The organism is Actinospineispora acaciae DSM 45401 (genome assembly GCF_000620785.1).
In the GTDB taxonomy this organism is placed as follows: domain Bacteria; phylum Actinomycetota; class Actinomycetes; order Mycobacteriales; family Pseudonocardiaceae; genus Pseudonocardia; species Pseudonocardia acaciae.
Genome location: NZ_JIAI01000007.1, coordinates 341505 through 397999 on the forward strand (window position 1 = coordinate 341505; position 56495 = coordinate 397999).

At 72.8% G+C, this 56495-nt stretch carries 56 protein-coding genes (2 of these 56 cut by a window edge); 24 read left to right on the plus strand and 32 right to left on the minus strand.

The genetic code is table 11. From position 1 onward, the window contains the following. A protein-coding gene (locus N912_RS63870) for a GNAT family N-acetyltransferase (protein WP_051580973.1) crosses the window boundary here: on the minus strand, positions 1 to 92 show its 5' end (the start). The gene continues 487 nt to the left of window position 1, outside the view; only the first 92 of its 579 coding nucleotides appear in the window; its start codon is at positions 90 to 92; its stop codon lies off the left edge, out of view. Between the two features lie 130 nt (positions 93 to 222). Between N912_RS63870 and N912_RS0129635 the strand changes: the two genes are divergently transcribed. Continuing rightward, positions 223 to 807 carry a TIGR03086 family metal-binding protein gene (locus N912_RS0129635; RefSeq protein ID WP_028925233.1) on the plus strand — a complete coding sequence of 195 codons (585 nt, stop codon included), beginning with the start codon at positions 223 to 225 and terminating at the stop codon, positions 805 to 807. Next, positions 804 to 1616, plus strand: coding sequence for an arylamine N-acetyltransferase family protein (locus tag N912_RS0129640; protein ID WP_028925234.1), 813 nt, complete (start codon positions 804 to 806; stop codon positions 1614 to 1616). The genes N912_RS0129635 and N912_RS0129640 overlap by 4 nt, the downstream gene beginning before the upstream one ends. 24 nt (positions 1617 to 1640) lie before the next feature. Here N912_RS0129640 and N912_RS0129645 read toward each other — a convergent pair whose 3' ends face one another. After that, positions 1641 to 3149 (minus strand): DHA2 family efflux MFS transporter permease subunit, encoded by a 1509-nt coding sequence (locus tag N912_RS0129645; RefSeq protein WP_028925235.1) that lies wholly within the window; start codon positions 3147 to 3149, stop codon positions 1641 to 1643. An 86-nt stretch (positions 3150 to 3235) separates the two neighbouring features. On the opposite strand from N912_RS0129645, the gene N912_RS0129650 reads away from it, so the two are divergent. Next, a complete protein-coding gene (locus tag N912_RS0129650; RefSeq protein ID WP_028925236.1) occupies positions 3236 to 4060 on the plus strand; it encodes a helix-turn-helix transcriptional regulator in 825 nt (274 codons plus the stop codon). On the opposite strand, the gene N912_RS0129655 is transcribed toward N912_RS0129650, so the two are convergent. Both N912_RS0129655 and N912_RS0129660 read right to left on the minus strand, forming a co-directional pair. Continuing rightward, complete coding sequence (locus N912_RS0129655) at positions 4047 to 4712, minus strand: type 1 glutamine amidotransferase (RefSeq protein ID WP_028925237.1); 666 nt, start codon at positions 4710 to 4712, stop codon at positions 4047 to 4049. The genes N912_RS0129650 and N912_RS0129655 overlap by 14 nt on opposite strands. Before the next feature lies 1 nt (position 4713). After that, positions 4714 to 6042 (minus strand): NAD(P)/FAD-dependent oxidoreductase, encoded by a 1329-nt coding sequence (locus N912_RS0129660; protein WP_028925238.1) that lies wholly within the window; start codon positions 6040 to 6042, stop codon positions 4714 to 4716. A 101-nt stretch (positions 6043 to 6143) separates the two neighbouring features. Between N912_RS0129660 and N912_RS0129665 the strand changes: the two genes are divergently transcribed. After that, on the plus strand, positions 6144 to 6854 hold the full coding sequence (locus N912_RS0129665) for an IclR family transcriptional regulator (protein ID WP_028925239.1): 711 nt from the start codon (positions 6144 to 6146) through the stop codon (positions 6852 to 6854). A gap of 13 nt (positions 6855 to 6867) precedes the next feature. On the opposite strand, the gene N912_RS0129670 is transcribed toward N912_RS0129665, so the two are convergent. From N912_RS0129670 to N912_RS0129725, 11 genes are all read right to left on the minus strand, one after another. Next, positions 6868 to 8205 (minus strand): flavin-containing monooxygenase, encoded by a 1338-nt coding sequence (locus tag N912_RS0129670; RefSeq protein WP_028925240.1) that lies wholly within the window; start codon positions 8203 to 8205, stop codon positions 6868 to 6870. Positions 8206 to 8275: 70 nt separating this feature from the next. Continuing rightward, positions 8276 to 10501 (minus strand): trimethylamine N-oxide demethylase, encoded by a 2226-nt coding sequence (locus tag N912_RS0129675; protein WP_051580974.1) that lies wholly within the window; start codon positions 10499 to 10501, stop codon positions 8276 to 8278. Continuing rightward, on the minus strand, positions 10498 to 11910 hold the full coding sequence (locus tag N912_RS0129680) for an acyl-CoA dehydrogenase family protein (RefSeq protein ID WP_028925242.1): 1413 nt from the start codon (positions 11908 to 11910) through the stop codon (positions 10498 to 10500). Before N912_RS0129680 ends, N912_RS0129675 begins: the two co-directional genes overlap by 4 nt. Before the next feature lie 103 nt (positions 11911 to 12013). Further along, complete coding sequence (locus tag N912_RS0129690; RefSeq protein ID WP_028925243.1) at positions 12014 to 12325, minus strand: hypothetical protein; 312 nt, start codon at positions 12323 to 12325, stop codon at positions 12014 to 12016. Continuing rightward, positions 12325 to 13389 (minus strand): membrane protein, encoded by a 1065-nt coding sequence (locus N912_RS0129695; RefSeq protein WP_037067176.1) that lies wholly within the window; start codon positions 13387 to 13389, stop codon positions 12325 to 12327. The genes N912_RS0129690 and N912_RS0129695 overlap by 1 nt, the downstream gene beginning before the upstream one ends. 315 nt (positions 13390 to 13704) lie before the next feature. Next, positions 13705 to 14247 carry a cyclodeaminase/cyclohydrolase family protein gene (locus N912_RS55550; RefSeq protein ID WP_051580976.1) on the minus strand — a complete coding sequence of 181 codons (543 nt, stop codon included), beginning with the start codon at positions 14245 to 14247 and terminating at the stop codon, positions 13705 to 13707. A gap of 100 nt (positions 14248 to 14347) precedes the next feature. Next, the gene (locus tag N912_RS0129705; RefSeq protein ID WP_028925245.1) at positions 14348 to 16045 is read right to left on the minus strand and encodes a formate--tetrahydrofolate ligase; all 1698 of its coding nucleotides are present in this window, start codon (positions 16043 to 16045) and stop codon (positions 14348 to 14350) included. Between the two features lie 2 nt (positions 16046 to 16047). Continuing rightward, complete coding sequence (locus tag N912_RS66540; RefSeq protein ID WP_028925246.1) at positions 16048 to 19506, minus strand: 2Fe-2S iron-sulfur cluster-binding protein; 3459 nt, start codon at positions 19504 to 19506, stop codon at positions 16048 to 16050. Further along, positions 19503 to 19751 (minus strand): sarcosine oxidase subunit delta, encoded by a 249-nt coding sequence (locus N912_RS0129715; protein WP_028925247.1) that lies wholly within the window; start codon positions 19749 to 19751, stop codon positions 19503 to 19505. The genes N912_RS66540 and N912_RS0129715 overlap by 4 nt, the downstream gene beginning before the upstream one ends. A 70-nt stretch (positions 19752 to 19821) precedes the next feature. Continuing rightward, positions 19822 to 21120: a sarcosine oxidase subunit beta family protein gene (locus N912_RS0129720; RefSeq protein ID WP_245645484.1), complete on the minus strand. Its 1299-nt coding sequence runs from the start codon at positions 21118 to 21120 to the stop codon at positions 19822 to 19824. Between the two features lie 92 nt (positions 21121 to 21212). Beyond that, entirely contained in the window at positions 21213 to 21842 is a 630-nt protein-coding gene (locus tag N912_RS0129725; protein ID WP_211261431.1) for a helix-turn-helix domain-containing protein, read from the minus strand. Between the two features lie 120 nt (positions 21843 to 21962). Here N912_RS0129725 and N912_RS0129730 point away from each other — a divergent pair, with 120 nt between their 5' ends. The 6 genes from N912_RS0129730 (at position 21963) to N912_RS0129755 (ending at position 28611) form a co-directional block, all read left to right on the plus strand. Next, positions 21963 to 23360 (plus strand): glutamine synthetase family protein, encoded by a 1398-nt coding sequence (locus N912_RS0129730; protein WP_028925250.1) that lies wholly within the window; start codon positions 21963 to 21965, stop codon positions 23358 to 23360. Positions 23361 to 23374: 14 nt separating this feature from the next. Next, positions 23375 to 24304, plus strand: coding sequence for a class II glutamine amidotransferase (locus tag N912_RS0129735; protein ID WP_028925251.1), 930 nt, complete (start codon positions 23375 to 23377; stop codon positions 24302 to 24304). Further along, on the plus strand, positions 24292 to 25074 hold the full coding sequence (locus tag N912_RS55555) for a GltB/FmdC/FwdC-like GXGXG domain-containing protein (RefSeq protein WP_051580977.1): 783 nt from the start codon (positions 24292 to 24294) through the stop codon (positions 25072 to 25074). Before N912_RS0129735 ends, N912_RS55555 begins: the two co-directional genes overlap by 13 nt. Next, positions 25074 to 26477: an FMN-binding glutamate synthase family protein gene (locus N912_RS55560; protein ID WP_084211346.1), complete on the plus strand. Its 1404-nt coding sequence runs from the start codon at positions 25074 to 25076 to the stop codon at positions 26475 to 26477. The genes N912_RS55555 and N912_RS55560 overlap by 1 nt, the downstream gene beginning before the upstream one ends. Then, positions 26470 to 26925, plus strand: coding sequence for a hypothetical protein (locus tag N912_RS0129750; protein WP_028925252.1), 456 nt, complete (start codon positions 26470 to 26472; stop codon positions 26923 to 26925). Before N912_RS55560 ends, N912_RS0129750 begins: the two co-directional genes overlap by 8 nt. A 99-nt stretch (positions 26926 to 27024) precedes the next feature. Then, a complete protein-coding gene (locus N912_RS0129755) occupies positions 27025 to 28611 on the plus strand; it encodes a trimethylamine N-oxide permease (RefSeq protein WP_028925253.1) in 1587 nt (528 codons plus the stop codon). Between the two features lie 109 nt (positions 28612 to 28720). Here the strand turns inward: N912_RS0129755 and N912_RS0129760 are convergent, their stop codons facing one another. Genes N912_RS0129760 through N912_RS0129780 form a run of 5 tightly spaced genes read right to left on the minus strand, consistent with a single transcriptional unit; the run spans position 28721 to position 33387 of the window. After that, a complete protein-coding gene (locus N912_RS0129760; RefSeq protein WP_245645485.1) occupies positions 28721 to 29647 on the minus strand; it encodes a transketolase family protein in 927 nt (308 codons plus the stop codon). Between the two features lie 4 nt (positions 29648 to 29651). Further along, the gene (locus tag N912_RS0129765) at positions 29652 to 30335 is read right to left on the minus strand and encodes a thiamine pyrophosphate-dependent enzyme (protein WP_245645487.1); all 684 of its coding nucleotides are present in this window, start codon (positions 30333 to 30335) and stop codon (positions 29652 to 29654) included. A 34-nt stretch (positions 30336 to 30369) separates the two neighbouring features. Next, positions 30370 to 31665, minus strand: coding sequence for a deoxyguanosinetriphosphate triphosphohydrolase (locus N912_RS0129770; RefSeq protein ID WP_028925256.1), 1296 nt, complete (start codon positions 31663 to 31665; stop codon positions 30370 to 30372). Next, positions 31662 to 32303, minus strand: coding sequence for a YdcF family protein (locus N912_RS0129775; protein ID WP_028925257.1), 642 nt, complete (start codon positions 32301 to 32303; stop codon positions 31662 to 31664). Before N912_RS0129775 ends, N912_RS0129770 begins: the two co-directional genes overlap by 4 nt. A 52-nt stretch (positions 32304 to 32355) precedes the next feature. Next, positions 32356 to 33387 (minus strand): XdhC family protein, encoded by a 1032-nt coding sequence (locus tag N912_RS0129780; protein ID WP_245645489.1) that lies wholly within the window; start codon positions 33385 to 33387, stop codon positions 32356 to 32358. A gap of 109 nt (positions 33388 to 33496) precedes the next feature. On the opposite strand from N912_RS0129780, the gene N912_RS0129785 reads away from it, so the two are divergent. After that, a complete protein-coding gene (locus N912_RS0129785; protein WP_245645490.1) occupies positions 33497 to 34948 on the plus strand; it encodes an MFS transporter in 1452 nt (483 codons plus the stop codon). Here N912_RS0129785 and N912_RS0129790 read toward each other — a convergent pair. The 3 genes from N912_RS0129790 to N912_RS0129800 form a co-directional block, all read right to left on the minus strand. Then, entirely contained in the window at positions 34893 to 35744 is an 852-nt protein-coding gene (locus tag N912_RS0129790) for an RNA polymerase sigma factor (RefSeq protein ID WP_028925260.1), read from the minus strand. The two genes, N912_RS0129785 and N912_RS0129790, sit on opposite strands and share 56 nt — an antisense overlap. Before the next feature lie 26 nt (positions 35745 to 35770). Then, entirely contained in the window at positions 35771 to 36622 is an 852-nt protein-coding gene (locus N912_RS0129795; RefSeq protein WP_028925261.1) for a haloalkane dehalogenase, read from the minus strand. A gap of 71 nt (positions 36623 to 36693) precedes the next feature. After that, a complete protein-coding gene (locus N912_RS0129800; protein ID WP_028925262.1) occupies positions 36694 to 38091 on the minus strand; it encodes a glycine--tRNA ligase in 1398 nt (465 codons plus the stop codon). 353 nt (positions 38092 to 38444) lie between these two features. Between N912_RS0129800 and N912_RS0129805 the strand changes: the two genes are divergently transcribed. From N912_RS0129805 to N912_RS0129815, 3 genes are read left to right on the plus strand one after another with little or no spacing between them, the layout of a single operon-like run. After that, the gene (locus N912_RS0129805; protein WP_425415325.1) at positions 38445 to 38774 is read left to right on the plus strand and encodes an ArsR/SmtB family transcription factor; all 330 of its coding nucleotides are present in this window, start codon (positions 38445 to 38447) and stop codon (positions 38772 to 38774) included. After that, complete coding sequence (locus tag N912_RS0129810; RefSeq protein WP_028925264.1) at positions 38771 to 39184, plus strand: Fur family transcriptional regulator; 414 nt, start codon at positions 38771 to 38773, stop codon at positions 39182 to 39184. The genes N912_RS0129805 and N912_RS0129810 overlap by 4 nt, the downstream gene beginning before the upstream one ends. Next, positions 39181 to 40113, plus strand: a complete 933-nt coding sequence (locus N912_RS0129815) for a nucleoside hydrolase (protein WP_028925265.1) — start codon at positions 39181 to 39183, stop codon at positions 40111 to 40113. The genes N912_RS0129810 and N912_RS0129815 overlap by 4 nt, the downstream gene beginning before the upstream one ends. 62 nt (positions 40114 to 40175) lie before the next feature. Here the strand turns inward: N912_RS0129815 and N912_RS0129820 are convergent, their stop codons facing one another. Next, the gene (locus N912_RS0129820; protein ID WP_028925266.1) at positions 40176 to 40913 is read right to left on the minus strand and encodes a dienelactone hydrolase family protein; all 738 of its coding nucleotides are present in this window, start codon (positions 40911 to 40913) and stop codon (positions 40176 to 40178) included. 105 nt (positions 40914 to 41018) lie between these two features. Between N912_RS0129820 and N912_RS0129825 the strand changes: the two genes are divergently transcribed. From N912_RS0129825 to N912_RS55565, 3 genes are all read left to right on the plus strand, one after another. After that, a complete protein-coding gene (locus N912_RS0129825) occupies positions 41019 to 41567 on the plus strand; it encodes a TetR/AcrR family transcriptional regulator (protein WP_028925267.1) in 549 nt (182 codons plus the stop codon). Beyond that, positions 41564 to 43075 carry an MFS transporter gene (locus N912_RS0129830; protein WP_028925268.1) on the plus strand — a complete coding sequence of 504 codons (1512 nt, stop codon included), beginning with the start codon at positions 41564 to 41566 and terminating at the stop codon, positions 43073 to 43075. Before N912_RS0129825 ends, N912_RS0129830 begins: the two co-directional genes overlap by 4 nt. A gap of 105 nt (positions 43076 to 43180) precedes the next feature. Continuing rightward, entirely contained in the window at positions 43181 to 45331 is a 2151-nt protein-coding gene (locus N912_RS55565) for an MMPL family transporter (RefSeq protein ID WP_037067184.1), read from the plus strand. A gap of 5 nt (positions 45332 to 45336) precedes the next feature. Here N912_RS55565 and N912_RS0129840 read toward each other — a convergent pair whose 3' ends face one another. From N912_RS0129840 to N912_RS0129850, 3 genes are all read right to left on the minus strand, one after another. Continuing rightward, a complete protein-coding gene (locus N912_RS0129840; protein ID WP_028925269.1) occupies positions 45337 to 45747 on the minus strand; it encodes a hypothetical protein in 411 nt (136 codons plus the stop codon). Further along, positions 45744 to 46538 (minus strand): isoprenyl transferase, encoded by a 795-nt coding sequence (locus N912_RS0129845; RefSeq protein WP_028925270.1) that lies wholly within the window; start codon positions 46536 to 46538, stop codon positions 45744 to 45746. Before N912_RS0129845 ends, N912_RS0129840 begins: the two co-directional genes overlap by 4 nt. A 165-nt stretch (positions 46539 to 46703) precedes the next feature. Further along, positions 46704 to 46946 carry a DUF4177 domain-containing protein gene (locus N912_RS0129850; RefSeq protein WP_028925271.1) on the minus strand — a complete coding sequence of 81 codons (243 nt, stop codon included), beginning with the start codon at positions 46944 to 46946 and terminating at the stop codon, positions 46704 to 46706. A 68-nt stretch (positions 46947 to 47014) separates the two neighbouring features. Here N912_RS0129850 and N912_RS0129855 point away from each other — a divergent pair, with 68 nt between their 5' ends. Together N912_RS0129855 and N912_RS0129860 are read left to right on the plus strand one after the other, a co-directional pair. Then, positions 47015 to 48565 (plus strand): BACON domain-containing protein, encoded by a 1551-nt coding sequence (locus N912_RS0129855; RefSeq protein ID WP_156994134.1) that lies wholly within the window; start codon positions 47015 to 47017, stop codon positions 48563 to 48565. Between the two features lie 247 nt (positions 48566 to 48812). Next, entirely contained in the window at positions 48813 to 49691 is an 879-nt protein-coding gene (locus N912_RS0129860; RefSeq protein WP_245645507.1) for an EamA family transporter, read from the plus strand. A 13-nt stretch (positions 49692 to 49704) separates the two neighbouring features. Here N912_RS0129860 and recO read toward each other — a convergent pair whose 3' ends face one another. Next, positions 49705 to 50436: a DNA repair protein RecO gene (gene recO, locus N912_RS0129865; protein WP_028925274.1), complete on the minus strand. Its 732-nt coding sequence runs from the start codon at positions 50434 to 50436 to the stop codon at positions 49705 to 49707. 21 nt (positions 50437 to 50457) lie between these two features. Next, a complete protein-coding gene (locus tag N912_RS55570; protein ID WP_037067187.1) occupies positions 50458 to 51120 on the minus strand; it encodes a TetR/AcrR family transcriptional regulator in 663 nt (220 codons plus the stop codon). A gap of 81 nt (positions 51121 to 51201) precedes the next feature. Here N912_RS55570 and N912_RS55575 point away from each other — a divergent pair, with 81 nt between their 5' ends. Genes N912_RS55575 through N912_RS0129885 form a run of 3 tightly spaced genes read left to right on the plus strand, consistent with a single transcriptional unit; the run spans position 51202 to position 52749 of the window. Next, the gene (locus N912_RS55575) at positions 51202 to 52119 is read left to right on the plus strand and encodes an NAD(P)-dependent oxidoreductase (RefSeq protein ID WP_064745419.1); all 918 of its coding nucleotides are present in this window, start codon (positions 51202 to 51204) and stop codon (positions 52117 to 52119) included. Next, positions 52094 to 52354 (plus strand): type II toxin-antitoxin system VapB family antitoxin, encoded by a 261-nt coding sequence (locus N912_RS0129880; RefSeq protein WP_028925275.1) that lies wholly within the window; start codon positions 52094 to 52096, stop codon positions 52352 to 52354. The genes N912_RS55575 and N912_RS0129880 overlap by 26 nt, the downstream gene beginning before the upstream one ends. Then, on the plus strand, positions 52351 to 52749 hold the full coding sequence (locus N912_RS0129885; protein WP_028925276.1) for a type II toxin-antitoxin system VapC family toxin: 399 nt from the start codon (positions 52351 to 52353) through the stop codon (positions 52747 to 52749). The genes N912_RS0129880 and N912_RS0129885 overlap by 4 nt, the downstream gene beginning before the upstream one ends. A gap of 159 nt (positions 52750 to 52908) precedes the next feature. Here N912_RS0129885 and rpsR read toward each other — a convergent pair whose 3' ends face one another. Both rpsR and rpmG read right to left on the minus strand, forming a co-directional pair. Beyond that, the gene (gene rpsR / locus N912_RS0129890; RefSeq protein ID WP_028925277.1) at positions 52909 to 53154 is read right to left on the minus strand and encodes a 30S ribosomal protein S18; all 246 of its coding nucleotides are present in this window, start codon (positions 53152 to 53154) and stop codon (positions 52909 to 52911) included. After that, positions 53154 to 53318: a 50S ribosomal protein L33 gene (rpmG, locus tag N912_RS0129895; protein ID WP_028925278.1), complete on the minus strand. Its 165-nt coding sequence runs from the start codon at positions 53316 to 53318 to the stop codon at positions 53154 to 53156. The genes rpsR and rpmG overlap by 1 nt, the downstream gene beginning before the upstream one ends. Before the next feature lie 106 nt (positions 53319 to 53424). Here rpmG and N912_RS62465 point away from each other — a divergent pair, with 106 nt between their 5' ends. Further along, entirely contained in the window at positions 53425 to 54591 is a 1167-nt protein-coding gene (locus tag N912_RS62465; RefSeq protein ID WP_169747977.1) for a DUF4037 domain-containing protein, read from the plus strand. Here N912_RS62465 and N912_RS0129905 read toward each other — a convergent pair. Next, positions 54478 to 55380: a DMT family transporter gene (locus tag N912_RS0129905; protein WP_028925279.1), complete on the minus strand. Its 903-nt coding sequence runs from the start codon at positions 55378 to 55380 to the stop codon at positions 54478 to 54480. The genes N912_RS62465 and N912_RS0129905 overlap by 114 nt on opposite strands. Before the next feature lie 37 nt (positions 55381 to 55417). Between N912_RS0129905 and N912_RS0129910 the strand changes: the two genes are divergently transcribed. Then, positions 55418 to 56495, plus strand: partial view of an aminotransferase-like domain-containing protein gene (locus N912_RS0129910; protein ID WP_028925280.1) — the 5' portion only. 335 nt of this gene lie beyond the right edge of the window; 1078 of the gene's 1413 nt are visible here — the first part of the coding sequence; it begins with the start codon at positions 55418 to 55420; its stop codon lies off the right edge, out of view.

Consider the following 56495-nt stretch of genomic DNA (forward strand, 5'->3'; position numbering starts at 1 on the left):
AGCGCCGAGTCCGGCACCAGACCTCGGTACCCGTACCGCCAGGACCGCACGTGCAGCGCGCCGATCACGGCGGCGTCACCCGCCCTCGCCACCCGTACAGTCCACTCATCTACTCCCACCGGGCCACGGTGGCGCACCGGCCGGCGGCCGTCCACCAGGTTCCCTCTGTGGTGGACTGGACAGCGTTCACATGAGCGTTCACATGAGGACGAGGAGTTGAGGATGACGGCCAAGTACGACCTCGGGCCGGCCGCCGAGCAGATCAAGACCTTGATCGACGGCGTCACCGACGAGCACCTGGACGGCCCCACCCCGTGCGCGGAGTACACCGTCCGCGACCTGCTCGGCCACCTGCTCGGGCTGACCGCCGTGTTCCGCAACGCGGCGACCAGGACCGGCGACACCGCCGCCCCTCCTGAAGAGCCGGGCACGCTGGTCACCGGCGACTGGCCCGCGCGGCTGGCCGCCCGGCTCGACGAGCTGGCCCTGGCCTGGCGGGACCCGAACGCCTGGGAGGGCGTCACCGGCGCCGGCGGCGTCGAGCTGCCCTCCTCGCTGGCCGGCACGATCGCGCTGAACGAGCTGCTGCTGCACGGCTGGGACCTGGCCCGCGCCACCGGCCAGCCGTTCCGCGCCGACCCGGACAGCGTCCGCGCCTCGCTGGAGTTCACCGAGCTGGTCAACAGCCCACGGTGGACGGCCGGCCGGGCCGGGCTCTTCGACGACGTCGTCGAGGTGCCCTCCGACGCCCCCGACCTGGACCGCACGCTGGGCCTGAGCGGCCGCGACCCGGCGTGGACGCCATGACCGCCGTGCACACCGACGACTGGCATGTCGACCTGCTCGACGTCGACGCCTACCTGGCCCGCATCGACCACCCCCGGGTCGCGCCCACCGCCGAGTCGCTGCGCAGCCTGACCCGGGCGCACGTGCGCGCCATCCCGTTCGAGAACGTGGACGTCGTGCTGGGCACCCACCGAGGCATCGGGCTGGACGCGATCACCGACAAGCTGGTGCACCGCCCGCGCGGCGGCTACTGCTACGAGCACGCGTTGCTGTTCGCCGCCGTCGCGCAGCGGCTCGGGTTCGAGGTGCGCCGCCTGATCGCCCGGGTCCAGCCGCACCGCTCCGGCCCGCGCACGCACATGACGCTGCGGGTGCGCGCCGACGGGGTGGACCACCTGGTGGACGTCGGGTTCGGCGCCGCGATGCTCGTCCCGATGCCCCTGCGCGACGGCGCACAGGTCGACCAGGCCGGCTGGATGCACCGGCTGACCCGCGCCGACGGCCTCTGGACGCTGGCCAGGCGCACCGCCGACGGCTGGGAGCCGCTGCACGAGTTCGACGAGAGCCGGGCCCGCCCGATCGACTACCAGGTCGCGCACCACTACGTGTCCACCCACCCCGCCTCGCCGTTCACCGGCCGGCTGGTGGTGATGCGCCTGGACGAGGGCGTGAGCCGCCGCCTGGTCGGCGACGAGCTGACCGTCGAGCACGCCGACGGCCGGGTAAAGCGCACGCCCGTACCCCCCGACCACCTGAACACCACCCTGCGCGACCTCGGCGTGGGCCTGGACGCCGCCGAGCTCGCCGAACTCCGTGCTCAGCACCCGTGAGTGGCTAGGGGCGTCATAGCGCCCCTAGCCACTCACGGGTTGGGACCTGCGGTATAACGCCGTGAGCAGGACCAGGCAGGCGGTGACCACGGCGGCGTTGAAGAGCAGGGCGACGGAGAAGGCGTGCGCATGGCCCGCGACGGAGCCCGTGACGGAGCCCGCGGCCGAGCCCGCGGCCGAGCCCGCGACGGAGCCTGTGACGGAGCCGGTCACGGGGGCGTGGCCGGGTAGGGCCGCGAAGTAGAGCAGGCCGATCAGCGCCACGCCGACCGCGCCGCCGACCTGCTGCGCGGTGGCCAGCAGGCCGGACGCGGTGCCGTGATGCCTCGGCCCGACCCTGGCCAGCACGGCGCCGAGCAGCGGCGACTGGAACAGCCCCATGCCCAGGCCGAGCAGCATCAGCACGGGCACCATTCGTCCGACCGACAGGCCGAGCCCGGACACGGCGGCCAGCGCGCCGAACCCGGCCACCGTGACCCCGGCCCCGAGCGCCAGCAGCCGCCGCGGCCCCCGCCCGAGCCTGGCCGCCAGCCGGGGCGCGAGCAGCGACGACACCAGGAAGCACACCGCCAGCGGCGCGTAGCTCAGCCCGGCGGCCAGCGCGGACAGCCCCAGCCCGTCCTGCAGGGTCAGCGAGAGCACCAGGAAGAACGAGTTCATCGCCATGTACCAGACCAGCACCAGGCACAGTCCCACCGCGACCGAGCGCTCGGCGAACAGCGCCAGGTCGACCAGCGGCTCGCCGCCGGCCCGCGCGGTCCGCCGCTGCAACGCGACGAACCCGGCGCCGCCCACCGGCACGACCAGCAGGCACAGCACCGACCACGGCGGCCAGCCCAGCTCGCGGCCCTGCACCAGCGGCACCACCAGCAGCGCGAGCACACTCGCGAGCACCAGGGCACCCGCCAGGTCCAGCCGGCGGGCGTGCTCCGCGCGCGACTCCGGGACGAACCGCCGCGCGCAGTACAGCGCGAGCACCCCGATCGGCACGTTGATCAGGAACACCGGCCGCCAGGACAGCCCGGCCAGGTCGGCCTGCACCAGCACCCCGCCGAGCAGCTGGCCGACGATCGTGGACGACCCGATCACCACGCCGAGCACGCCGAACGCGCGGCCCCTGCTCTCGGCCGGCACCAGCGCCTGGACCAGCGAGAACGCCTGCGGGAACAGCAGCGCCGCGCCCACCCCCTGTACCAGCCGGGCACCGATCAGGCTCGCCGCCCCCGGCGCCAGCCCGCAGGCCGCCGAGGCCACCGTGAACACCGCGAGCCCGACCGCGAACACCCGCCGCCGGCCGTACCTGTCGCCCAACCGCCCGCCGGTGACCAGGGTGATCGCGTACGCCACCTGGTAACCGGCGAGCACCAGCTGCACGGCCGCGTCCGAGGCGCGCAGGTCGGCCTGGATCGCGGGCGCCGCGACGAACACGATGAACACGTCCATGATCGCCATGAACACGCCGGAGAACGCCGTGAGCAGCGCCGGCCATGGATACGCCCGGCGGGCGCCGTCAACCGCCCGAACATCTGTCATGGCTCCACGATCACCCGCGCCTTAGCCTGTTAACAGGGTGCAGTTTTACTGGTAAAGACGTCACCACGCTACGAACGGGGAGAACGATGGACGGCGTGGCACGGCGGCGCGAGCTGGCGACGTTCCTGCGGTCGCGGCGCGAGCGGCTGACCCCGCCGGACGTCGGGCTGCCCGAGTTCGGCCGGCGCCGCACGCCCGGGCTGCGCCGCGAGGAGGTCGCCGGGCTGGCCAGCATGAGCGTCACGTACTACACCTGGCTGGAACAGGCGCGCGACGTCTCGCCCAGCCGCGCGGTGGTGGAGTCGCTGGCCGGCGCGCTGCGGCTGGACCGCACCGAGCGCGCGCACCTGTTCGCCCTGGCCAACCATGCCGTGCCGGCGCCCACGGTGGGCGCGGACCCGGTGCATCCCACGCTGGACGACATGGTCGCCGCGCTGGACCCGAACCCGGCGTACGTGATCAACCAGTGCTGGGACGTGCTGGCCTACAACCGGGCGCAGGCCGCGCTGGTGCGCGAGTACGACGAGCTACCCAGGGCGGAGCGCAACAACATCTGGCTGCTGTTCGCCGACCCCGCGCTGCGCTCGCTGCTGGTGAACTGGTCGGACGAGGCCCGCTCCCTGCTGGCCAAGTACCGCGCGGCCGCCGCCGAGCACGCCGGGGACGCCCGCTTCGGCGCGCTCACCGAGGCGCTGCTGCGCGCCAGCCGGGAGTTCCGGGAGTGGTGGCCGCGCCACGACATCGGCGGCTTCGAACCGGCCCGCAAGCAGTTCCGCCACCCGGCGGCGGGCCTGCTCACCGTCAACTTCCTCAAGCTCGCGCCGGTCAACCACCCCGAGCACCAGCTCCTGGTCTACCTCCCCGCCGACGCCTCCACCGCCGACGCGCTGGCCCGGCTCACCGCCGGGTAGCGCCGATGCCGGCGTGGGCCAGCACCCGGTCCACCAGGGCGGCGACCCGGCGGCGGGCGTCCGCCTCGTCGGCCCTCATCCGGGCCAGCAGCTCGTCCACGTCCGGCACCGCCCCGGGGTGTGCCTGCGCCCAGGCGGCGACCTCGGTGGCGGTGGCCTCCGGGTGGAACTGCACGCCGAAGTGCGGCCCCACGGTGTACGCGTGCGGCCCGACGGCGGTGCGGGCGAACTCCCGCGCGGCCGGCGGCAGCGTCATCACGTCCTCGTGCCAGACCGCCCACGGCCCCGGGTCCAGGCCGTCGTCCGGGTCGACGTCGATCCGCATCCAGCCGATCTCCGGCCCGCCGGGCGCCCGCGACACCGACCCACCCAGCACCCGGCACAGCAGCTGCGCGCCGAAGCAGATGCCGAACACCGGCACCCCCGCGCGCACCGCGCCGTCCAGCAGCCGCCACTCCCCGGCCAGGTACGGCACCGAGTCGTCGGCGGCCGAGTCGACCGACCCGAGCGGCACGACCAGGTCGAACCCGGCGGCGTCGGGCAGCGGCCGGCGCGGGTCGGCCACCTCGATGCGGGCGCCGAGCTCGACCAGCCGCTCCCCCACCAGCCCCGGCGGGTCGTCCCGCTCCTGCTGGACGAACAAGACCCTCACATCAGCTCCAGGGAAACGGCGAGTTGCTGACAGGGTGCAGCCGCCCGGTCCGGAACCGGTCGAAGCGGAACGGCTCCAGCAGCGGCTGCGGCTCGCCCAGCAGCTCGCGGGCGACCAGCTCGCCGACCCCGATCATCTTGTACCCGTGGTTGGAGTCGGCGATCACGTACGCATTCTGACGGACGTTGTCGAACACCGGGAAGCTGTCCGGGGTGAACGCCCCGATCCCGCCGGACGGCTCGCGGCGGTAGCGCGAGCGGCAGCCTTCGAAGCGGCCGTGGCAGTGCGCGAGCGCGGCGGTCCACATCCGCACGAACTCCTCGCCGACCACGAACTCGGGGCTCTGCGTGCCGTACGGGTCGACCGCCACCTCGGCGGCCGGGCGCGGCACCTCGACCGGCGCGGCGCCGCCCTGCACGCCGCCGAAGGAGAAGTCCGGCTTGTAGTAGATCCCCCACATGTCCTCGGTGACCAGGCCGTCGGAGTCGCGCAGCGGCCGGTCGGAGTCGACGTGCACCACCGGCGGCAGCCCGCCCGCGTTATCGGTGAACGTGTGCGGATCCACCTCCAGGGTGCCCTCCTGCAGCGCCCAGTACGTCCACATCGGACGGTTCGGGTGGACGTTGCCGTCCGTGTCCGTGACGTCGATGCGCTCCGGCAGCTCCAGCATCGCCCACAGGTCGCGGATCCACGGGCCGGCCGCGAGCACGAGCCGCTCGCATCGGATGTCGCCGGCGTCGGTGCGCACGGCGGTGACCGCGCCGCCGTCCACCTCGATCCCGGTGACCCGCACCCCGGTCCGGATCTCCACGCCCTCCGCCTCGGCCTTGGCGGCCAGCCCCTTGAGCGAGGCCACGTTGTTGGCGTACCCGCCGCGCTTCTCGTGCAGCACGCTGGTGATGCCCTCGGCGCGCCAGTCGTCGAACAGCCCGCGCAGGTACGAGCGGCACTCCGAGTCGCCAATGACCAGCTCGGACTCGTAGCCGATCGCGCGCTGCTCGGCGTGGATGCGCTCCACGTCCGCGCGCATCGCCTCCGGCGCGGCCTGCAGGTAGCCGACCGGGTGGTAGGAGAACGCCTCCGGGTCGGACTCCCAGACGCCCACCGAGTGCGCCATCAGCTCGCGCATCGCCGGCTGGAAGTAGTTGTTGCGGATCACGCCGCAGGCCACCCCGGACGCGCCGGCGCCGACCCCCGACTTGTCGACGACCAGCACGTCCGAACCGTCCCCGCGCCCGCTCGCCCGCAGCCGCCTGGCCAGCTGCCACGCCGTGGCCAGCCCGTGGATCCCCGCGCCGACTATTACGAACCGAACCTGCTGGACAGTCATCGACGAGCCCCTTAATATCCATCACGGCAACGCCATATCCACTTTCAGAGGACTTTACTATGGCTCGCACCGGTCGGCCAGCCACTCGCCAGGTAGGAGCGGTGGCCCGGGCCGTTGAGGTACTCGACGCGCTGGCCGAGGCGCGCGCCGAGCTGGGCACCAACGAGATCGCCCGCCGCACCGGGATCAACGTCAGCAGCATCTCCCGGCTGCTCTCCACGCTGGCCTCGGCCGGCCTGGTGCAGCACGTGCCGTCCACCGGCCGCTACCGGCTGGGCGTGCGCATCCTGCAGCTGGCCAGCGCGGCCCGGGACAGCCTGGACGTCCGCGCGGTGTCCCGTCCGTACCTGGAGGAGCTCGCCGAGCTCACCGGCGAGACCAGCACGCTGTCGCTGCCCGGCGAGCACGACCTGCTCACCATCGACTTCGTGCAGAGCCACCGCTCGGTGCGCAGCGTCGCCGAGATCGGCCGCAACAGCGTCGCGCACGCCACCGCCGCCGGCAAGGTGTTCCTGGCCTGGGGCGGCTCGCTGCCCGACGGCGACCTCGAGGCGTTCACCGAGCAGACCATCGTGGACCGCTCCGCGCTGGAGGCCGAGATCGCCAAGGTCTCCGACCGAGGCTGGGCGCAGGCCCTCGGCGAGCGCGAGGAGGACCTGAACGCGATCGCCGCCCCCGTGCTCGACGCCACCGGCCGGCTGCGCGCGGTCCTGGGCATCCAGGGCCCCGCCGTCCGCTTCCGCCCCCGCGCCATGCGCGCCGCCGTCGACCCGCTCACCGCCCGAGCCGCCCTCATCGCCGAGACCGTCTGACCCGGCGCGCGGGCTACTCGGTGCGGAGGAAGGTGGCCAGGGAGTCGTCGGGCTCGGTCCACCACGGCGTGTGGTGGAGGGGGGCCTGCGAGCCGGTGCACGGGCTGGAGAACGCCCGGTCGCGGTAGCCGGTGATGCTCTCCTCCTTGTGGTGCTCCCAGGTCTTGAAGTGCTCCCTGGTCAGGTCCAGGTCGAAGTCCGGGTAGTCGGTGTCCTTCATCAGGTCGCGCAGGTAGTCGGCCTGGAAGTCGATCTCCTCCTCCGGGTTGGAGAGCGTCTGCAGGCGCGCCGTCCAGCCGTCGATGTGCGCGGCCATCTCCTCGCGCGTGGGCACCGGCAGCCGGCCCAGGATGACGTCACGGGCGTACCAGGCCTGCAGGTCGAACATGGAGAACGTGTAGTACTGGTCCTGCATGCCCAGGTACATGAGCTTGGGGTTGTCCAGCCAGAGCACGCCGTTGTAGAGGTTCGGGGTGCACAGCAGGTTCGCGGTGCGCAGCCGCAGGTCCTCGGCCAGGAACGGGAAGCTGTGCTGGTAGCCGGTGCACAGCACGATCGCGTCCACCTCGCGGCTGGACCCGTCGGTGAACACCGCCGTGCGCCCCTCCACCCGGGACAGCCCGGGCACCTCGGCGATCCCGTCCGGCCAGCCGAAGCCCATCGGCGCGGTGCGGTAGCTGATGGTCACCGAGCTGGCGCCGTACTTGCGGGACTGCAGCGCGATGTCCTCCGCGGAGTAGCTGCTGCCCATCACCAACAGGTCCTTGCCGGCGAACTCGGCGGCGTCGCGGAAGTCGTGCGAGTGCAGGATCCGCCCCGGGAACGACTCGAACCCGGGGTACTCCGGCACGTTCGGCGTGGAGAAGTGCCCGGTCGCGACGATCACGTGGTCGAACGTCTCGGTGCTCGGGCCGCTCGGGGCGTCCGCCGTGACAGTGAACCGCTGCCCGTCATAGGACACCCACCGCACCGCCGTGCCGAACCTGATCCACTCGCGCACGCCCGCGCGCCGGGACCGCCCGGTGATGTAGTCGTAGAGCACCGCGCGCGGCGGGAACGACGGGATCGGCTTGCCGAAGTGCTCGTCGAACGGGTAGTCCGCGAACTCCAGGCACTCCTTCGGCCCGTTCGACCACAGGTACCGGTACATGCTGCCGTGCACCGGGTCGCCGCGCTCGTCCAGCCCGGTCCGCCAGGTGTAGTTCCACAGCCCGCCCCAGTCGGCCTGCTTCTCGAAGCAGACCACCTCGGGGATCTCTGAAGTATTACCGCCCGCCTTCCGGGCCGCCGCAAAGGCCTGCAACTGGGCGAGCCCGCTCGGCCCGGCCCCGATAACGGCAACACGTGTCACGATGGTCCTCCCTGGTCAGGACCCGTGAGTGGTTAGCGTTGCTATGACAACGCTAACCACTCACGGGGGTTTACGAGCGCGGACGGGTCTTCTCCGGGTCGTAGAACGGGAACCGCACCACCCGGGCGGGGATGCGCTTCTGGTGGCCGTCGAGCTTGCCGACCTCGACCTCGGTGTCCAGGGCGGCGTACTGGACGGCCATGCGGCACAGCGCGATGTTCGTGCGCAGCACCGGCGAGCGGGTGGCGCTGGTGACCACGCCGACCTGGGAGCGGCCCACGTGCACGCAGTCGCCGTGCGCGGCGGGTTCGTTGCCCGCGAGCTCCAGGCCGACCAGTGCCCGCTGCGGATGCGCCTTGCGTTCGAGCAGCGCGTCGCGGCCGACGAAGTCGTCCTGCTTGGTCTTGAGCGGGACGGTGAAGCCGATGCCGGCCTCGAACGGGTCGGTCTGGTCGTCGAAGTCGTAGCCGGCGAACACCAGGCCGGACTCGATGCGCAGCATGTCCAGCGCGTCCAGGCCGAGCGGCGTCAGCCCGTACGGCCCGCCCGCCTGAACGACCGCGTCCCACAGCGCGGGCGCGTCGGAGGGATGCACCCACAGCTCGTAGCCCAGCTCGCCGGAGTACCCCGTGCGCGACACCAGCAGCGGCACCCCGTTGTGGTCGCCGAGGCGGCCGATGGCGAACCGGAACCAGGTCAGGTCGCCGAACGCCGGCTGGGTGCCCGGCGTCCAGATGATCTCCCGTAACAGGTCGCGGCTGGCTGGGCCCTGCACGGCGATGTTGTGCAGCTGGTCGGTGGAGTGCTTGACCCACACCCGGTCCAGGCCCAGGCGAGACGCCTGCTCGCGCAGCCACACCCCGTCGTACTCGTCGCCGCCGACGAACCGGAAGTTCGTGTCCCCCAGCCGGAACACCGTGCAGTCGTCGATCATCCCGCCGGTCTCGTTGCACATCGCGGAGTAGACGACCTGCCCGTGCGAGAGCCGCCGGATGTTGCGGGTCACGGTCGCCTGCAGCAGCGCCTCGGCGTCCGGCCCGAGCACCTCGAACTTGCGCAGCGGGGACAGGTCCATCACCGCCGCGCGCTCCCGGCAGGCCCAGTACTCCTCGGTCGGGCCGTGGCCGTCGAAGCTGGACGGCAGCCAGTAGCCCCGGTACTCGGTGAGCTGGCGGGTCAGCGCCTTGATCCGGGGCGCGAAGCCGGTGTCGCGGGTCAGCTCGGGCTCGGCATCAGGGGTGACCCGGTGCGCGATGGCCATGGAGAACTTCCTCTCCGTGTCATAGACCCGGACGTGGATGTCTGTGGGCACCCAGGCGTTGGCCGGGTCGATGTCGTCCGGGCAGGCCGACGAGGCGCACACCAGGTCGGTGGCCGCGCGCATCAGCACGTAGTCCCCCGGCCGCGACCACGGCTCGTCGAACACCAGCAGGTTGTCGGCGTCGAACGCGGTGTTGTAGAAGAGGTTCAGCGCGGGCCAGCCGGCGCGCGGGGCCACGCCGTAGGACCGGAGCTGGTTGTTGAAGTTCTCGGTGCAGTTGATGTGCCCGGGGTAGCCCATGTCCTCGTAGTACTTGGCGTTGCAGGCCAGCCCGAAGGTGTCGTGGCGGCCGACGGTGTCGCGGACGATCTCTACCAGCGGCTGGGCGTCGGCGTCGTAGAACTTCCCGTGCAGGCCGGGCTGGGGGTAGGCGTTGCCCATGAAGTACCGGGTGGTCGTCGAGTCGAGCCCGCGCTCCACGCCGTCGTCGAGGCGGTGCGCGGAGAACGCCAGGAAGTCCGAACACTGCCGGCCCTCGACGTCGATCACCTGGATGTACTGGCCTGCCTTGACCAGGTAGGACAGCGCGGTGGCCGCGTCGATGCGGAACTCGTCCACCGGCTCGGCCAGCGGCGGGGGCAGCTCCCGGTCGAGAGCCGGCGGGCGGGGCGTGGCGCGGCGCAGTTCGAGCAGGAGCTCGGACGGGGGGTTCGCGGCGGCGTCGTGCACGCTCATCGGGGCGGCGGGGGCGTCGATGCGGGCGACGGCCTCGTCGGCGACGGTGATCGTCTCGGACGCGCCGGCCGGTGACCACTCGCCGAACAGCCGCTCGGCGCGGGTGTCGGCGGGGTCGGCGCCCTGGACGGTGAGTGCGGCGGTCTGGCGGCCCTGCGGGTCGATCACGGTCAGGCGGTCGCCGGGGTGCAGCGGCACGGTCGTCGAGCCGCCGGGGCGGACCCGGTAGCGCTCCAGGTCGGGTTCGCTCGGCAACAGCCCGGGCAGCAACAGCCGTGGCCGGTCGGGGGTCAGCGTCATCCGCGAGCCTCCTTCTCGTCGGCCTCCGCTTCGGCAACCAGTCGCGCGGCCAGCGCGCGCTTGCCGGCGGCGTCCAGCTTCTTCGTCTCGTTGGCCAGGGCGCGCTGGTCCACCGTCTGGTTCCAGTAGTCGACGGCCTCGAAGCCGAGCAGCACCGACTTGCCCACGAACTGGCGCAGCACCTCGTTGGACGGCCCCATCACCCAGCCGGCCTTGCCGTCGCGCAGGTAGCGCTCCAGCTCCAGGTCACGGCGGTAGCCCGAGCCGCCGCAGGCGTGCAGCATCGTGTCCACCACGGCGGTGACGTTCTTCGCGGCGGTGAACTTGAGCTGCCAGCACCAGTGCAGGTAGTTCGCCCGGGCCCGCTCCCCCGGCGTCAGCAGCCGGCGGTTGTGGTCGGTGGCGCCGTCCAGCGCGCCGGCCACCGAGTACGCGGCCAGCCGGGCGGAGTTCGTGTCGGTGACCGCCTCGCCCACGTAGTCCTGGATGGTCGGGTAGTCGCACACCCGCAGGCCGGTGTCGTCGTGCACCTTGCCGGTGGTGTGCCGCTTGGCAATGTCCACCGCGCCCATCGCGATGCCGTTCCACACCGACGACGAACCGAGCAGGAACCACGGGTCGACCACCTCGTCGTTGGACTCCGCGCCGTCCCCGACCGGCCCGACCAGCTGCTCGGGCGGCACCAGCGCGCGGTCCACCTCCACCGCGCCGGACTGGTTGCCCCGCAGCCCCAGCGCGTCCCACATCGACGGCCGCGCCCGCACCACGTCGGCGTCCACCACGAACACCGACAGGTCGTGGTACCCGGTGAAGTCCGGGCTGGTGGTCTGGATGACGTAGAAGTCGGCGAACCCGCCCGAGGTGGTCCACGACGAGCGCTTGCGCACCCGGAACGAGCCGTTCACCCGCTCCGCGCCGGACGAGATCGGGAACCAGAAGTGCCCGCCGGTGCGCGGGTCGGAGTAGGACAGGGTGCCGATCCGCCCGGAGTTCAGCGGCCGGATGTAGCGGTCCACCAGCGCCGGCGTGGGCCGCAGCATGATCGCCTGCACGGCGGCCACGTGCATCACGTAGCACATCGCGGTGGACGCGCAGCCGAAGCGCGCGATGGCCTCGGCGACCAGCGCGAACGCCAGGTGGTCGCCGCCCAGTCCGCCGTACGCCTCGGGCACCGTCAGCCCGAGGAAGCCGTGCTCGCCGAGCAGCTCCAGGTTGCGCCGGGGGAAGCGCAGCTCGTCGTCGGAGCGCTCGGCGTTGGCCCGCATCTCCCGCGCGCACAGCTCGATCACGGTGGCGCGCAGCTCGCGGTGCCGGTCGGTGAGCAGCCAGTCCGGGTCCCAGTCCGAGGCCACCCCCCAGAACGGCTCGCCGCGCCACCTGGTGGGTTCGGATAAGTGCGCGGTGGTCACAGCTTCTTGACGAAGGTCCGCGCGTGGTAGAGCGCCAGCGCCGGCAGCCCCACGAACAACACCACCATCAGCACCGCGCCGCCCGGATAGGCGAAGAACTCGCTCATGACGCCACCTCCAGCAGGCCGGACTGGCGCATCCGCTCCCGGCCGAAGTCGTTGAGCCGGAACCGGAACAGCACCTGCTCGACCCCTCCCGTCCGCTCCGGATCCACCGTCGTCTCCACCTCGTCGAGCAGGCCGCCGGAGAACAGGTCGGTGAGGTTCAACCGGACGGTGCCGCGCCAGTACTCGCCGTCCAGCCCGTACTCGGTACACGCCGCCGCGCACAGCTCGTCGTCCCACCGCCCGTTCTCCTGGGCCGCAGGCTCGGCGAGCAGCGCCAGCAGGTACCCCTTCAGGTGCAGCTGGGACATCACGCCTCCTGGGTGGTGCTGGAGCGGGTGGCGGGGACCGCGCGGATGACCTCGAGCACGTCGCGCTTCTCGGTGAACAGCACGAAGCTGCCGACCACCGCCACGACGGCGCCGATCACGAACTGGATGCCGGGCGGCTTGAGCGTGAACACGTACAGCCAGACCAGCGCGAGCGGGCCGTACAGCGCGGCGATCGCCTGCCCGCGCCCGACGCCGATCAGCGGGAACGACTTGTACCAGGACACGTAGCAGAAACCGAACGTCAGCCCGAGCAGCGCCAGCAGCAGCAGGTTGTTCGGGTTGGCCAGCGCCGCGCCGACGGTGCTCCAGAACTGGGCGCCGGCCAGCCCGGCCGCGATCGGGACCGCCACCACGACCCACAGCGCCACCTCGGCGGTGAACCGCAGCGTGATGCCGATGTCCGGGTCGCTCACGTCCAGCGCCCGCCCGGCGATGGCGCCCTCGATGCCCCAGCCCACGAACGCCAGCGCGCCGCCCAGGTAGCCCAGCCAGCCGCCGCCCCCGGCGCCGGTCAGCTCGCCGACGATGCCCGGCGCGAAGATCACCACACCGCCCGCGACGATGACCAGGATGCCGATCGCCGCCCGCTGGGTGATGTTCTCGTGGTACCAGATCCGGGCCACCAGGGCGCCGATGATCGGGTACAGCAGCGCGGACACCGCGGAGAACTGCGGCCCGACGTATGCGATGGCCAGGATCGACCCGAAGATCGCCGCCATGCCCGCCAGCCCGGCCGGCCCGTACCAGCGGGAGATCTTGACCTGGCGCAGCGTCCGCACGTAGTCGCCGGTCTTGCCGAGCACCGCGACCCAGACGAACAACGCGATCAGCACCGCTATCGCGTTCAGCGTGGTGATCACCATGGCGGCGAGGAGGTAGTTGTCCGTCAGGTCGACGAACGGTTTCTCCTGGTAGATGACGGTGCCCGGGACGTACCACGCCCCCCACAGCACCGCGCACCACAGCGCCCAGATGAACCCCCACCGCACCTGCCGGTTGCGGTAGTCCAGCCGCAGCTGCTCGATCTTGACCGAATCCACCATGGCGACTCCTCGCGGAGCTCCGGGCGCACTCGGCGGCCACGGTGCTTCGTGATCGGCCGCCGGTCGACGCTGACCGATGGGCGAGTGTGACATCCATCATGTTGGCCGACGTCCGCCCTGTAAACCCCCAGTGGAGAGACCGTCTCCAGAACTTCCGGGTGACAACGCTCGCCCACAGTGACCACCGCCCCCCGTTCGGACGGATCATGTCCACTGCGGCAATTACCCGATCGCTCGCACACCCACTTCGTATCCGGCACACCTGCTCCAGCGCGTGTGCGGGGTACGGAGTGGGTGTGCGAGCGGCGGGAGGGGTTACGGGGTGTTGGCGGCGGATTGGGCGGCGCGGACGTAGGCGCGGGCGTCGGCGATGGCGGCGCCGTCCAGCTCGCCGTGGCGGACGTTGATGCCGACCAGTTCGGCGGCCGCCCGCACGCCGGCCTCGGCCAGGAGCACGGCGGTCCGCGCGTCCCCGGCCAGGTTCTGGTTGCCCTCGGCGGCCAGCCGTGCCGCGAGCTTGGCCACCTCGGCGCCGTGGCGGGCCATCTCCAGTGGCACCTCGGTGGCCGCCCGCATCGCCTCGCCGCGCGCGGTCCGGTCCCGGCCGGCGGCGAGCACCTCGGCGTAGGCGGCCGCGTCGGCGTCGGCGAGCGCGAGCGCGCGCGCCCGCAGCTCGTCCGCCCGGCCGGCCAGCGCGGCCAGCTCGTCGGACCGGGAGAACCTCGCGGCCATCGCCGTCAGCCCGGCCGCCATGGCCAGCGTGAGCGCCGCCGCCGCGCCCCCGGACGGCGCCGGCCGCCGCGCCGCCAGCTCCCCGAGGAACTCCCCAACGGTCACATCGCCGTATCGCTCGCTCACGGTTCCTCCACGGCACACACCGCTCGTACCCCGCACACACATCCCAACTTGTGTGCGGGGTACGGACGGCGTGTACGGCGCACAGCCATCGCTCGGGCGGTCAGGACAGGCCGACTATCTCACCGTTGGCGTCGAGGTCGATGTGGTGGGCGGCGGGGTCGGTGCCCAGGCCGGGCATGGTGCGCATGTCCCCGCAGATCGGGTAGATGAAGCCGGCGCCCACCGACGCGCGGACCTCGCGGACCGGGAGCCGCCAGCCGGTGGGGGCGCCCTTGAGGGCCGGGTCGGACGAGATGGACAGGTGCGTCTTGGCGATGCACACCGGCAGCGAGCCGAAGCCGTTGCGCTCGTAGCTGTCCAGCTCGCGGGCCGCGGTCGGGGCGTAGTCCACGCCGTCCGCGCCGTACACCTCGCGCGCGATCGTCTCGATCTTCTCCCGCAGCGATGCCTCGTCCGGGTAGAGGAAGCGGAAGTCGGTCGGCTCCTCCGCCGCCTCCGCGACCGCGCGCGCCAGGTCGGTCGCGCCGGCGCCGCCCTCGGAGAAGTGCTGGCACACCGCCGAGCGGGCTCCCATCTCGGCGGCGATCTCCGCGATGGCGGCGTGTTCGGACGGGTGGTCGCCCGGGAAGGCGTTGATCGCCACCACCGGCGACACCCCGTGCAGCCTGATGTTCTCGATCTGCTTGCGCAGGTTGGCCCCGCCGGCGTGCACGTCGTCCGGGTTCTCCACCAGCATCGCCGGCGGCAGCGGCTTGCCGGCCACCACCCGGTGCGCCCCGGAGTGCGCCTTGAGCGCGCGCACCGTGGCCACCACCACCGCGGCGTCCGGACGCAGCCCCGAGGCGCGGCACTTGATGTTGAAGAACCGCTCGGCGCCCATGTCCGCGCCGAACCCGGCCTCCGTGATCAGAAAGTCCCCGCCCCGGATGCCGATCAGGTCGGCCACCACCGAGGAGTTGCCGTGCGCGATGTTGCCGAACGGCCCGGCGTGCACCAGCACGGGCGTGTTCTCCAGCGTCTGCATGAGGTTCGGCTTGAGCGCGTCGCGCATGATGACGGCCATCGCGCCGGCGCCGCCGAGGTCCTCGGCCGTCACCGGCTCGCCCCGGCGGGTGTAGCCGACCACGATCCGGCCCAGCCGGGCGCGCATCTCCGGCAGCGAGCGGGCCAGCGCGAAGATGGCCATCACCTCGGAGGCCGCGGTGATGTCGAAGCCGGTCTGCCTGGGGATGCCGTCCAGCCGGTTGCCCAGGCCGACGATCACGTTGCGCAGCGCCCGGTCGTTGACGTCCAGCACCCGCCGCCAGGTGATCCGGTGCTGGTCCAGCCCGGACGCGTTGCCCTGGTAGAGGTGGTTGTCCAGCACGGCGGAGAGCATGTTGTGCGCCTCGGTGACGGCGTGGAAGTCGCCGGTGAGGTGCAGGTTGAGGGTCTCCATCGGCACCACCTGGCTGTACCCGCCGCCGGCCGCGCCGCCCTTGATGCCGAACGTCGGGCCCATGGACGGCTGGCGGATGGCCACCGTGGCCTTCTTGCCGATGTGCCGCATGGCCTGGCCGAGCCCGACCGTGGTGGTGGTCTTTCCCTCGCCGAGCGGGGTCGGCGTGATCGCGGAGACCACCACGTACTTGGCCGGCGGGCGGTCGGCCAGCTCGTCGATGGCGTCGAGGCGGATCTTGGCCACGTCCCGGCCGTAGTGTTCGAGCAGGTGGGCGCCCACGCCCATCTCGCCGGCGATGTCCTCGATCGGCTTGAGCCCGGCGGCGCGGGCGATCTCCAGGTCACTCGGGAAGGCCATCTCTACCCCACTCCCTCGACGGCAATATCGAACTCCGCGCCGGCGTCCAGTACCGCGTCCCACAGGTAGCGGCCGGACGAGCGTTCGCAGTGCAGCAGGTAGCTGGGGGTCCCGTCCAGGTCGTTTCGCACCAGGTCGGTGACCAGTCTGGCCACCGAGGTGCGCAGCGCGGCGCCGTCGGGGGTGACGTCGTCGGACAGGTCGATCGCGCACACCTTGGCCAGGAGGTCGGCGGCGCGCTGGCCGGTCAGCCTCAGTAGCGCACGGCCGTGCGTCAGGTCGACGACGCTGACCAGCTCTTCCAGGCCGGCCACCCGCCGCGACACCACCGAGGCCGGGGTGCCCAGCAGCAGCCACTCCCCCGGGCCGGAGCCGATCACCAGCGAGCCGTCGGCCTCCCGGGCGGCCCGGCCGAACGGGGTGCCCAGCGTGGTCCGCGCCGGCCCGTCCGGGGTCGCCCGCACCAGGGTCTTGAGCAGCGCGCTGGCGTCGGACAAGGTCAGCGCCGCGCCGGTGGTCGAGGCGGGAACGGACGCGAACGGGCTGGCCGGGGCCGGGGTGGTGAACTCGCGGCACGGGCCGAGCGGGCCCGCGGAGTCGGCCTGCTGGCGTTTGCCCTCCGGGTCGACGGCGGCCAGGTGGTCGGCGACCTCGGCCGTCACGTCCCCACCGCCCGGCAGCCGGACGGTGACCCGGGTGCCCGGCTCGGCCAGCGTGGCGTCCAGCTGGCCGAGGCACACCGCGCGCCCGAGCGTCGGGGACAGCCGGCTGGACGTCACCCTGCCGACGATCCGGGTGCCCGCGACGATCTGGCTGGCCTCCGGCGGCACCACCGACGGGTCCAGCGTCGTCAGCCCGACCAGCCGCGAGCCGTCGCCGCGCTCGTGCTGCCAGGCCAGCTCGGGGCGGCCGACGAAGTCCGGCTTGTCCAGCTTCACCGCCCAGTCCAGGCCGGCGTTGTACGCCTTGGTCAGCCCGTCGGTGTCCTGGCCGACGATCAGGTGGCCCTTCTCCAGCCGCAGGATGCGCTGCGCCTCCACGCCGAACGGCGCGGCCCCCAGGTCGGCGCCGTGCTCCAGCAGCGCCTCCCAGACGTGCAGCCCGTACCCGGCCGGCACGTGCAGCTCGTAGGACAGCTCGCCGGTGAACCCGATCCGCCACAGCACGCAGTCGTCCACGCCCGCGACCCGCCCGGTCCGCACGTGCATGTACGGGAACGCCTCCGCCGAAAGATCAACACCGTCCACCAGGCGTGCCATCAGCTCGCGGGAGTTCGGCCCCGCCACGTTGATGCTGGCGTACCCGGTGGTGACCGGCGTGACGTGCACCTTCCAGTCCGATCGCTCGGTCTGCAGCCAGTTCTCCACCCACTCCCAGATCGCGCCGGCGCCCGACGAGGTGGTGGACATCAGGTAGTGGTCCTCGCTGAGCCGGCCGGTGACGCCGTCGTCGAGCACCACGCCGTCCTCGGCGCACATCACCCCGTACCTGACCCGCCCGAGCGCCAGCTTCGACCACTTGTTGACGTAGAGCAGGTTGAGCAGCTTGGGCACGTCCGGGCCGCGCAGGTCCAGCTTGCCGATCGGGGTGACGTCGATGATCCCGACCCGCTCGCGCACGGTGCGCACCTCGCCGGCCGGGTCGCCGTAGTGGTCCGGGCGGATCCACTGGCCGGCGACCAGCGGCTTCGCCCCGTGCGCCTGGTGCCACGGCTGCATCGGCGAGTGCCGCACCGGCTCGAAGATCCGCCCGGCCAGCGCGCCCAGGGTGACCGGCACGTGCATCGGCCGCCAGGTCGTGGTGCCCGTCTCCGCGATCGTGGCGCCGGTGGCCTCGGCGAGCACCGCCACGGTGTTCACGGTCTCCAGCTTGCCCTGCGCGGGGCCCATCGTGGCGGTGGTGAAACGTTTCACCAGCTCGACGGAGTCGTAGCCTTCGCGGGCGGCGGACACGATGTCCTTGGACGAGACGTCCTCGGAGAAGTCCACGATGCCGTGGGTGCGGCCGCGGAACAGCTCGGGGTGCTCGGCGGCGGGCAGGTCCGGGATCGGCACTGGGTCCGGCACGGTGTCCAGCGCGGGCGGCCGGGCCCGGGTGGGCAGCCGGGAGAGCCGTTCGCGGCGGCGCAGCAGCGCCCGGCGGGCCGCCTCGGAGCCGACCGCGTCGGCGTGCGCGACCAGCTCGTCGGTGCTGCCGTCGCCGGCCAGGCCGCCGGCCACCATGACGTCCTCGCCGTGCTGGCCGCCGGGCAGGAACCGGGCGGCCCTGTCGGAGTAGACGGGCCGGTCGCCGGCCATGTTGAGCAGCGCGGTCGGTGACGTCCAGCCGGTCGCGGTGACCAGCAGGTCGGCTTCGACCTTGCGCCCGTCTGAAAGCTCCACCGCCCGTACGCCGCCGCGCCCGTGCACCCTGGCCACGTCCTCGCCGGCGCGCGCGTCCACGACGGCGGCCACCTCGACGCCGACCCGGCGCAGGTCATCGGCGGCGGCGTCGCCTTCGGCGTTCGCGGTGAACACCACCGCCCGCTCGCCCGGCCGCACCGCGTACATGTTCACCAGCCGGCGCACCGCGGTGGACAGCATCACCCCGGGCACGTCGTTGCCGGCGAACACGTACGGCCGCTCGATCAGCCCCGGGGCCGCCACGAGCACCCCGGCGCGCGCCTTGACCAGCCGCTCCGGGACGCCCGGGAGCGCACGCTGAACGACGGCCACCCAGTTGTCGTCGTAGCGCCCGACCACCGAGGAGTCGGTGAGCACCTCGATGCCCTCGGAGGCGTCCACCACCGCGCGCAGCGCCGCCAGCGCGGACAGCTCCTCCGGGCCGCCCCAGCGCAGGTGCCCGCCCAGCTCGTGCTCCTCCTCCACCAGCAGCACGTGCGCACCGGCGCCGGCCGCCGCGACCGCCGCCGCCATCCCGGCCGGCCCGCCGCCGGCCACCAGCACATCCGGGTGCGCGTACCGCTTGTCGTAGTAGTCATGTGGGGTGTCGGGCGGCACCGAGCCGCCGTGCGCGAACCGCTGCAGCACCCGCTCGTAGGCCGGCCACAGCGCGGACGGCGCCATGAACGTCTTGTAGTAGAAGCCCGCCGACAGGAACCGCCCCGCCAGCCCGTTCACCGCCTTGACGTCGAACCGCAGCGACGGCCAGGTGTTCTGCGAGCGCACCCGCATGCCCTCTTCCAGCCGCCGGTGCCCGGCGCGGACGTTCGGCTCGTCGTCGACCTGCAGGATCGTGCCCGGGTCGTGGACGCTCGCGGTGAGAATCCCCCGTGGCCGGTGGTACTTGAAGCTCCGGGAGAACACCCGGTGCCCGCTCGCGGCCAGCGCCGAGACGATCGTGTCCCCCGGGTGCCCGCTCGCCGGCCGTCCGTTCCAGCTGAACCGCACGGTCCGTGACCTGTCGATCACCTCGCCCGGCTGGACGGGCAGCCGCCCCGTGACCGTCTCCGTCGCCGTCACCGCGCCCCCTCCGCCCGCACCTCATTGCTCACCGTGTGCCGGCTGACCTGGAAGTACCGCCGGCACCCCGCCGAGTGGTACCAGCTCTCCCGCGTCCACCCCGCCGCATTGCGCCGCAGGTACAGGTACCCGCGCCACTGCTCGGGCGTGACGTCCTCCGGATCCGGCCGCCGCACCACCTCGCCGAGGTGCCGGAACTCCGACACGTTGCGCGGCCCGCACCACGGGCACGGCAAGACAACCACTGCGTCCTCCCTGGTCAGGACCCGTGAGTGGTTAGCGTTGTCATAGCAACGCTAACCACTCACGGGTTTGTCAGTGCCCCACGGCGGCGGCGCCCTTCTCCCCCACGAGCTCGCCGCGCTCGAACCGCTCCAGGCCGAACGAGGTGATCAGCTCGGCCGGGCGGCCGGTGGCGATCGTCTCGGCCATGGTCTCGCCGGACACCGGGCCGGCCTTGAAGCCGTAGGTGCCCCAGCCGACGTCGACGTAGAAGCCCTCCACGGGGGTCGGGCCCATGATCGGCGAGTAGTCCGGGGTCATGTCGCACAGCCCGGCCCACTGGCGGAGCAGCCGCATCTTGGACAGCGCCGGCATGAGCTCGAGCACGTGACCGGCCAGGCCCTCCACGAAGTCCAGCGAGCCGCGCATGGAGTACGAGGTGAACGGGTCCACGCTGGCGCCGAAGACCAGCTCGCCCCGGTCGGTCTGGCTGACGTAGACGTGCAGGGTGCCGGAGACGACCACGGCGTCCAGGAACGGGCGGACGGGTTCGGTCACGGCGGCCTGCAGGGGCGAGGTGGTGACGGGCATCCGCACCCCGGCCATGTCGGAGACCAGCGTCGACCAGCCGGCGGTGGCGTTGAGCACGGCGCCGGTGGCGATGCGGCCTCGGCTGGTCTGCACGCCGGTGACCCGGCCGTGCTCGACGTCGATGCCGGTCACCTCGGTCTGTTGGTGCAGGTGCACGCCGTGCGCGTCGGCGGCGCGGGCGTAGCCCCAGACCACGGCGTCGTGCCGGATGATGCCGCCGGGCGGGTGGTAGAGCGCGCCCAGGATCGGGTAGCGGGTCTCGGCGGAGGTGTCCAGGTACGGCACCAGCTTCTTGATCTCGTCAGGGCCGATCACCGACGAGTCGACGCCCTGGAGCTTGTTCACCTCGGCGCGCCAGTGCATGGTGCGCAGCGAGCCGTCGTTGTGCGCCAGGGTCAGGTGGCCGCGCCGGGAGAACATCACGTTGTAGTTCAGCTCGGCGGCCAGGTTGCGGTACAGCTCCATGGAGCGGTCGTAGAACCGCACGCCCTCGGGGGTCAGGTAGTTGGACCGCAGGATCGCGGTGTTCCGCCCGGACCCGCCGCCGCCCAGGTAGCCCTTGTCCAGGACGGCCACGTTGGTGATCCCGTGGTTGGCCGCCAGGTAGTAGGCGCAGGCCAGCCCGTGCACGCCGCCGCCGACGATCACCACGTCGTAGCTGTCCTTCAGCTCGTGGGCGCGCCAGGCTCGCGGCCAGTCCGGGTAGCGCCGCAGCCCCTGGCGCAGCAGGCTCCACGCGGAGTAGCGCGCCGAGCGGGGCAGCGCTCCGTTGCTCGATCCGTTCCGCCAGGGTCCCGCCACGGTGCCAGCCTCCTGAGGAGATCGATCGCCGGCCCTCGCGGGCCCGACGGTTCAGGAGGCTACGACATGCAGTTCACATTTTCTACTATCAGTTAACGACTGGAGGTCACGGACTTGACCGCGAGGAACTGGATCGGGAGCGTGATCAGCTCGCCGGGGCCGTGGGTGACCTCGCCGACGAACTGCAGCGCGTCGCCGGGTTCGAGCAGGTAGCGCGAGCTGCCGCAGCAGTACTCCATCTTTCCGGCGATCATGAAGATCAGCTCGGTGCCGGCGTGCTGGTAGAGCGGGAACGCCTCGGAGCTGCGCGAGGTCAGGGTGACCAGCATCGGCTCCAGGTTGTCGTGCGGCGCGCGCATGGTGCCCAGGGTCTGGTAGCGCCGGCCCAGCTCGGAGTGCCGCTGCTGGATGTCCAGCCCGCCGCCGGCCTTGACGAACAGCACGTCCTGCTCCTCGGACAGGCCCCGGAAGAACGCCGTGACCGGCACCGACAGCGCCTCGGAGAGCCGGGCGAGGGTGGCCAGGCTGGGCGAGGTCTGGGCGTTCTCGATCTTGTAGAGCATGCCCTTGGAGAGTCCGCACTCCTCGGCCAGGGTGCCGACCGTCCAGCCGTGCCGCAGCCGGAACTCGCGCACCCGGTCCGCGATGACGGCGCCGAGCGCCTCCTCGACCCCACTGGCCGCGCGCTCGCCCGCCACGTCGGTAACAGGCTCGATACTCACCAGACCCACATCCGCAAACGAAGTGTTGTCTATTCCTACGGCACAGAGTTTACTGCTCGTAGATGACGTGACGCACAGCACAGCTTCTGTACGGACGGTCGGAAGGACAACGGAGTCGCCATGACCACTGCACTCGAACGGTTCCTCGCCCAGGACGGCCGCGAGGACGGCATCGAGCGGGTGCGCCGGGAGATCGACGAGTCCGGCGTGTCGTACATCTACTACCAGTTCGTCTCCGTCACCGGACGGATCATGGGCAAGGGCGCGCCTGCCGCGCACTGGGAGCGGTTCGCGCGCAAGGGCTTCCAGCTCGTGTACGGCTCGACGGCGAACCTGTTCATCGACCGGCACGGCGACTACATCGGCTACGGCCCGGAGTCGCGCGAGCTGGTCGGGCTGCCGGACGTGGACACCTTCTGCGTGCTGCCCTGGGACCCGAAGACCGCGCGGGTGTTCTGCACGCTGTTCCGGGGCCGCGAGGAGGAGGACGACCCGGGCGAGTACCTCACCTCGGACTGCCGGGGCAATCTCAGGCGCATCCACGAGGAGTTCGAGTCCGAGACCGGTCTTCACCTGCGCGCGGGCACCGAGCCGGAGATGATGTGGCTCAAGCTCAACCCGGACGGCACCCCCTCGGTGGAGGGCAAGACCAAGCCGTACTGCTACCACATCGACCAGTTCGGCGAGCTCCAGCCGCTGATCCACAAGGTGATGGAGTACGCCACCGCGATGGGCCTGGACATGATCCAGGGCGACCACGAGGACGCGCCCGGCCAGCTGGAGCTGAACTGGGAGTTCGACAGGGCCGAGCACACCGCCGACCGGCTCACCACGTACCGGCAGATCTGCCGGCAGGTGGGCCGTGAGCTGGGCGCGTTCCCGTGCTTCATGCCCAAGCCGTTCATGGGCGTGTCCGCGAACGGCTGCCACCACAACATCTCGCTGTGGCAGGGCGAGACGAACGCGTTCCTGCCCGAGGGCGACAACCCCCGGATGCCCAGCAAGCTCGGGCTGGCCGCGATCGGCGGCGTGCTGCACCACCTGGACGCGCTGACCTGCCTGACCTCGCCGACGGTGAACTCCTACCGGCGGATGTGGGACACCGGGTTCTGGGCGCCGCTGTACGCGGACTGGGGCTTCCAGAACCGCACCACCGCGCTGCGGGTCAGCTCGCCGGACCGGTTCGAGTACCGCTCGGTGGACTCCTCGGTGAACCCGTACCTGTCCATGGCCGGCCTGCTCAAGGCGATGGGCGACGGGATCCGCCGCAACCTGGACCCCGGACCGCCGGAGGAACGCAACATCTACGAGGCGATGGCCGGCGGCAAGGAGGTCCGCAAGATCCCGATGACGCTCGGCGACGCGCTGGCCGCGCTGGATCGCGACGACGTGATCCGCGCCGCGCTGCCCGGCGAGATGTACACGGTGTTCAGCCACTACAAGCGCGACGAGTGGGAACGCTTCTGCGCCACGGTCACCGACTGGGACGTCAAGGAGTACCTGGACATCCTGCCGTAGGAGGGAGCTTCGTCATGTGTGGAATCGCCGGAGTGATCTACCGGGGTCGCGAGGGCGACCTCGGCAAGGACATGACCAGGATGCTGCACGCCATGCGGCACCGGGGGCCGGACTCGACGGGCTTCGCGCTGTACGGCCCGCCCGGTGAGCTGACCGTCATGCGGTTCAAGCTCGCCGACCCGACCGACCACCGCGACTTCGACTTCAGCGAACGGCTGGAGCGCAGCCGCCGCGAGGTGGAGGCCAGGCTGTCCAAGCTGGGCGCGAGCATCGACCGGGTGCAGGGCGAGTCCGAGTACGCCTACCGGGCCACGTTCCGTTACGAGGGCGAGCTGAAGCCGCTGGCGGACTTCGTGGAGGACGTCCCCGGCGCGGAGGTGCTCTCCCTCGGGCACTCGCTGGAGATCGTCAAGGACCTGGGCGACGCCCGAACCGTGGCCGAGCAGTACCGGCTAGACGCGTTCCGGGGCACGCACGCCATCGGGCACGTGCGGATGGCCACCGAGTCCGATGTGGACATCGCCGGCGCGCATCCGTACTGGGCGTACCCGTTCTCCGACGTGGCGGTGGTGCACAACGGCCAGCTCACCAACTACCACCAGTGGCGCCGGCGGCTGGAGCGGCTCGGGCACCGGTTCCAGTCCGAGTGCGACTCGGAGATCATCGCCGTGTACATCGCGCAGCGGATGTCCGACGGCGTCTCGCTGGAGACGGCGATGAAGCAGAGCCTGGACGAGTTGGACGGCGTGTTCACCTACCTGGTGGTGACCGGGGACCAGCTCGGCGTGGCCAAGGACGAGATGGCCGCCAAGCCGCTGGTGCTCTACGAGGCCGACGACATGGTGGCGATGGCGTCCGAGGAGGTGGCCATCCGCGCGGTGGTGAACCGCGAGATCGACACCTACGACCCGTACGAGCGGGAGGTGCTGGTGTGGAGTCGGTGAAGACCCGAGCCGTTGACCACCGAGGCCTGGCGGAGCCGGACGCCGAGCCGCCCAAGACGTCTGTCGTGTCGGGTACGAGCGCCGAGTTCGACGCGGCCGAGCTGACCCCTCGGCTGATCAACCTGGAGCTGCGGCGGCTGCTCTACACCGAGGGCATCGCCGAGGTGACGGTCCGAAACCCCGGCGCGCGGCACTCGCTCGCGGTCGGCCTGCTCACCCGCTGCCGGATCACCATCGACGGCAGCCTCGGCTACTTCGGCTGCGGGCTGATCGACGGCCCGGAGATCCACATTACCGGCCGGGTGGGCTGGTCGGTGGCGGAGAACATGATGTCCGGCGTCGTGGTGATCGACAAGAACGCCGGCTCGCTGACCGGGGCGGCGCTGCGCGGCGGGGACGTCGTCGTACGTGGACACGTCGGCGCGCGCACCGGCATCGACCAGAAGGGCGGGACGATCATCGCGGGCGGCAACGCCGGCTCGATGACCGGGTTCATGATGCAGCGCGGCCGGCAGATCATCTGCGGCGACGTCGGCCCCGGCCTCGGCGACTCGATGTACGACGGCGCGATCTACGTCGCCGGCAAGGTCGCCTCCCTCGGGGTGGACTGCGTGGAGGCCGAGTTCACCGACGCCGACCAGGAGCTGATCGACCGCAAGTTCCGCATCTACGGCCTGCCGAAACCCGACGCGTTCCGCAAGTTCGTCTGCGGCCAGAAGCTGTGGAACTACGACAACCTCGAACCGAGCGAGCGGAAGTTGGTGCTGTGATGTCCGACGACAAGCACGTGCTCGGGCACAGCCGGATCTTCACGCCCGAAGTGATCAACGACATCCATACCAAGTCCGAGCTGGGCCGGTACCGGATGCGCGGGTTCTCGATGTTCAAGCCGATCCCGCACTGGGACGAGCTGATGTTCCTGCCCGGCACGCTGACCCGGTTCGTGATCGAGGGCTACCGGGAGAAGTGCGACACTCGCACGGTTCTCGGCGCGCGGTTCGCGAAGAAGCCGCTGGAGCTGGACATCCCGATCTACATCACCGGGATGAGCTTCGGCGCGCTGTCGCTGGAGGCCAAGATGGCGCTGGCCAAGGGCGCGTCCATGGCCGGCACCGCGACCTGCTCCGGCGAGGGCGGCATGATCCCGCCGGAGCGCGACCTGTCCACCAAGTGGTACTACCAGGTGATCCAGAGCCGGTACGGGTTCAACCCGCACCACCTGATGCTGGCCGACGGGGTGGAGTTCTTCATCGGCCAGGGCTGCAAGGTCGGCCTCGGCGGGCACCTGATGGGCCAGAAGGTGACCGAGCAGGTCGCCGAGATGCGCTCGCTGCCGCCGGGCATCGACCAACGCAGCCCGGCCCGCCACCCTGACTGGCTCGGGCCGGACGACCTGTCGCTGAAGGTCCAGGAGATCCGGGAGGCCACCGACTACCAGGTGCCGATCCAGCTCAAGCTGGGCGCCGCGCGGGTCTACGACGACGTGCGGATGGCCGCCAAGTGCGGGCCGGACATCATCTACCTGGACGGCGCGGAGGGCGGCACCGGCGCCGGCCCGCACGTGGCCGCCGAGGAGACCGGCATCCCGCTGATGGCCGCGATCCCGGAGGCCCGCCGCGCGCTGGAGGACGTCGGCCTGGCCGACGAGATCGACCTGGTGGTGGCTGGCGGCATCCGCAACGGCGGCGACGTGGCCAAGGCGCTCGCGCTGGGCGCCGACGCGATCGCCATCGGCCACTCCTCGCTGATGGCGCTGAACTGCAACAAGGAGATCCCCGGCGTCACCGACTACGAGGGCACCGTCGGCGTCCCGGCCGGCAGGTGCTACCACTGCCACACCGGCCGCTGCCCGGTCGGCGTGGCGACGCAGGACCCGGAGCTGCGCAAACGGCTCGTCGTGGACGAGGCGGCCGAGCGCGTCTACAACTTCCTGCACACGTTGACGCTGGAGGTGCAGATGCTGGCGCGGGCGTGCGGCAAGACCAACGTGCACAGCCTGGAGCCCGAGGACCTGTGCGCCCTGACCACCGAGGCCGCAGCGATGGCCCGCGTCCCGCTGGCCGGCACGTCGTACATCCCGGGCATCACCGAGGAGAACGCACTCGCCGAGATCAAGGCCATGCTCGCCAAGCAGCTGACCAACGGCGCCGGGCAGGGGGCGCGCGATGCCTGAGCAGCTGTTCGACCCGTCCGCGAGAAGACTGACCACCCGCACGGGGATAGACACCGAGGAGCTGACCGGCCGCACCTTCCCCTACCAGTTCGACCGCTCGCTCGTGGACGACGTCGACCTGATGGCGGCCACCCCCGGCGAGGACCTCAACTGGCTGGAGGACGTGCACCTGATGACCGAGGACGACGTGCCCGCCGTCTTCGACAGGTACACGAACGCCTTCCTGAAGATCCACTTCGAGATCCCGGCCGGCCGCGAGGACGAGTACGCCCGCAAGGTCCTGGTCAAACACCTCCAGGAGGGCAACTCGTACGGCATCTGGCTCAAGCACACGCACGCCAAGTTCCCCCAGCCCGAGCTGGGCTCCTGGCTGTCCAACTCCGCCACCGTCGGCGAGAGCTGGACCCCGCCGAAACTGGCCGGCTGGGAACCCCCGTCCGCGCACTAGACCCGTGAGTGGCCAGGGCCGCCATAGCGACCCTGGCCACTCACGACCACGGGGGCACGGCAACGGCGCCGTGCCCCTCTCCCACCACCGGAGGCGGTCATGACAGAGACGTCAGACAGGCCAACCCAGCAGGCCGGCGCGGGCAAGCTGCGCCGTTCGATCACCTGGACCGGCGCGTTCTGGGTGGCCAGCGGGGTGCCGGCGCTGGTGCTGTTCTCCATCGGGTCCATCGCGTCCACGGTGGGCACGGTGTCGGTGCTGGTCTGGGCGATGTCGGTGACGCTGGGGCTGATCCAGAGCTTCACCTACGCGGAGATCGCCGGGCTGTTCCCGAACAAGTCGGGCGGGGCGTCGGTGTACGGCGCGATGGCCTGGGTGCCGTACTCCAAGTTCGTCGCGCCGGTGTCGGTGTGGTGCAACTGGCTGGCCTGGTCGCCGGTGCTCACCATCGGCGCCGGGCTGGGCGCGGGCTATCTGTTGACCGCGCTGTTCCCGCCGGACGCGGTGATCAACACTTGGTCGCTGAAGCTGGTCGACCTCGGCGCGCTCAAGGACGGGCTGGAGCTGCGGCTCAACGCCCAGTTCGTGATCGCCGCCGCGCTGTTGTTGCTGGTCTTCGCACTGCAGCACCACGGCATCCTGCGCGCGGCTCGGGTCCAGACGGTGGTCGGGCTGGCGGTGCTGGTGCCGCTGCTGGTCGTCGGGCTGGTGCCGCTGCTGACCGGTGACGTGGTGGCCCGCAACTTCCAGCCGTTCGCCCCGATCAGCGGGGCCTGGGACCAGGCGGGCTGGACGCTGTTCGCGGGCGGGCTGTTCCTCGCGGCGTGGTCGGCGTACGCGTTCGAGACGTCGGTCTGTTATACGAGCGAGCTGAAGGACCCCGGCCGGGACACCGTGAAGGCGATCTTCGCCTCCGGCCTGGTGTGCCTGCTGATGTACGTGCTGGTGCCGTTCACGTTCCAGGGCGCGCTGGGGCTGGACCGGCTGGTCAGCAAGCCGATCGTGGACAACACCGGGGTGGCCGCCGCGATGGTCGACATGGTCGGCGGGGGCGCGCTGGTGGGCAACCTGCTCACGATCATGCTGATCCTGGCCGTGCTGCTGTCCATCATGACCACGATGGCCGGCTCGTCGCGGACCCTGTACCAGGGCTCGGTGGACGGCTGGCTGCCTCGTTATCTGGGCAGGGCCAACAAGCACGGGGCGCCGGCGCGGGCGATGTGGACGGACCTGTGCTTCAACCTGCTCCTGCTGCTGATGAGCGACTACGTGTTCGTGCTCGCCGCGTCCACGGTGTGCTACATGATCTTCAACTTCCTGAACCTGAACGCCGGCTGGCTGCACCGGGTGGACTCCCCCGACCGGCCCCGGCCGTGGCGGGCGCCGACCGCGCTGATCGCGATCGGCGGGGTGCTCGGGTTCGGCAACGCCGTGCTGTTGGGTTGGGGCGCGAACGTGTGGGGCGCCGGCGCGCTGCTCACCGGCCTGGTGTTCGCCGCGCTGATCATCCCGGTGTTCGCGTTCCGGCACTACGTCCGCGACCGCGGCCGCTTCCCGGCGGCGATGTACGCCGACGCCGGTACCGAAGCGACCACCGCACCCGCCCGCCGCGCCGGACTCCGCCCCTACCTCGCACTCGCCGGCGGCGTAGCCGCCGTACTCCTCGGCCTCTACCTCCGCGCGTAACACGCGCTCGCGCCCCCGGCCCCCGCTATCGGCCGCACACCCGGTTTCTCACCGGCACATGCACTGAAGCCGTTGTGCGGCGTGCACAGCGGGTGTGCGGGCCAATCCGCTACGGGCGGAAGAAGGTGCGGGCGCGGGCGGATAGGGCGGCGGTGGTCAGGTGGTGGGCGCGGTCGTGGTCGGGGATCGTGCCGTAGCCGCGTATCTCGTGGTCGCGGGCGACGCCGAGGGCGGCGATTCGGTGTGGGCGGTCCTCCAGGGCGGTGGCTAGTACGTGCGTCGAGGTGCCCGCGAGGTAGGGCTCGACCAGGAGCACGTCGGCCCGGTCCGGCAGGGCGGCGCGGAGGACGGCGGTGTCCAGCGGGCGGACGGTCGGGGTGTAGACGACTGTCACGTCCAGGCCCTCGGTGGCGGCCAGCACCCGGTCGGCGACCGGGCCGACGGCGAGCGCCAGGCCTCGGCGGCCGGTGCGCAGCACGGACATCTCGCCCTGGGCGGAGTAGGCGGTCGCGTTGGGGGCCTCGGTCAGGCGCAGGTAGACGCGGTCGTCGCGGTCGGCGGCGGCGCGCAGCAGCGGCGGGACCTCCGCGGGGTGGCCGGGTACCTGGATCGTCCAGCCGGGCAGGGTGTCGATCAGCGCCACGTCGCCGGGGCTCATGTGGGTGCGCCCGGTGAACGGGTAGTCGTACGAGGCGCCGACGCTGACCAGGATGCCGCCCACGTCCTGGTGCCCGAGGTCCAGCTTGACCTGCTCGAACGGGCGCTCGACCAGGAACGAGCCGATGGTGTGCGCGATCGGGCGCATGCCGGTGAGCGCGAGCCCGCCGGCCACGCTGACCAGCAGCTGCTCCCGGATGCCGACGTTGATCACGCGGTCCGGGTGGTCCTGTTCGGCGACCGTGAACCGGTCGCGGCTGATCTCGGCCAGCACCAGCGCGACCCGGGGGTCGTCGTCGAGCAGCTCGGTGGCGGCGGCGACGAACGTGTCGCGCATGCCGATCGTCTGGGTGGTGACGGCTGGCTCGGTGACAGACATGGGTTCAGCCCCCGTTCGGTTCGACCTGGGCGACCACGGCGAGCGGGCGCCCGGGGTGCGGATCGGTGAACGCGCCGTAGAGCGCTTCGTGGTCGCGGCCGTCCACCGCCCGGCCGGTCCAGCCCTCCAGCTCGAACCGGCGCTCGATGCCGCCCGGCCAGCCGTGGCTGGACGAGGCGTTGTCCACCACGACGGCGGTGAGCTGCTCCAGCCCCAGCCGGCCGGCCAGCTGGATCGCCTCGGCGTTGCTGCCCTCGTCCAGCTCGGCGTCCCCGACCAGCACCACCAGCCGGGGCGCCGTGCGCCGCTGCGCCCGCCAGCCCAGCGCGATGCCCAGCGCGAGCGGCAGCCCGTGCCCGAGCGAGCCGCTGCTGATCTCCGCGCCGGGCAGCACCACCCGGTCCGGGTGCATGCCCAGCGGCGAGCCGAACGCGCCCCAGTCGTCGAGCGCGCCCTCGTCCAGGAAGCCCTTGACGACCAGGGTCGCGTAGAACGCCATCGCGCCGTGCCCCTTGGACAGCAGGAACCTGTCCCGGTCGGGGTCGGCGGCGTTGCCCGGGCGCAGGTCGAGCACCCTGTCGTAGAGCACCCAGAGCACGTCCATCGTGCTGGTGGCCGCCACCGAGTGCTTCTCGTCGCCGGTCAGCCGCGCCATCAACGCGGGCAGGTCGGCATATCCGTATGCCATGCGTCCCAGCATGGACCCTCAAGCAAGCTAGAGGTCAAGGGTGCAGGCGCAGGTGCCAGGCGTGGGCCTGCTGGTCGGTCAGGGCGGCGACCTGGTCGATCACCACGCGCCAGCGGGCGGCGTCGTCCGAGGCGGCCAGCCAGGCCTCGGCCAGCGGGGCGGCCAGGGTGTCCGGGGCGCCGGCGGCGATCGCCTCGGTCAGCTCGGTCAGCAGCTCGCGCTGCTCGGCCTGCATGCGCAGCCTGGCGGGGTCTGCCATCACGTAGCGGACCGCGACCGCCTTGAGCAGCGCCACCTCGGCGGCCACCAGCGGCGGGACGACCAGGTCGGCGGCGTAGCGGGCCAGCGGGCGGTGCCCGTACACCGCGCGGGTGGCGTCGGCGGCGGCACCGGCGAACCGGCTGACCAGCTCGCTGGTCAGCCGCTTGAGCGCGACCTGGCCGGCGGCCGACGGGTCGGGCCGGTTCGCCACGGCGGCCACCACGGGCAGCGCGAGCAGCCGTAGCCCGGCCTCCTCGCAGGCCGCGCGGTCGGCGCCGAAGTGCGTGGCGGCCAGCTCGGCGAGCGCACCCCGCTCCCGCCGGTCGGCCAGCGCGGACAGCCGGATGCGGCCGGCCAGGATGCCGTCCTCCACGTCGTGCACCGAGTACGCCACGTCGTCCGACCAGTCCATGACCTGCGCCTCCAGGCACCGCCGGCCGTCCGGAGCACCGTCGCGCAACCATTCGAACGCGGGCAGGTCGTCGGCGTAGACCCCGTACTTGCGCCCCACTGCTGGCCTGGCCGGCCCTGCCGATCTCGCCGGCTCCGCCGGCCATGGGTACTTGCAGCAGGCGTCCAGCGAGGCCCTGGTCAGGTTCAGCCCGCCGCCGTCCACCTTCGGCTCCAAGCGAACCAGGGTCCGCAGCGTCTGCGCGTTGCCTTCGAAGCCTTCCAGCCCGGCCCGCCGCACCGCGACCTCGTCCAGCGCCCGCTCGCCGTTGTGCCCGAACGGTGGGTGGCCGATGTCGTGCGCCAGCCCGGCGGTGTCCACCACGTCCGGATCACAGCCCAGCTCCTCGGCCAGGCCACGGCCGATCTGGGCCACCTCCAACGAGTGCGTGAGCCTGGTCCGGGGCATGCCGGTGACCTCCGCGCCCTCCCCCGGGCCGACCACCTGCGTCTTCCCAGCCAGCCGGCGCAGCGCGGCCGAGTGCAGCACCCTGGCCCGGTCCCTGGCGAACGGACTGCGGTACTCCGAACGGGCGCCGTTCACGGCCGACCGCTTGGCCCGCTCGGGCAACATCCGAGCCCGCTCGTGCTCGCCGTACCCCTCGAACCCAGGACTCACCCGAGCCCGGAACCCTCTGTCTCGACCGACGCGTGGGTCAGCCGGTAGAACAGCAGCGCGCCGGTCTCCCGGACGATGTAGCGGGCCTGGGTCTCCCTGGTCTGCACGACGGGACCGCTGCGCGTCGGCGACGTCCACGACGGCAGCCCGGCGTCCCTGGCCATCGTCCGCGCCCGCAGCGAGTGCCACGGGTCGCTGACCAGCAGCGCCGAGTGCCAGCCCGTCGCGCCGGCCACCTTCGCCACCGCGCGCAGGCTGCCGAGGGTGTCCGAGCCCTCGCCGACCGAGGTCACCGCCCGCCCCGGCACGCCGCGCCCGACCAGGTAGCGACGGCCGGCGTCCGCCTCGGTGAACCCGTCGCCCGCGCGCCGGCCGCCGACCGTGACGATGCTCGCCGCCACGCCCTGTTCGTAGAGCGCCTGGGCGTGCCGCAGCCGGGAGGCGAAGATCGGGCTCGGCGAGCCGTCGTACTGGGCGGCGCCGAGCACCACCACCACGTCCACCGGCCGCCGGTCGTCCACCCTGGCCTCCTGCCAGACCCGGAAGGCGGTGCCGCCGACGATGAGCGCGGCCACCAGCAGCACGCCCACCACCAGCCGCCGCGCCCAGTGCGGGCGGCCGGGACTCGCGGCGGGGATGGCGAAGAACGGGCGAAGTGCCCGCCGCGCCGGCGCGCTCACGGGCACTCGCTCATGTGCCGATCCGGCCTTCGGTGGCCGCCAGCGCGGTCGCGGCCCGCCCGGACCGCACGGCGATCACCTCCGCGACGATGGACACGGCCGTCTCCGCCGGGGTGCGCGCGCCGAGGTCGAGCCCGACCGGGCCGTGCAGCCGGGCCAGCTCGCCGACGGTGAGGCCGGCGGCGGTCAGCCGCTCGCGGCGGGCGGCCTGGGTGCGCCGCGAGCCCAGCGCGCCGAGGAACCCGCGCCCGCTCCGGACCCCGTCGACGAGCAGTGCGTCGAACGCGGGCGCGTGGTCGAGCAGGACCAGCACGTCGGCGTCGGTGAACTCGGCGAGTGCGGCGCGCGCCTCGGCCAGCTCGGTGACCACCCGCCCGGTCCAGCCGAGCAGGCCGGACTGCGCGAGCAGGGCGTCGCCGATCGCGCCGGCACCGACGACGAGCACGGTGGGCACCGGCACCCACAGGTCGAGCAGGACGTCCAGGCCGGCCTCGGTGATCCGCTCGGTGCTGGTGGCGCCGCGGCGCAGTAGCCTGCCCGCCACGGCGGCGGCCAGGTCGTCGGCCTCCGGCGTGCCCAGTCCGCCGTGCCGGTCGGTCAGGTCGGGGCCGGTGAGTACGAGCTGGCGGGCGCCGTCGGCGGTGCTGGCGAGCGCGGCGGGGCGGCCCTCGGCGAGGGCGGTACCGAGCGCGTCGGCCAGCTCCGCCGGCATCGGGTGCCCGAGCAGGGTGGCCCCGCCGGCGCAGGCCAGGCCCACGTCCACGGCGTCCGACTCGGCCACGTGCGCGTCGCGGACGGCCGGGCCCGCGGACGCCTGCTGGGCCAGCGGCACCGCCACCGGGTCCAGCGCGCCCAGGTACAGCCGGCCCAGGGTCTCCCCGGCGGGTCCGGCGGCGAGCAGCTGGCCGGGCTCGACGGTGCCGAAACCGTGCCGGTCCAGAACCCGCACCACGCCGACCCCGTGCGGCGCCCAGCGGCGCAGCGCGCTGCCCAGCTCGCGGGTGTCGGCGGGATTCTCGGCGGGATTCGACGTGATACCCACGAGCACAAGCGTACGGCGCCCCACGACAACCCCGAGCGCCGACGCGCGTGCGTCGCGTCGGTCACCCCCGCTTGACCTGAACCGCTGTTGAGGTCGCAGGTTTGACCGCATGACGACTTCCGATCCGGCCCGTGACGAAAGTATGGGCTTCGTGGACTCCGTGGGCTCCTGGGCCGAGCTGCTGGGCCGGCGGTACCTGGGCGCGATGGTGGTGCTGGCCGGCGGCGTAGCGCTGTACGCCACGAACGTGTACGTCACGATCAGCCTGTTGCCGTCCGCGATCGCCGAGATCGGCGGTGAGCGGCTCTACGCCTGGAGCACCACGGTGTTCCTGTTGGCCTCGGTGGTGTCGGCGGTGCTGGTCAGCAAGGCGCTGGCCGGGCTGGGCAGCCGCCGGGCGTACCTGGTGGCGCTCGCGCTGTTCCTGGCCGGGACGCTGGCGTGCGCTATTGCCCCGTCGATGCCGGTGTTGCTGGCCGGGCGGGCGGTGCAGGGTGTCGGCGCGGGGCTGCTGGCCGGCCTGGGGTACGCGCTGATCCGCTCCACGCTGCCCGCGAGGCTGTGGGCGCGGGCCAGCGCGCTGCTGTCCGCGATGTGGGGGGTCGGCACCTTCGTCGGCCCCGCGCTCGGCGGCGCGTTCGCCGAGTTCGGCAGCTGGCGCGGCGCGTTCCTGGCGCTGGCGGCGGCCTCGGCCGGTGTCGCGGCGTTGGTCCCGCGAGTGCTGGCGAGCTCCGGCACGCGGGGGCGCGATGACGTGCGGCCGGAGCCGTTCCCGCTGGTCGCGCTGGTGCTGCTGGCCTCGGCGGCGCTGGTGGTGAGCGTGGCCAGCGTGATCGCCACGCCGCTGGCGAGCACGGTGGGCGTGCTGGTCGGGCTGGTCCTGATCGCCGCGTTCATCTCCTACGAGCGGTGGGCGTCGGTGCGGGTGCTGCCCGCCGACACGTTCCGGCGCGGCTCGCGGCTGCGCTGGATCTACGCCACGATCGGGCTGCTGGCCATGACCTCGATGACGGAAGGCTTCATCCCGCTGTTCGGGCAGCGGCTGGCCGGGCTGGCGCCGCTGGCCGCCGGGTTCCTCGGCGCGGCGCTGGCGCTGGGCTGGACCATCGGCGAGCTGCCCAGCGCGAGCGCGGCACGGGCGGCGACCATCCGACGCATCATCGTCGCCGGCCCACTGCTGGGCGGGCTCGGCCTGGCGCTGGCCGCCCTCACCCAGCGGTCCGCGCCGGGCGGCGGGACGCTCGCGCTGTGGGTGCTCGCCTTCCTCGCCGCCGGCGCCGGCGTCGGCATCGCCTGGCCGCACCTGTCCACCGCCGCGATGAGCAGCGTCGCCGACGAGCGTGAGGGCGACAAGGCGTCCGCCGCGATCAACACCGTGCAGCTGGTGGCGAACGCGTTCGGTGCGGCGGTCACCGGCGTGGCGGTCAACCTCGGCGAGCCGGACACCGTCCGGTCGGCGCACTACCTGTTCGGCGGGTTCGTACTGATCGCGGCGCTCGGGCTGGTCACGGCGGTGCTTGCCGTTCGACCAGCGGGAACCGGCCGGAGCGCAGCAGCGTGAGCACCGCCTCGGTGCGGGCGCGCGGCGCGGCGTAGTCGGGGTGGCCGCGCAGCACGCTCGCGGCGTCGTGCAGTTGGTGCATCTGCCTGGCCGCCCAGGGCACGCCGTCGGTCGTGGGGTGTCCGACCAGGCTGGGGCCGCGCGGGTCCAGCCGGCCGCGCGCCTTCGCCGAGGTGATCCGGCGCGAGCAGTGGCAGGCCGCGTCCGGGTTGACCAGGCCGCAGTTGCCCTGGACGAACGTCCGGACCTGCCGGCGCGCGCGTTCCAGCCGCTTGCGGTAGGCCGCCGGCGTGGTCTTCAGGATCCAGCCGGCCTGGTCAGCGGGCAGTTCGAACACCTCGCCGAGGACGTAGACCAGCCGTTCGGGCCGGTCCAGGCACTGCAGCATGGCCTGGGTGCAGCGCAGCCTGACCTCCTCGGCGAGCAGTTCGGCGTCCGGCCCTGAGTAGTCGGCCAGGCCCTCGACCAGCTCGGCGCCCAGCTCGTCGAAGGTCAGCTCGCGGCGTTCCATGGTGGTACGGCGGCGCTGGTTGAGCAGGTAGTTCACCGCGATCCGGTACGCCCAGGTGGTCAGCGAGGCCTCGCCCCGCCAGGACGCCAGCCGGGTCACCACCTTGATCAGGATCTCCTGGGTGGCGTCCTCGGCGTCGGCGGGCAGCCCGGTCATCCGCAGCGCCAGCCGGTAGACGGCGTCCTGCACGGTCCGGACCACGCGCTCCAGGGCGTCCGCGTCGCCGGCCACCGCCGCGCTCACCAGGGCGGCATCGTCGGTGTCGGCGGCATCTGGACCGGTCACGCCCGGCTCGCTCACGGCCGGCTCGCTCACGGCCGGTGCCGTCGCAGGAAGCCGGCGACCGCGTCGCCCAGCCGCTCCGGGTGCTCCTCGGGCACGTGGTGGCCGGCCTCGCCGAGCGACTCCACCTCCAGCCCGGCGATGTGCTCGCGCGCCCACGCCACGCCCTCGGCGGGCACCAACTGCCCCGGCTCGACGGTCAGCAGCAGCTTGGGCACGCCCGGGCTGGTGGCCAGCCACCGCCCGTAGGCCACCATCCGCTCGGCCACGTCCGCCGGCTCGCCGTCCAGCGGGATCTCCCGGGGCCAGCGCAGCAGCGGCCGGCGCGACTCCGGATCCGGGTACGCCGCCCGGTAGACGTCCAGGTCCGCCTCGGCCAGACCGGGAACCGTCAGCGGCAGCGCCTTCTCGACGAACCAGTTCTCCTCCAGCACCATCCGCTCGCCCACCCCCGGCGTGCGCATGTCCCGGAAGAACCCGACGGCGGCCGGCGGGTACTCCGCCCAGCTCATCGGCCGCAGGAACGTCTCGACCACCACCAGCCCGCGCACCCGCTCGGGATGTCGCGCGGCCCAGTCCATGGCCAGCGAGCCGCCCCAGTCGTGCCCGACCAGCACTACCTCGGCCAGCCCCAGCGCGTCGAACCATCCGTCCAGGTAGCGCGCGTGGTCGGCGAACCGGTACTCGATGTCCGGCCGCCCGGACCCGCCCATGCCGATCAGGTCCGGCGCCAGGCAGCGCGCGTCACCGCTCACCCTGGGGATCACGTTCCGCCACAGGTACGACGACGTCGGGTTGCCGTGCAGGAACACCACCGGCGCGCTGCCGGCGCCCGCTTCCACGAACGCCATCCGCGAGCCCAGTACCTCGATCTCCGCCATCGTGTCCTCCCTGGCTGGTTGCTCCTCACCAGGTTGGACACCGCTCGCGGCGGGCCGTGACAACTACCTGGTCAGCACCCCAGCAGCCGGGTCGCCAGGTAGTTCTCCACCTGGTCGAGGGCCACCCGGTCCTGGGACATGGTGTCCCGCTCGCGGACGGTCACGGCGTGGTCGGTCAGGGAGTCGAAGTCGACGGTCACGCAGAACGGGGTGCCGATCTCGTCCTGGCGGCGGTAGCGGCGGCCGATGGCGCCGGCGTCGTCGAAGTCGACGTTCCAGTTCCGGCGCAGCGCGGCGGCCAGGTCGCGGGCCTTCGGCGAGAGGTCGGCGTGCCGGGACAGCGGCAGCACGGCCACCTTGACCGGGGACAGCCGCCGGTCCAGCCGCAGCACCACGCGCTTGTCCACCCCGCCCTTGGCGTTCGGCGCCTCGTCCTCGGTGTAGGCGTCGACCAGGAAGGCCATCATCGAGCGGCCCACGCCGGCGGCCGGCTCGATTACGTACGGGCGGTACCGCGTGCCGCTGGCCTGGTCGTAGTACGACAGGTCCACGCCGGAGTGGTTGGAGTGCGTGGTCAGGTCGAAGTCCGTGCGGTTGGCCACACCCTCCAGCTCGCCCCACTCCGAGCCGGTGAAGCCGAAGCGGTACTCGATGTCGACGGTGCGCTTCGAGTAGTGCGAGAGCTTCTCCTTGGGGTGCTCGTAGTGCCGCAGGTTGTCCCTGGCGATGCCCAGGTCGGTGTACCAGTCGGTGCGGGTGTCGATCCAGTACTGGTGCAGCTCCTCGTCCGTGCCCGGCTCGACGAAGTACTCCATCTCCATCTGCTCGAACTCGCGGGTCCGGAAGATGAAGTTGCCGGGGGTGATCTCGTTGCGGAAGCTCTTGCCCACCTGGCCGATGCCGAACGGGGGCTTGCGCCGCGAGCTGGTCAGCACGTTGAGGAAGTTGATGAAGATGCCCTGCGCGGTCTCCGGGCGCAGGTAGGCCAGCCCCTCCTCGGACTCCACCGGGCCGAGGTAGGTCTTGAGCATCATGTTGAACTCGCGCGGCTCGGTGTACTGGCCTCGGGTGCCGCAGTTCGGACAGGGGACGTCGGACAGGTCGTCCTCGGTGGCGTCCTTGCCGGTGCGCTCGCTGTACTCCTCGGCGAGCTGGTCGGCGCGGAAGCGCTTGTGGCAGCTGGTGCACTCCACCAGCGGGTCGTGGAAGGCGTTGACGTGGCCGGACGCCACCCAGACCTGGCGCGGCAGGATCACCGACGAGTCGAGCCCGACGATGTCGTCGCGGCCGGTCACCATGGACCGCCACCACTGGCGCTTGATGTTCTCCTTGAGCTCCACGCCGAGCGGGCCGTAGTCCCACGCCGAGCGGGTCCCGCCGTAGATCTCACCGCACGGGAAGACGAACCCCCTGCGCTTGCAGAGGGCTACCACGGTGTCGATCGTGCTGGGAGACGGCTTGCTGGGCACGAGAAGAGCTCCTGAACCGGACGTGAAGGAAGAATGCACTACCCCGCAAGCGTAGCGAGCCGACACGACAGAGTTACGCCCCGCCCGTCGCGCGACCACTCGCGACCACTCGCGACACTTCGGACGCTCCGCGCGGGCGCGACACGTCCGCCTGAGGTGACGGCGGCCCTACCATGGGTGAGGCAACACTTACGGCACGCGAATGCCGGGCCCCGGCCCGGGCTGGGAGCGACCCGATGACCACGCTTCGTTCGGACGCCGAGCGGCACGCGAGTAGTGGCACTGTGCGGCACGCGAGTGGTGGCACTGTGCGGCACGCGACAGGTGGTACCGAGGTGACGGTCGGCACCGAGGTGCACTCGGTCGAGCGCGCGGTGGCACCCCCGGCGCCGCCCCGCCAGCCCGGCACCCTGGCCGCCGCCGGGGACCTGCTGCGCGCGCTCGCCGCGCCGGTGCGCATCGCGATAGTGCTGCAGCTGCGGGAGTCCGAGCGGTGCGTGCACGAGCTGGTGGACGCCCTGGAGGTGACCCAGCCGCTGATCAGCCAGCACCTGCGGGTGCTCAAGGCCGCGGGCGTGGTGGAGGGCGAACGCCACGGCCGCGAGGTGGTCTACCGGCTGGTGGACGAGCACCTGGCACACATCGTGATGGACGCGGTCGCGCACGCCGAGGAGGACTCGTGACCGACGTCAGGCAGGCCGCCCGCCCGCGCGCGACCCGGCAGCGGGCGGCGGTGTCCGCGCTGCTGGACCGGCTCGACGACTTCCGCTCCGCGCAGGAGATCCACGAGGAGCTACGCAAGGACGGCGAGGGCATCGGGCTGACCACCGTCTACCGGGCGCTGCAGAGCCTGTCCGAGTCCGGCGAGGTGGACGTGCTGCGCACCGACTCCGGCGAGGCCGTCTACCGCCGCTGCTCCACCCACCACCATCACCACCTGGTCTGCCGCCGCTGCGGGCGCACCGTCGAGGTGGAGGGCCCCACCGTGGAGACCTGGGCCCAACGCGTCGCCGACGAGCACGGCTTCTCCGACGTCAGCCACACCGTGGAGATCTTCGGCATCTGCGCCGCCTGCCGCCAGCAGGCCCGATGACGATCCCGGTTCTCCTGGACTGCGACCCCGGCCACGACGACGTGTTCGCTATCTGGCTCGCGGCCGGCCACCCCGAGATCGACCTGCGCGCGATCACCACCGTGGGCGGCAACGGGACGCTGGCTCACACCACCCACAACGCGCGCGTGGTGTGCTCGCTCGCGGGCATCACCGGGGTGCCGATCGCGGCCGGCGCCGACCATCCGCTGGTGCGCGCGCTCAACCCGGCGGCGCACATCCACGGCGCGAACGCGCTCGGCGGCCCGCGGCTGCCCGAGCCCACCCTGGACACCGACCCCCGCCCCGCGCTGGAGCTGATCAGGGACACCCTGGACGCCGCGACCGAGCCCGTCGTGGTGATCGCCACCGGGCCGCTGACCAACATCGCGCTGTTCCTGCGCTCCTTCCCCGACCGCACCGGGAAGATCAGGGAGATCGTCTGGATGGGCGGCTCCACCGGCCGGGGCAACGCCACCCCGTACGCCGAGTTCAACTCCTGGGCGGACCCGGAGGCGGCGGCCGCCGTCGTCGCCGCCGGCCTGCCGTTCACCATGGTCGGCCTGAACGTCACCCACCAGGTGCTGGCCACCGCCGAGGTCCTGGAGCGCATCGCCGCGATCGGCAACCGGACGTCCGCGTTCGGCGTGGAACTGCTGCGGTTCTTCAACTCCACCTACGAGGTGGCCGAGGGCATGCCCGCCGCGCCGCTGCACGACCCCGTCACGGTCGCGCTGACCGCCGTCCCCGGCCTGGTCCAGACCGTCCACACCCGCCTCGACGTGGAACTGACCGGCACCGAGACCGCCGGCGCCACCAGCGTCGACCTGCACGGCACCCTGCGCCGCCCGCCCAACGCGCACGTCGCCACCAACGTCGACGTCGCCGCCTTCTGGCGCCTGCTCGAAGACGCCATCCGCACCCTGAACTGACCGCGCGTTTCCCCTGGTCACCACCCGTGAGTGGTTAGGGGTGCTATGGCACCGCTAACCACTCACGGGTTCTGAGCAGCGAAAACTTCGTCGAAGAGGTCGAGCATGGCGCGCCAGGAGCGGTGGTCGGAGGGCTCGTGGTATCTGATGCCTGGGAGGACGGGGGTGGCGGGGTCGAGCGTGCGCGGGTGGGTGAAGCTGTGCTCGGCGCCGCCGTAGAGGTTCAGCCGCCAGTCGACGCCGGCGGCGCGCATGTCGGCCTCGAAGGCGGCGCGGTGCTCGGGGGTGACCAGCGGGTCCTCGGAGCCGACGCAGACCAGGACCGAGCCGGTGATGTTAGGGCTGTCCTCCGGGCGTGACCAGGCCAGGCCGGGGTGGAAGCCGACGACCGCCTTCAGGTCGGCGCCGGCGCGGGCGAGCTCGAGGACCATGGTGCCGCCGAAGCAGTAGCCGATGGCGGCCAGCTTCGAGGTATCGGTGCGGGGCTCGGCGGTGAGCTGGTCGAGCCCGGCCTGGCCGAGCGCGCGGACCCGGTCCAGGTCGGCGCCGAGCTCCTGGACCCTGGGGATGATCTCGTCGGGGTTGGTGTACGCGCGGCCCCCACCGTGGTAGTCCAGCGCGAACGCGACGTAGCCCAGCTCGGCGAGGCGCTCGGGCCGGTCACGCTGGTGGTCGTCAAGGCCGTTGCCCTCGTGGGCGATCAGCACCCCGGGCCGCCGGCCGTCCCCGTCCGGCACGGCGAGGCGCCCGCGCATGGTCATCCCGTCCGCGCCGTACTCGATGTCCCTGGTCGTCACCATGCGCGGAGGCTATTGCCCGCGCCGGGCCTCGGACACCCACGTTCGCGGCGGGCTGACACGGGTAATGGTGAGACATGAACGTCTCAAATGAGCTACCTTCGTATCATGGCAACGAGCCGGGAACACGTGCTGCATGCCGCGGCCACGCTGCTGTCGCGGCGGCCGACCGCGTCCATGGCCGAGGTGGCGGAGGCCGCCGGCATCAGCAGGGCCACCCTGCACCGGCTGGTCCCCGGCCGTGACCAACTGGTCCGCGAGCTGGCCGGGCATGCGCTGGAGGCGGCGATCAAGGCCGTCGCGGACGCCGAGCCGGAGCGGGGCGAGGCCGTGGACGCCGCGCACCGGGTGGTCGTCGCGCTCGCCCCGATCGCCGACCTCTACGCGTTCCTCAGCGGCGAGAACCAGCTCGACGAGGCCGGCCCCGAGCTCGACGCGCGGTGGGAGGAGCTGGACGAGCGGATCGTGCGGCTGTTCCGGCGCGGCCAGGAGTCCGGCGCGTTCCGGGTCGACCTGTCGGCGGAGTGGATGTCGGAGTGCCTGTCCGCGCTGCTCGTCGGCGCCGGGTACGCGGTGCGGATGGGGCGGCTGGCCTCCGGCGACGTGGTGCGCGTGGTGACGACGTGCCTGGTGGACGGCGTGCGGAGGCGGTCATGAGCGCGGTGTCCGCACCGCCGAGGTCGCGGTGGGTGGCGCTGGCGACGCTGTCGCTGGCGGTGCTGCTGATCGCGGTGGACGCCACCGTGCTCGGGCTGGCCGTGCCGTTCCTCGCCGAGGACCTGCGGCCGTCCGCGACCGAGCTGCTCTGGATCGGCGACGTCTACTCGTTCGTGCTGGCCGGGCTGCTGATCACCATGGGCGGGCTGGGCGACCGGATCGGGCGCAAGCGGTTGCTGCTGATCGGCGCGGCGGTGTTCGGGGCGGTCTCGGTGCTCGCGGCGTTCGCGCCCAGCGCCGGCACGCTGATCGCCGCGCGGGCGCTGCTCGGGGTCGCGGGCGCGACGCTGATGCCGTCCACGCTGTCGATCATCCGCAACCTGTTCACCGACGCCAGGGAACGGACGATGGCGATCGGCGTCTGGGGCTCGATGGGCTCGGCGGGCATGGCGATCGGGCCGCTGGTCGGCGGCGTGCTGTTGGAGCACTTCTGGTGGGGGTCGGTGTTCCTGATCAACGTGCCGGTGATGCTGGTGCTGATCGCGGTGGGCGCGGTCACGCTGCCGGAGTCGCGCGACCCGAGCCCGGGGCCGTGGGACCTGCCGGGGGCGGCGTTGTCGACGGTCGGCGTGATCGGTGTGGTGTACGCGGTCAAGGAGCTGGCCGCGGGGGGTGGGTTGCTCGCGGTCGTGGTCGCCGGGGTTGTCGGGGTGCTCGGGCTGGGCGCGTTCGTGCGGCGCCAGCTGCGGCTGCCGGTGCCGCTGGTGGACGTTCGGCTGTTCGGGCGGCGGCGGTTCTCCGGGGCGGTGATCACCGACGCGCTGGCCATGTTCGGGCTGTCCGGGTTGGCGTTCTTCATCTCCCAGTTCCTGCAGCTGGTGCAGGGGCTCGGGCCGCTGGAGGCCGGGCTGCGGGAGCTGCCGCTGGTCGCCGGGGCGGTGGTCGGCGGGCTGTTGGCCGGGGTGCTGGCGGCGCGGTGGACGGCGCGGCCGGTGGTGGTGCTCGGGCAGGCGGCGATGGGGCTCGCGCTCGCGGCGGTGTTGTTGCTGCGGGCGGATACCGGGTTTCTCCCGATCGGGGTTGTGCTGGCGGTGGCCGGTCTCGGTGCTGGCGCGGCGTTCACCTTGACCGCGGACATCGTGCTGGCCAGCGTGCCCAAGGAGAAGGCGGGCGCGGCGTCCGGCGTCGCGGAGACGGCGTACGAGCTGGGCACGGCGTTGGGCATCGCGCTGCTCGGGTCGGTGATCACGGCGTGGTACCGGGCCGGGATCGGGCTGCCGGCCGGCGTGCCCGAGCCGGCGCTCGCCTCGGCGCGCGACTCGCTCGGTGGGGCGCATGCCGTTGCGGGGACGTTGCCACCGGAGGTCGGCGGCCCACTGCTGCGGGCGGCGCGGGAGGCGTTCGTGGACGGGCTCGGGGCGGCGTCCGGGTTCGCCGCGGTGCTGCTGTTCGCCGCCGCGGGCGCGGCCTGGCTGATGCTGCGCGAGCCCGCACGCCGTCCGCGCTGAGGCTCACCGCATCGAGGCGGCCCGCGCGTGAACCCGCGGTATGACGCCGCGGTGGGTACGGCGGTGTGACGACTCGGGCCTGGTAGTCCACTTAGCGTCACCGGCATGGGGTCGATGATCGTGCGGGTGGCGGGCTGGAGCGCAGGTCACCCGTGGCGCGCGCTCGCGCTGTGGTTGGTGTTCGTGGCGGCGTGTGTCGCGGCGGGCGGGGTGTCCGGGACCAGGCAGGCGGTGGCCGCCGACTTTCAGGTCGGGGAGGCCGGGCGGGCGTCGGCGATCGCGGCCGCCGGCGGTGTGGCCATGCCCCGGGTGGAGCGGGTGTTGATCAGGCCGGCCGGGGAGGGGGAGCTCGGCGCGGCGCGGGCGGCCGCCGAGGACGTGGCCGGGCGGATGCGCGGGCTGCCCGAGGTCGCGGTCGTGGACGCGCCGGCGGTCTCGGCGGACCGGACGGCGTTGCTGGTGTCGGTCACCCTGCGCGGCGACGAGCGGGCGGCGCGGGCGGCGCTGCCCACCGTGCTCGCCCAGACCGAGGCGGCGCGGGCGTCCCACCCGGGCGCGCGCATCGAGCAGGCCGGGGACGCGTCCGTCAGCCATGGAGTGGAGACGCAGGTCGGACGGGACGTGCTGCGCGCGGAGGCGATCACGCTGCCGATCACCGTGATCGTCCTGGTGCTGTTCTTCGGGTCCGTGCTCGCGGCCGCCGTGCCGGTGCTGCTGGCGCTGTCCTCGGTGGCCGCGGCCGTGGGCCTGTACGCGCTGGCCTCGTACCTGCTCCCGGACGCGGGCGGCGTCGTGACCAGCGTCATCCTGATGATGGGCCTCGCGGTCGGGATCGACTACTCGCTGTTCTACCTCGGCCGGGTCCGGGAGGAGCGGGCGGCGGCCGGTGGCGCGCTCGACCACCGGGCGGCGGTGCGGGCGGCCGCGGCCACGTCCGGGCGGGCCATCGCGGTCTCCGGCGGCGCGGTGGTGGTCTCGGTCGCCGGGCTGTACCTGGCCGACGACGTGATCTTCTCGTCCATCGCCACCGGGACGATCATCGTGGTGGCGGCCGCCGTGGTCAGCTCGCTGACCGCGCTGCCGGCGCTGCTGGCCACGCTGGGCCCGCGCATCGACTCGTCCCGGCTGGCGTTCCTGGCACGGCGGGGTCTTCGGCGGGAGGGACGCGGGCGGTCGCGGTTGCTGGCCGCGGCGCTGGGCCGGCCGGTGCTCACGCTGGTGCTGAGCACCGCCGCGCTGGCCGGGCTGGCGGCGCCGGTGCTGGCCGCCGAGCTGCGCGCCGAGGGCATCGAGACGTTCCCGCGCGCGATCCCGGCGGTCGCGTCCTACCGGGAGGTGATCGCCCGCTTCCCCGGCCAGGCCGGGCACCACCTCGTCGCCGTCCGTACCACCGACCCGGGTGGCCCGGCCGCCGCGCTCACCGACCTGGCACGGCGGGCGTCGGCGGACCCGGCGGTCGGCGTGGCCGGGCCGGCGACCACCGCGGTGTCCGCGCGCGGCGACATGGCCGTGTTGCGGCTGCCGATCCGGCACCTGGCCAACTCCGAGGCCGGCGAGCAGTCCCTGCGTCGGCTGCGGACCGACCTGGCGCCGGCCGCGCTCGGCGGCCTGAACGGGGTGGACTACGCGGTGGGCGGCACGGTGGCGGCGAACCTCGACTACGTCGAGCACGAGCTGCGCCGGCTGGCCTGGGTGTTCGGGTTCGGGCTGCTGCTGACCACCGTGGTGATGGCGGCCGCGTTCCGGTCGGTGCTGGTCGGCGTGGTGTCCAGCGTGCTCAACGTGCTGTCCGCCTCGGCCGCCGTCGGTGCGCTGGTGCTGGCCGTCCAGCTCGGCGGGCTGGGCACCGCCGGGGTGGTGACCGCCCGCATCCCGCTGTTCGTGTTCGCGGTCCTGATCGGGCTGTCCATGGACTACCACGTGTTCGTGGTCAGCCGGATCAGGGAGGCCGCGCTGCACGGGCTGCCGGCCGCCGACGCCGTGCGCGCCGGCGTGCGAGCGTCGGCGCGGGTGGTCACCGGCGCGGCGGTGATCATGGTGTCGGTGTTCGCGGCGTTCCTGTTCGGACACGTCCTGGAGATGCTCGAACTCGGCTTCAGCCTGGCGTTCGGGGTGCTGCTGGACGCCGTCGTGGTGCGCGTCCTGCTGCTCCCCTCCGTGCTCACCCTGCTCGGCCGCACCCGCTGGTGGCCCTCGTCCTGGACGCCGCGCGCACAGGCCCGTGCACAGACCCGTGAGTGGCCAGGGCCGCTATGACGGCCCTAGCCACTCACGGGTTTGCGGTCGCCGAGCAGCTCGCCGCGCAGTTGGGACGCGTTCGACACCACCAGCATGAGCAGCGTGCCCATCGGCTCCACGTCCAGTCCGGAGGCCGGGAACACGTAGCGCAGCGTGACGTCCCAGCCGCGCTCGGTACGCACCGCGCCGAGGGTGCCGAACAGGCCCTGGCCGGCGCGCTCGGCCAGCCGCAGCGGGATGTCCGAGTCGGCGTCCACGTCCCAGGCGATCACGCAGGTCAGGCTGAGCACCAGCAGTCCCTCGGCCAGCTCGACGCCCTGCAGCGCGCAGGGCACCTCGCCGTGCAGGAAGGACAGCGCGCCGTCGTCGTCCTCCCGGACCTCGTGGAAGCGTTCCAGCGCGTCCTTGGCGGTGGCCAGCATCGTCGCCGTCATGTGGTGGCTCCCGCCTTGTCTGCCTTGTCGATGGCACCGCCGAAGCGGCGGTTGCGGCCGGCGTAGATCTCGCACGCCCGCCAGATGTCCCTGCGGTCGAAGTCGGGGAACAGCGTGTCCAGGAAGACCATCTCCGCGTATGCCGATTGCCAGAGCAGGAAGTTGGAGGTGCGCTGCTCGCCGGAGGAGCGCACGAACAGGTCGACGTCGGGCATGTCCGGCTCGTCCAGGTAGCGGGCGATCATCCGCTCGTCCACCTTGTCCGCCTTGATCCGCCCGTCCGCGACCAGCCGGGCGATCTCCCGCGCCGCGTCAGCGATCTCCGCCCGGCCACCGTAGTTGACGCACATGGTCAGCGTCAGCACGTCGTTGTGCAGCGTCTTGCGCTCGGCGATCTCCAGCTCCTTGATCACGCTGCGCCACAGCCGAGGGCGGCGGCCGGCCCAGCGGACCCGCACCCCCATGGCGTGCATCTCGTCCACCCGGCGCCGGATCACGTCCCGGTTGAACCCCATCAGGAACCGCACCTCGTCCGGGCTGCGCTTCCAGTTCTCGGTGGAGAACGCGTACGCGGACAGCCAGCGCACGCCCAGCTCGATGCAGCCGCGCGCGACGTCCATCAGCGCCGCCTCGCCGCGCCGGTGACCCTCCGTGCGGGGCAGCCCGCGCGCGTTCGCCCACCGCCCGTTGCCGTCCATGACCAGGGCTATGTGCTTCGGCACCAGGTCACGGGGGATGTCCGGCGGCCGCGCGCCGGACGGATGCGGGTCGGGTGGCTGGACGGGCGGCACACCGGCGAGCCTACGACGCCGGGCTCACCCTCGCGCGAGCGGTGGCACGGCGAGGCCGACCGGAACCGTCCGGGCCAATTCTGAGAAAGCCCGGACAATACTGAGAGAATTCTGAGCTTAACGCCGTCCCATTTCTCCCATTGGTGGGCCGAGGATCGCCCGAATTCAGCCCGCCGGCGCCGCGCGTTTGAAGAACAGCCGGTAGCCCGTCGCCTCCATGCTGGTGTTGCCCTCCTGGTAGCCATCGACGCAGGCGGAGACGAGCTCCCAGCCCTCGGCCGCTTGAAGATCAAGAATCTCCTCCCAGCCGGAGATGTCCCCGCGCGGGGTCGACATGACCCACAGGTAGTCTCGTTGCCTGTTGTCGTAGCTGCGCCAGACGGCGATCGTCTGGAATTGCCAGCTCATGACTCGGGAACTCCTTCGAGAATGCGCTGTCGGATTGTTATCCACGGGTGGCATGGAGGGTAATCGCGGTGGCTACCGGCAGTAGCACGTTGGTGGAGGTCGACAGCGACGGCGGGCTGGTGCTCGGCACGCTGGCCGGGGACCGCGCCAGCTTCGCCGCGCTGTACGACAGGTTCGGCGCCGGGGTCTACGACCTGCACCTGGCCCTGCTGGACGACCCGGATCGGGCCGCCGAGGCCACCCGCCAGACGTTCCGGCGGGCCGTCGCGGGCCTCAACCACCTCGGCGACCCGTCCGAGCTGCGGCCCTGGTTGTACGGCGTGGCCTATCGGCAGCGCACGACGGAGGAGCACGGAGGCGACGGAGACGACGACACCCGCGATGAGGATGAGGAGGACGACGTCCCGAGGGCGGCGCTGGCGCGGGCGGTGGGCGAGCTGGGCCGGCTGGATCGCGCGCTGCTGACCCTGCACCTGCGGCACGGGCTGGACGCGACGGAAGTGGGCCGGATCGTGGGCCTGCCGGCCAGGCGGGCGGCGGGCCGGTTGCGCACGCTGGGCACCCGCCTGGCCCCGAAGCTGGAGCCGCTGCTCCGGGCCCGGCTCGCGGCCGACCACCCGGAGCCGCTGCGCGCCGCCGTACCGCTGGCCGTCCCGCCGCGCTCGCTGCGGACCCGGGTGCTGCGCGAGACCGCACTGATGAGCGCGCACGAGGGCCTGCCCCGACCCCGGACGCGGGCGGCCTGGACGTGGACGGTGGCCTGCGTGCTCGTCGTGGTCACCGGGACGGCGCTGTTCGTCCAGCGGAACATGGAGCGCAAGCCGATGGTCGCGGTGACCTTCGGCCCGTCGTTCGAGCTCACGCTGTCCACCACCGTGATCGACCTCGGCGCCGCCGAGTCCACCGCCACGGTCACCCTGTCGAACACCGGCGCCACCCCCTCGGCGTGGCGGGCCGTCCCGGCGGATCCCTGGCTGAAGGTGACCCCGGCGTCCGGCGTGCTGGCCGGGAACACGACCCAGGAGCTGACGGTGGTGGCCGACCGGGGCGCCGTCCCGCACGAGGGCGACGCCCGCACCCGGCTCGGGGTCGGCACCGCCGACGGCCAGGGACAGGTCGACGTCACCGTGGCGCTGCGCCAGGAGCGGCCACCGGTGATCACCAACGCGGGCGCGAGCGCCACCCGCATCGGCGGCTACGGCTGCCCGACGGTGTCGGTGATCACCGCCACCGTGCGCGACGAGTCGCCTCCGGTCCGGGTCGTGCTGGTCGGCCCCGGCCAGCGCTCCCAGCCGATGCAGGCCAACGGCGACACCTACACCGGGCGGCTCGGGTCCGGCTCCGGCGCGAACATCGTCTGGCAGGTCACCGCCACCGACTCCCGAGGCAACACCGCCACCGGCCCGCCCAGGGTCATCACCTACGGCGACTGCGCGGCGCGCCCCACGCCCACGCAGTCCCCCAGCCAACCCCCGTCGAGCGCCCCGCCGTCCTCGGAGGAGACACCGAACCCGGACGACGAGCGGCCCCCCGCCGGCCAGCGCACCCCCACGAACGACGACAACGGCGGCGGGCGAGACGACGACCCACCGAACCAGGGCGACGACGGGCCGTCCTGATCGCGTCGAGTTGCCCGTGCGTCACCAGGTGTTAGCGTGGTGGCAGCACGTGGTTGCGCCTAGGGTTCCGCCGGTCGCCCGCTCGCACACCGATCGACAATCAGGGTGGCCGGGGCTGGACCGAGCGGCGCCAGGACGGCCCGGCAACCCAGCCGGCCCCGCCCACACCTGACGGGACAAAAGCCCTGAGGGCTCCTCATTCGGCACGCCCGGATTTCCGGGACCGACCCCAGGAGCCTCCTTGACGGTGTTGAGCGCGTGGTCCGGCCACTCCCCCGCCCAGTCCATCGGCCCCGCGATCGTGTTCGCCGTGCTGGCCGCCGCGCTGCTGCACGCGATCTGGAACTCGCTGGCCCACGGCGTACCCGACCGGCTGGTCGGGTTCGGGCTGATCGGCGTGGTGGACGTGGTCGGCGGCGGCGCGCTCGTCGCGTTCGCCGGCCTGCCGCCGGCCGGGGCGTGGCCGTACATCCTGGGCTCCGCGCTCACCCACGCGATCTACAACGCGCTGCTCATGACCAGCTACCGGCTCGGCGAGTTCAGCCAGATGTACCCGCTGGCCAGGGGCACCTCGCCGTGGGTGGTCGCGGTGGTCTCGGTGGTGGTGCTCGGCAAGGCGCTGCCCGGCAGCGAGCTGGCCGGGGTGCTCGCGGTGTCCGCCGGGCTGCTCGGGCTGGTGCTGGCCGGCGGGATCCCGGGCCGCAAGCACCTGCCCGCGCTGGCGGCGGCCGGCGCGACCGGGCTGATGATCGCCACCTACACGGTGATCGACGGGGTGGGCGTCGGGCTGTCCCCGCTGCTGTCCTACACCGGCTGGATGTTCATGCTGCAGGGCGTTCCGTACGTGATCGTGGTGCCGCTGGTGCGCGGCCGGCGCCTGCTCGGCGCGGTGCGCAGGTGCGCGCTCCCCGGCATCGCGGGCGGCACGATCTCGCTGCTGGCCTACGGGATCGTGCTCTGGGCGCAGACCAGCGGGGCGCTCGCGCCGATCGCCGCGCTGCGCGAGAGCAGCATCGTGTTCGGCACCCTGATCGGCACGTTCTTCCTCGGCGAACGGCTGGGCCCGCGCCGCGCCGTGGCCGCCACCGTGGTGCTCGCCGGCGTGCTGTTGATCAGCTTGCCGTAGCGGGGCGACGGGGTCAGCGGCGTTCGACCAGGGGCAGGGAGCGGAGCTGGCGTTCCAGGTGCCACTGGAGGTGGGCGGCGACCAGGCCGCTGGTGTCGCGGCGGACCGGGGCGGTGGCCGCGTCCGCGATCGGCCAGTCGCCGTGCAGCAGGGCGTCCAGGAGCTGGAACGTCTCCGGTGACGGGGTGACCGAGCCGGCCGGGCGGCAGCGTCCGCACACCGCCCCGCCGGCCGCGACGTTGTACGCCCGGTGCGGCCCGGGCTCGGCGCACCGGGCACACTCCGCGATCGCCGGCGCCCATCCCGCGTACCCCATGGCGCGCAGCAGGAACGCGTCGAGCACCAGGTGCGCGTCCCGCTCCCGCCCGGCCAGCGCCCGCAGCGCGCCCACCAGCAGCAGGTACAGCCGCAGCGCCGGTTCGCCCTCCTCGGCGGCCAGCCGGTCGGTGGTCTCCAGCACCGCGCACCCGGTGGTGTACCGGGCGTAGTCGCCGACCAGGCCGGCGCCGAAGGCGTCCACCGTCTGCGCCTGGGTCACGATGTCCAGGCTGCGGCCGGTGTAGCACTGCACGTCGACGTGGTTGAACGGCTCCAGCCGGGCGCCCCAGCGCGAACGGGTCCGCCGCACGCCCTTGGCGACCGCGCGCACCTTGCCGTGCCGGCGGGTCAGCAGCGTGGTGATCCGGTCCGCCTCGCCGAGCTTCTGCACCCGCAGCACCACGCCGGTGTCACGCCACAGGGTCACCCGCCAAGCCTACGGCCGGGGTCAGGCGTGTGGAGCGTGACCGGCCGCGAGTTGGCGGGTGTGTTCGACCAGCGCGGGGTAGTCGGTGGCGATGCCGCGCAGCAGCGCCTCCACCGCGCGCTCCACCTCGTCCTCGCTGGTCGGCGCGTGGCCGAACAGCGCGCGGTAGTGCACCAGCGAGCCAAGCATGTCCAACACCAGGTCGCGGTCCAGGTCCGCGCGCAGGTCACCGCGCGCCACGGCCCGGTCCAGCATGGCGGCCACGGCGGCGCGCGGCGGGTCGAACAGCGTGGTCATGAACGCGCCGTGCAGGCCGGAGTCGGTCGCGCACTCGGCCAGCAGCGGGCCGATCACCTCCGGGCGGATCCGCCGGAACGCGGCGACGAAGACGTTGATCCCCTCGTTCAGGTCGCACAGCGTGCAGCCGGTGTCCGGGGTGCTCACGTCGCCGAGGTGCGCCCCGAGCGCGGCCAGCACCAGGTGCTGGCGGTTGGTCCAGCGCCGGTAGATCGCCGGCTTCGTGGTGTGCGCGCGCCGGGCCACCTCCTCCAGGGTCAGCCGCGCGTAGCCGGACTCCTCGAGCACGGCACAGGTGGCGTCCAGCACCGAGGAGTCGATCCGCTGGTCGCGCGGCCGGCCGGCGCGGGCCGGGCGGGCGGTGGCGGGCTCACCGTCGAACGACATGACACCAGCGTACCTTTCTGTTACGTTCCGACACGTAATCTTGTGAAGGATGCCGGAGAAGGATCTCGGAGGGAGCCGTCGATGGACCCCACACCCGTGACGGTGCTCGGGCTCGGCACCATGGGCACGGCCCTGGCCGGCGCGCTGCTCGACGGCGGGCACCCGACGACCGTCTGGAACCGCTCGGCGGGCAGGGCGGACGCGCTGGTCGCCAGGGGCGCGGCGGCCGCTGGCCTCGCCGAGGCCGTCGAGGCCAGCGAGGTGGTGGTGCTCTGCGTCTCGGGCTACCCGGCGGTGCGCGAGATCCTGGACGCCCTGGGCAACGCGCTCTCCGACCGGCTGCTGGTCAACCTGACCACCGGCACCCCGGAGCAGGCCCGCGACCTGGCCCGCTGGGCCGAGTGGCATCGGGCCCGCTACCTCGACGGGGTCGTCCAGGCGTTCCCCCACCAGGTCGGCACGCCCGAGGCGCTGCTGCTCTACGGCGGCGAGCGGGCGGTGTTCGAGGAGCACGAGGCGACCCTGAGGCGGTTCGGCACCGCCACCCACCTGGGCGCCGACCCCGGACTGGCCTGCCTGTACGACCTGGCCATGCTCGGGCTCTGGTACGAGGCCCAGCTCGGGTACCTGCGCGCACTGGCGCTGGTCACCTCGGCCGGGCTGGACCCGGAGGCGTTCGCCCCGTTCGCGGCCCGCCAGCTCGACTACGTGCGCGGCGCGGCCGCCGAGGTGGCCGGCGAGGTGCGCGACCGCCGGTATCCGCCGGGGCCGGCGCCGCTGGCCGAGCACGCCAGGGTGCTGGCCGACCTCGTCGAGATGCGGCGCGGGCTCGGCCTGGAGACGGAGTCCGACGAGCGGCTCGCCCGGCTGGTCGACGCCCGGATCGCCCTGGCCGGCGGCGCCGAAGGCCTGACCGGCCTGATCGAGTCCCTTGGTACCATGGTGGATGACTCCGTCTACCATGGAGGAAAGCGTGAGCCTCAACATCAAGAGCGATGAGACGCAGCGGCTCACCCATGAGCTGGCCCGGCTGACCGGCGAGAGCCTGACCGCGGCGGTGACCACGGCGGTCCGGGAGCGGCTGGAGCGGCTGCGGGCCGAGCCGGCCCAGGTCCGCGCGCGGGCCGACGGGCTGTTGGCGATCGGCCGGGAGGCCGCGTCCCGGCTGCCCGCGCGGACCCGCGAGGTCGACCACGGCGAGCTGCTCTACGACGAACGCGGGCTCCCCCGTTGATCGTCGACACGTCCGCGCTGGTCGCGATACTCCGCGACGAGCCGGACGCCGAGTCGTTCGCGCTCGCGCTGGCCGCCGCCCGCACCCCCCGGATGTCGGTGGCGAACTACCTGGAGGCCGCCGTCGTGATCGACTCCGCCCGCGACCCGGTGGCCAGCCGCCAGGTCGACAAGCTGGTCACCAGGGCGCGCGTGGCGCTCGAACCGGTGACGGCCGAGCAGGCACGGGTGGCCCGCGCGGCGTACCGGGACTTCGGCAGGGGCAGCGGCCACCCGGCCAGGCTCAACTTCGGCGACTGCTTCGCCTATGCGCTGGCCCGCTGCGTGGACGAGCCGCTGCTGTTCAAGGGTGACGACTTCGAGCACACCGACGTCGAGCCCGCGCCCCGCCCCTAGAGCGTGTCCCGTGGATCTATGCCGAGCGAGCGGTGATCCAGATTGTGGCTCGCAAGGCCGAGGAGCCGCCGATACCGCTGTTGTATCGGCGGCGACGAGAACGCCGCGAGGCGCGATCTGGGCGCCGCGCAGCCGGCTGAATGATCCACGGGACACGCCCTAGTTCCGGGCGGCGTTCGGGTAGGGCAGCAGGGCCATCTCGCGGGCGGTGCGGATCGCGGCCGCGACCTGGCGCTGCTGGCGCGGGCTCAGGCCGGTGACGCGGCGGGAGCGGATCTTGCCCCGGTCCGAGATGAAGGTGCGCAGCAGCGCGGTGTCCTTCCAGTCGACGGCGTCGAGCCGGCGGGCGCGAAGCGGGTTCGGCTTGCGCTTGCGGGGGTTCGCGGCCGCCGGGGTGCGCGCCATCAGCGCTCCTCGCGGAACTCGACGTGCCGGCGCAGCACCGGGTCGTACTTGCGCAGCCGCAGCCGGTCCGGATCGTTCCGGCGGTTCTTGCGCGTCACGTACGTGAACCCCGTACCCCCCGTCGAACGCAACTTGACCAGCGGCCTCAACTCCGACCTCGCCACACTCTCACTCCTCTCTTGATAACGACATCCGTTTTCATCTAACGAGAGAGTAGCACCGCAGGAAACCTCCGTGCCCCGGATCCGGGGATGCCGTTAACGTCCGGGCGTGACGTCCGAGTTCGTGCCGGGGTTGCGGTTGGCGCGCGGGTACCACGGCGAGGTGGTCCGGCCGCTGTTGGAGCGGTGTTTCCCCGGGCTGCGCCACACGGCGGCGCTGATCGGGCCGGGTTCGGAGGTCCTCGGGTTCGACGGCGAGCGGTCCACCGACCACGACTGGGGAGCGCGCCTGCAGATCTTCCTGACCGACGAGGACGCGCGCCGCGCCGGCGAGGTCGACGCGATGCTCACCCGGCGGCTCCCGGCGAGCTGGCGCGGGCATCCGACGGCGTTCGCCCGCACCCGCGACCCTCGGGTCCGACACCGGGTGGAGTGCACGACCCTGGGCGCCTACCTCGGCGACCAGCTCGGCTTCGACCCGCGCGCGGGCGTCACGACGGCCGACTGGCTGGCGACGCCGACCCAGCGGCTGGCCGAGGTCACCGGCGGCGCGGTGTTCCACGACGGGCCGGGCGAGCTCACCGCCGCGCGTGCCGCGCTGGCCTGGTACCCGGAGGACGTGTGGCGCTACGTGCTGGCCTGCCAGTGGCAGCGGATCGCCGAGGAGGAGGCGTTCCCCGGGCGGTGCGCGGAGGCCGGCGACCCGCTCGGGTCGGGCGTGGTGGCCGCCCGCCTGGTCCGCGACCTGATGCGGCTGTGCCTGTTGATGCGCCGGCGCTACCCGCCGTACAGCAAGTGGCTGGGCACCGCGTTCGCCCGGCTGCCCCCGCCGGACGGGCTGCCCGCCGACCTTGCCGGCGCGCTGACCGCGCCCGACTGGCCCACCCGGGAGAAGCACCTGGTCGCGGCGTACGGCGCCGTCGCGCGCGAGCACAACGGGCTCGGCCTCACCGAACCGCTCGACCCCGCCACCAGACGGTTCCACGACCGGCCCTACCAGGTGCTCGACGCCGAGCGGTTCGGCGCGGCGCTGCGGGCGGGCATCGAGAACCCCGAGCTGCGCCGGCGGCCGCCGACCGGGGCCATCGACCAGTTCGCGGACAACACGACGGCGCTGGCCGACCCCCGGCTCTCCAGGCCGCTCGGCACGGCATGGCGGCGCTCAGCGACCCCCGCGCGCGGCCTGCCCGAGCCGGGCGCGGACGGCGACTCCGGCGCAGGCGATCACCGCGATGCCGCCGAGGACTGTCGGCCAGCTCAGCCGTTCCCCCAGTAGCAGCGCGGCCCAGCCGATGGTCATCACGGGCTGCACCAACTGCACCTGGCTGACCCGCGCCATCGGCCCGATCGCGAGCCCCCGGTACCAGGCGAAGAAGCCGAGGAACATGCTCACCACCGCCAGGTAGCCGAACGCCGCCCACTCGACAGGACCGCCGCTCGGGGCGCGCTCGGCCACCGACACCCAGCTCAGGGCGATCATCAACGGCGCGGAGAGGACCAACGCCCAGGACACGGTCTGCCAGGCGCCGAGCTCGCGGGCCAGCAGCCCGCCTTCCGCGTACCCGATCGCGGCCGCGACGACAGCGCCGAACAGCAGCAGGTCCGGCCACTCCAGCCCGCCGAGCCCGCCGCCCTGCAACGCGGCGAACACGACGGCCGCGGCCGCGCCCACGCCCGCCATGACCCAGAACGACGCCGGCGGCCGCTCGCGCCCGCGCAGCACGGCCATCACGGCGGTCGCGGCCGGCAGCAGCGCGATCACGACGGCGCCGTGGCTGGCCGCCGCCGTGGTGAGCGCGAACGACGTCAGCACGGGGAACCCCACGACCACGCCGCCCGCGACGACGGCCAGCCGGGCCCACTGGACGCCGGCGGGCAGGCGCTGCTTCGTCACGGCCAGCGCCGCGGCGGCCAGCAGCGCCGCGATGACCGCCCGCCCGCACCCGACGAACAGCGGCGACATCGCGCCGTCCGCCACCGCGACCCGGGTGAACGGCACGGTGAAGGAGAACGCCGCGACCCCGACCAACCCCCACCAGAGGCCGGCCCGCGAGGCGGATAGCACCGACGGTTTCGTGAGAGTAGCGCTATCGTCATACTTCATGTCCGACGATAGCAGCCCTGAGAGGATCGCCGCCGAGCTGCGACGGTGGATCGCTGAGGCCGCACCCGGCGCGAAGCTGCCGTCGACCCGCTCGCTGGTCGCCAGGCACGGGGCGAGCCCGGTCACCGTGCAGAAGGCCCTGCACGGCCTGGCCGCGCAGGGCCTGGTCGAGACCCGCCCGGGCGTGGGCACCTTCGTGCGCGCCGTCCGGGTCGCCCGTCCGAACGACTACGGCTGGCAGACCGCCGCGCTCGGCTCCCCCAACCACCGGATCCCGGACCTGCCGGCCTCCCTGCAGTCCGTCCCGAACGACGTGGTCGCGCTGCACTCCGGCTACCCCGACCGGGAGCTGTTGCCCCGGCGCCTGGTCCGCGCCGCGTTCACCCGCGCCGCCCGCACCGACGCCCTGATCACCAGGCCACCCACCGCGGGCCTCCCAGACCTGCAGTCCTGGTTCGCGGCCGAGCTGGCGTCCGTGACACCGACCGGCATCACCCCAGCCGCCCCCAGCGACGTCGTGATCATCCCCGGCAGCCAGTGCGGGCTGGTCACCGCGTTCCGCTCGCTGGTCGGGGCGGGCCGGCCGCTGCTCATGGAGTCGCCGACGTACTGGGGCGCGATCCTGGCCGCCGCCCAGGTCGGCGTGACTGTCGTCCCGGTCCCCAGCGGCTGCGACGGCCCCGACCCCGACGCGGTCGCGCGCGCCTTCGAACGGTCCGGGGCGCGCGCGTTCTACGCCCAGCCGAGCTTCGCCAGCCCGACCGGGGCGCTGTGGACGCCCGCGCTGGCCGATCGGGTGCTGGACACCGTCCGGCGCCACGGCGCGTTCCTCATCGAGGACGACTCCGCGTACGACTTCGGGATGACCGCCGACCCGCGCCCGGTCGCCGCCCGCGACGACGGCGGGCACGTCGTCTACATCCGCTCGCTGTCCAAGAGCGTCTCCCCCTCGGTCCGGGTCGCCGGCCTGGTCGCGCGCGGGCCGGCGCGCACCCGGATCCTCGCCGACACCCAGGCGGACTCGATGTACGTCAGCGGCGTGCTCCAGGCGGTCGCGCTCGACATCGTCGCCCAGC

Bases quoted from the DNA above. Each gene is read 5' to 3' on its own strand.
- N912_RS0129635 (WP_028925233.1), top strand. From the start codon at position 223: ATGACGGCCAAGTACGACCTCGGGCCGGCCGCCGAGCAGATCAAGACC.
- N912_RS0129640 (WP_028925234.1), top strand. From the start codon at position 804: ATGACCGCCGTGCACACCGACGACTGGCATGTCGACCTGCTCGACGTC.
- N912_RS0129645 (WP_028925235.1), bottom strand. From the start codon at position 3,149: ATGACAGATGTTCGGGCGGTTGACGGCGCCCGCCGGGCGTATCCATGG.
- N912_RS0129650 (WP_028925236.1), top strand. From the start codon at position 3,236: ATGGACGGCGTGGCACGGCGGCGCGAGCTGGCGACGTTCCTGCGGTCG.
- N912_RS0129660 (WP_028925238.1), bottom strand. From the start codon at position 6,042: ATGACTGTCCAGCAGGTTCGGTTCGTAATAGTCGGCGCGGGGATCCAC.
- N912_RS0129675 (WP_051580974.1), bottom strand. From the start codon at position 10,501: ATGACGCTGACCCCCGACCGGCCACGGCTGTTGCTGCCCGGGCTGTTG.
- N912_RS0129690 (WP_028925243.1), bottom strand. From the start codon at position 12,325: ATGTCCCAGCTGCACCTGAAGGGGTACCTGCTGGCGCTGCTCGCCGAG.
- N912_RS0129695 (WP_037067176.1), bottom strand. From the start codon at position 13,389: ATGGTGGATTCGGTCAAGATCGAGCAGCTGCGGCTGGACTACCGCAAC.
- N912_RS0129705 (WP_028925245.1), bottom strand. From the start codon at position 16,045: ATGGCCTTCCCGAGTGACCTGGAGATCGCCCGCGCCGCCGGGCTCAAG.
- N912_RS0129730 (WP_028925250.1), top strand. From the start codon at position 21,963: ATGACCACTGCACTCGAACGGTTCCTCGCCCAGGACGGCCGCGAGGAC.
- N912_RS0129735 (WP_028925251.1), top strand. From the start codon at position 23,375: ATGTGTGGAATCGCCGGAGTGATCTACCGGGGTCGCGAGGGCGACCTC.
- N912_RS55560 (WP_084211346.1), top strand. From the start codon at position 25,074: ATGTCCGACGACAAGCACGTGCTCGGGCACAGCCGGATCTTCACGCCC.
- N912_RS0129750 (WP_028925252.1), top strand. From the start codon at position 26,470: ATGCCTGAGCAGCTGTTCGACCCGTCCGCGAGAAGACTGACCACCCGC.
- N912_RS0129755 (WP_028925253.1), top strand. From the start codon at position 27,025: ATGACAGAGACGTCAGACAGGCCAACCCAGCAGGCCGGCGCGGGCAAG.
- N912_RS0129760 (WP_245645485.1), bottom strand. From the start codon at position 29,647: ATGTCTGTCACCGAGCCAGCCGTCACCACCCAGACGATCGGCATGCGC.
- N912_RS0129765 (WP_245645487.1), bottom strand. From the start codon at position 30,335: ATGGCATACGGATATGCCGACCTGCCCGCGTTGATGGCGCGGCTGACC.
- N912_RS0129785 (WP_245645490.1), top strand. From the start codon at position 33,497: ATGACGACTTCCGATCCGGCCCGTGACGAAAGTATGGGCTTCGTGGAC.
- N912_RS0129795 (WP_028925261.1), bottom strand. From the start codon at position 36,622: ATGGCGGAGATCGAGGTACTGGGCTCGCGGATGGCGTTCGTGGAAGCG.
- N912_RS0129815 (WP_028925265.1), top strand. From the start codon at position 39,181: ATGACGATCCCGGTTCTCCTGGACTGCGACCCCGGCCACGACGACGTG.
- N912_RS0129820 (WP_028925266.1), bottom strand. From the start codon at position 40,913: ATGGTGACGACCAGGGACATCGAGTACGGCGCGGACGGGATGACCATG.
- N912_RS0129825 (WP_028925267.1), top strand. From the start codon at position 41,019: ATGGCAACGAGCCGGGAACACGTGCTGCATGCCGCGGCCACGCTGCTG.
- N912_RS0129830 (WP_028925268.1), top strand. From the start codon at position 41,564: ATGAGCGCGGTGTCCGCACCGCCGAGGTCGCGGTGGGTGGCGCTGGCG.
- N912_RS55565 (WP_037067184.1), top strand. From the start codon at position 43,181: ATGGGGTCGATGATCGTGCGGGTGGCGGGCTGGAGCGCAGGTCACCCG.
- N912_RS0129840 (WP_028925269.1), bottom strand. From the start codon at position 45,747: ATGACGGCGACGATGCTGGCCACCGCCAAGGACGCGCTGGAACGCTTC.
- N912_RS0129850 (WP_028925271.1), bottom strand. From the start codon at position 46,946: ATGAGCTGGCAATTCCAGACGATCGCCGTCTGGCGCAGCTACGACAAC.
- N912_RS55570 (WP_037067187.1), bottom strand. From the start codon at position 51,120: ATGTCGTTCGACGGTGAGCCCGCCACCGCCCGCCCGGCCCGCGCCGGC.
- N912_RS55575 (WP_064745419.1), top strand. From the start codon at position 51,202: ATGGACCCCACACCCGTGACGGTGCTCGGGCTCGGCACCATGGGCACG.
- rpsR (WP_028925277.1), bottom strand. From the start codon at position 53,154: ATGGCGCGCACCCCGGCGGCCGCGAACCCCCGCAAGCGCAAGCCGAAC.